This window comes from Spongiactinospora sp. 9N601 (genome assembly GCF_044326295.1).
Lineage (GTDB): Bacteria > Actinomycetota > Actinomycetes > Streptosporangiales > Streptosporangiaceae > Spongiactinospora > Spongiactinospora gelatinilytica.
Genome location: NZ_JBIRBB010000022.1, coordinates 113,131 through 167,143, shown reverse-complemented (window position 1 = coordinate 167,143; position 54,013 = coordinate 113,131). Strand labels below are relative to the sequence as shown.

The 54,013-nt window shown below is 71.7% G+C and carries 45 protein-coding genes and 1 tRNA gene (1 of these 46 cut by a window edge); 24 read left to right on the top strand and 22 right to left on the bottom strand.

The features are described 5' to 3' along the window. Positions 1-123: 123 nt before the first annotated feature. The 3 genes from ACH34R_RS38405 to ACH34R_RS38395 all read right to left on the bottom strand — a co-directional run bounded on the left by ACH34R_RS38405 (position 124) and on the right by ACH34R_RS38395 (position 2,895). Positions 124-1,101 (bottom strand): ribose-phosphate diphosphokinase, encoded by a 978-nt coding sequence (locus tag ACH34R_RS38405; protein WP_397566515.1) that lies wholly within the window; start codon positions 1,099-1,101, stop codon positions 124-126. A 49-nt stretch (positions 1,102-1,150) separates the two neighbouring features. Beyond that, positions 1,151-2,611, bottom strand: coding sequence for a bifunctional UDP-N-acetylglucosamine diphosphorylase/glucosamine-1-phosphate N-acetyltransferase GlmU (glmU, locus tag ACH34R_RS38400; RefSeq protein ID WP_397566514.1), 1,461 nt, complete (start codon positions 2,609-2,611; stop codon positions 1,151-1,153). Positions 2,612-2,823: 212 nt separating this feature from the next. Beyond that, positions 2,824-2,895, bottom strand: a tRNA-Gln gene (locus tag ACH34R_RS38395). A gap of 377 nt (positions 2,896-3,272) precedes the next feature. On the opposite strand from ACH34R_RS38395, the gene ACH34R_RS38390 reads away from it, so the two are divergent. The 4 genes from ACH34R_RS38390 (at position 3,273) to ACH34R_RS38375 (ending at position 8,523) form a co-directional block, all read left to right on the top strand. Beyond that, positions 3,273-4,211 (top strand): acyl-CoA desaturase, encoded by a 939-nt coding sequence (locus tag ACH34R_RS38390; RefSeq protein ID WP_397566513.1) that lies wholly within the window; start codon positions 3,273-3,275, stop codon positions 4,209-4,211. Positions 4,212-4,296: 85 nt separating this feature from the next. Then, positions 4,297-5,442 carry a TetR family transcriptional regulator gene (locus ACH34R_RS38385; protein ID WP_397566512.1) on the top strand — a complete coding sequence of 382 codons (1,146 nt, stop codon included), beginning with the start codon at positions 4,297-4,299 and terminating at the stop codon, positions 5,440-5,442. Positions 5,443-5,543: 101 nt separating this feature from the next. Further along, positions 5,544-7,637 carry an RNA degradosome polyphosphate kinase gene (locus tag ACH34R_RS38380; protein WP_397566511.1) on the top strand — a complete coding sequence of 698 codons (2,094 nt, stop codon included), beginning with the start codon at positions 5,544-5,546 and terminating at the stop codon, positions 7,635-7,637. Beyond that, on the top strand, positions 7,630-8,523 hold the full coding sequence (locus ACH34R_RS38375) for an NUDIX domain-containing protein (RefSeq protein ID WP_397566510.1): 894 nt from the start codon (positions 7,630-7,632) through the stop codon (positions 8,521-8,523). Before ACH34R_RS38380 ends, ACH34R_RS38375 begins: the two co-directional genes overlap by 8 nt. Positions 8,524-8,542: 19 nt before the next feature. Here the strand turns inward: ACH34R_RS38375 and ACH34R_RS38370 are convergent, their stop codons facing one another. Together ACH34R_RS38370 and ACH34R_RS38365 are read right to left on the bottom strand one after the other, a co-directional pair. Continuing rightward, positions 8,543-10,069, bottom strand: a complete 1,527-nt coding sequence (locus tag ACH34R_RS38370) for a CHAD domain-containing protein (protein WP_397566509.1) — start codon at positions 10,067-10,069, stop codon at positions 8,543-8,545. 103 nt (positions 10,070-10,172) lie between these two features. After that, the gene (locus ACH34R_RS38365) at positions 10,173-10,964 is read right to left on the bottom strand and encodes a trans-aconitate 2-methyltransferase (protein ID WP_397566508.1); all 792 of its coding nucleotides are present in this window, start codon (positions 10,962-10,964) and stop codon (positions 10,173-10,175) included. A 58-nt stretch (positions 10,965-11,022) separates the two neighbouring features. On the opposite strand from ACH34R_RS38365, the gene ACH34R_RS38360 reads away from it, so the two are divergent. The 5 genes from ACH34R_RS38360 to ACH34R_RS38340 all read left to right on the top strand — a co-directional run bounded on the left by ACH34R_RS38360 (position 11,023) and on the right by ACH34R_RS38340 (position 15,920). Continuing rightward, positions 11,023-11,550: a MarR family winged helix-turn-helix transcriptional regulator gene (locus ACH34R_RS38360; protein WP_397566507.1), complete on the top strand. Its 528-nt coding sequence runs from the start codon at positions 11,023-11,025 to the stop codon at positions 11,548-11,550. Between the two features lie 163 nt (positions 11,551-11,713). Beyond that, positions 11,714-12,922: a 5-aminolevulinate synthase gene (gene hemA / locus ACH34R_RS38355; RefSeq protein WP_397566506.1), complete on the top strand. Its 1,209-nt coding sequence runs from the start codon at positions 11,714-11,716 to the stop codon at positions 12,920-12,922. After that, positions 12,919-14,169, top strand: a complete 1,251-nt coding sequence (locus ACH34R_RS38350) for an MFS transporter (protein ID WP_397566505.1) — start codon at positions 12,919-12,921, stop codon at positions 14,167-14,169. Before hemA ends, ACH34R_RS38350 begins: the two co-directional genes overlap by 4 nt. Before the next feature lie 339 nt (positions 14,170-14,508). After that, on the top strand, positions 14,509-15,210 hold the full coding sequence (locus tag ACH34R_RS38345; protein ID WP_397566504.1) for a BTAD domain-containing putative transcriptional regulator: 702 nt from the start codon (positions 14,509-14,511) through the stop codon (positions 15,208-15,210). A gap of 290 nt (positions 15,211-15,500) precedes the next feature. Beyond that, complete coding sequence (locus ACH34R_RS38340; RefSeq protein WP_397566503.1) at positions 15,501-15,920, top strand: hypothetical protein; 420 nt, start codon at positions 15,501-15,503, stop codon at positions 15,918-15,920. A gap of 4 nt (positions 15,921-15,924) precedes the next feature. Here the strand turns inward: ACH34R_RS38340 and ACH34R_RS38335 are convergent, their stop codons facing one another. Then, complete coding sequence (locus ACH34R_RS38335) at positions 15,925-16,740, bottom strand: universal stress protein (RefSeq protein ID WP_397566502.1); 816 nt, start codon at positions 16,738-16,740, stop codon at positions 15,925-15,927. A 163-nt stretch (positions 16,741-16,903) separates the two neighbouring features. Between ACH34R_RS38335 and ACH34R_RS38330 the strand changes: the two genes are divergently transcribed. The 4 genes from ACH34R_RS38330 to ACH34R_RS38315 all read left to right on the top strand — a co-directional run bounded on the left by ACH34R_RS38330 (position 16,904) and on the right by ACH34R_RS38315 (position 20,346). Then, positions 16,904-18,148, top strand: a complete 1,245-nt coding sequence (locus tag ACH34R_RS38330; RefSeq protein WP_397566501.1) for an FAD-dependent oxidoreductase — start codon at positions 16,904-16,906, stop codon at positions 18,146-18,148. Positions 18,149-18,194: 46 nt separating this feature from the next. Further along, a complete protein-coding gene (locus ACH34R_RS38325) occupies positions 18,195-19,163 on the top strand; it encodes a zinc-dependent alcohol dehydrogenase family protein (RefSeq protein WP_397566500.1) in 969 nt (322 codons plus the stop codon). Positions 19,164-19,265: 102 nt separating this feature from the next. Further along, positions 19,266-20,057 carry a HisA/HisF-related TIM barrel protein gene (locus ACH34R_RS38320; protein ID WP_397566499.1) on the top strand — a complete coding sequence of 264 codons (792 nt, stop codon included), beginning with the start codon at positions 19,266-19,268 and terminating at the stop codon, positions 20,055-20,057. Between the two features lie 31 nt (positions 20,058-20,088). Continuing rightward, entirely contained in the window at positions 20,089-20,346 is a 258-nt protein-coding gene (locus tag ACH34R_RS38315; protein WP_397566498.1) for an SAV_915 family protein, read from the top strand. Here the strand turns inward: ACH34R_RS38315 and ACH34R_RS38310 are convergent. Next, on the bottom strand, positions 20,306-21,040 hold the full coding sequence (locus tag ACH34R_RS38310) for a hypothetical protein (RefSeq protein WP_397566497.1): 735 nt from the start codon (positions 21,038-21,040) through the stop codon (positions 20,306-20,308). The two genes, ACH34R_RS38315 and ACH34R_RS38310, sit on opposite strands and share 41 nt — an antisense overlap. Positions 21,041-21,208: 168 nt before the next feature. On the opposite strand from ACH34R_RS38310, the gene ACH34R_RS38305 reads away from it, so the two are divergent. Genes ACH34R_RS38305 through ACH34R_RS38290 form a run of 4 tightly spaced genes read left to right on the top strand, consistent with a single transcriptional unit; the run spans position 21,209 to position 29,541 of the window. After that, complete coding sequence (locus ACH34R_RS38305) at positions 21,209-24,346, top strand: amino acid adenylation domain-containing protein (protein WP_397566496.1); 3,138 nt, start codon at positions 21,209-21,211, stop codon at positions 24,344-24,346. Continuing rightward, positions 24,339-27,833 (top strand): type I polyketide synthase, encoded by a 3,495-nt coding sequence (locus ACH34R_RS38300; RefSeq protein WP_397566495.1) that lies wholly within the window; start codon positions 24,339-24,341, stop codon positions 27,831-27,833. The genes ACH34R_RS38305 and ACH34R_RS38300 overlap by 8 nt, the downstream gene beginning before the upstream one ends. Further along, positions 27,830-29,299 carry an amino acid adenylation domain-containing protein gene (locus tag ACH34R_RS38295; RefSeq protein WP_397566494.1) on the top strand — a complete coding sequence of 490 codons (1,470 nt, stop codon included), beginning with the start codon at positions 27,830-27,832 and terminating at the stop codon, positions 29,297-29,299. Before ACH34R_RS38300 ends, ACH34R_RS38295 begins: the two co-directional genes overlap by 4 nt. Further along, entirely contained in the window at positions 29,299-29,541 is a 243-nt protein-coding gene (locus tag ACH34R_RS38290; protein WP_397566493.1) for an acyl carrier protein, read from the top strand. Before ACH34R_RS38295 ends, ACH34R_RS38290 begins: the two co-directional genes overlap by 1 nt. Positions 29,542-29,616: 75 nt before the next feature. Here the strand turns inward: ACH34R_RS38290 and ACH34R_RS38285 are convergent, their stop codons facing one another. From ACH34R_RS38285 to ACH34R_RS38270, 4 genes are all read right to left on the bottom strand, one after another. Next, positions 29,617-30,840 carry a CU044_5270 family protein gene (locus tag ACH34R_RS38285; RefSeq protein WP_397566492.1) on the bottom strand — a complete coding sequence of 408 codons (1,224 nt, stop codon included), beginning with the start codon at positions 30,838-30,840 and terminating at the stop codon, positions 29,617-29,619. After that, on the bottom strand, positions 30,837-31,382 hold the full coding sequence (locus ACH34R_RS38280; RefSeq protein ID WP_397566491.1) for an RNA polymerase sigma factor: 546 nt from the start codon (positions 31,380-31,382) through the stop codon (positions 30,837-30,839). The genes ACH34R_RS38285 and ACH34R_RS38280 overlap by 4 nt, the downstream gene beginning before the upstream one ends. Before the next feature lie 37 nt (positions 31,383-31,419). Then, entirely contained in the window at positions 31,420-31,911 is a 492-nt protein-coding gene (locus ACH34R_RS38275) for a hypothetical protein (RefSeq protein WP_397566490.1), read from the bottom strand. Positions 31,912-32,025: 114 nt separating this feature from the next. After that, positions 32,026-32,463: a DNA-binding protein gene (locus ACH34R_RS38270; RefSeq protein ID WP_397566489.1), complete on the bottom strand. Its 438-nt coding sequence runs from the start codon at positions 32,461-32,463 to the stop codon at positions 32,026-32,028. A gap of 189 nt (positions 32,464-32,652) precedes the next feature. Here ACH34R_RS38270 and ACH34R_RS38265 point away from each other — a divergent pair, with 189 nt between their 5' ends. Then, positions 32,653-35,637, top strand: a complete 2,985-nt coding sequence (locus ACH34R_RS38265) for a tetratricopeptide repeat protein (protein ID WP_397566488.1) — start codon at positions 32,653-32,655, stop codon at positions 35,635-35,637. A 2-nt stretch (positions 35,638-35,639) separates the two neighbouring features. Here the strand turns inward: ACH34R_RS38265 and ACH34R_RS38260 are convergent, their stop codons facing one another. Beyond that, positions 35,640-36,209: a hypothetical protein gene (locus ACH34R_RS38260; RefSeq protein WP_397566487.1), complete on the bottom strand. Its 570-nt coding sequence runs from the start codon at positions 36,207-36,209 to the stop codon at positions 35,640-35,642. Positions 36,210-36,366: 157 nt separating this feature from the next. Further along, entirely contained in the window at positions 36,367-36,864 is a 498-nt protein-coding gene (locus tag ACH34R_RS38255) for a hypothetical protein (RefSeq protein WP_397566486.1), read from the bottom strand. Between the two features lie 92 nt (positions 36,865-36,956). On the opposite strand from ACH34R_RS38255, the gene ACH34R_RS38250 reads away from it, so the two are divergent. After that, a complete protein-coding gene (locus tag ACH34R_RS38250; RefSeq protein ID WP_397566485.1) occupies positions 36,957-37,640 on the top strand; it encodes a TetR/AcrR family transcriptional regulator in 684 nt (227 codons plus the stop codon). 18 nt (positions 37,641-37,658) lie between these two features. Here the strand turns inward: ACH34R_RS38250 and ACH34R_RS38245 are convergent, their stop codons facing one another. After that, positions 37,659-38,129, bottom strand: coding sequence for an LOG family protein (locus ACH34R_RS38245; protein WP_397566484.1), 471 nt, complete (start codon positions 38,127-38,129; stop codon positions 37,659-37,661). A gap of 117 nt (positions 38,130-38,246) precedes the next feature. Continuing rightward, complete coding sequence (locus ACH34R_RS38240; RefSeq protein WP_397566483.1) at positions 38,247-39,572, bottom strand: hypothetical protein; 1,326 nt, start codon at positions 39,570-39,572, stop codon at positions 38,247-38,249. Positions 39,573-39,798: 226 nt separating this feature from the next. Here ACH34R_RS38240 and ACH34R_RS38235 point away from each other — a divergent pair, with 226 nt between their 5' ends. From ACH34R_RS38235 to ACH34R_RS38225, 3 genes are all read left to right on the top strand, one after another. Then, the gene (locus ACH34R_RS38235; protein WP_397566482.1) at positions 39,799-40,761 is read left to right on the top strand and encodes an NAD-dependent epimerase/dehydratase family protein; all 963 of its coding nucleotides are present in this window, start codon (positions 39,799-39,801) and stop codon (positions 40,759-40,761) included. Positions 40,762-41,043: 282 nt separating this feature from the next. After that, on the top strand, positions 41,044-41,958 hold the full coding sequence (locus ACH34R_RS38230; RefSeq protein ID WP_397566481.1) for a formylglycine-generating enzyme family protein: 915 nt from the start codon (positions 41,044-41,046) through the stop codon (positions 41,956-41,958). A gap of 20 nt (positions 41,959-41,978) precedes the next feature. Beyond that, on the top strand, positions 41,979-42,917 hold the full coding sequence (locus ACH34R_RS38225) for an NAD-dependent epimerase/dehydratase family protein (protein ID WP_397566480.1): 939 nt from the start codon (positions 41,979-41,981) through the stop codon (positions 42,915-42,917). 456 nt (positions 42,918-43,373) lie between these two features. Here the strand turns inward: ACH34R_RS38225 and ACH34R_RS38220 are convergent, their stop codons facing one another. From ACH34R_RS38220 to rsmA, 4 genes are all read right to left on the bottom strand, one after another. After that, complete coding sequence (locus ACH34R_RS38220) at positions 43,374-45,149, bottom strand: ABC-F family ATP-binding cassette domain-containing protein (RefSeq protein WP_397566479.1); 1,776 nt, start codon at positions 45,147-45,149, stop codon at positions 43,374-43,376. 7 nt (positions 45,150-45,156) lie between these two features. Beyond that, positions 45,157-46,086 (bottom strand): 4-(cytidine 5'-diphospho)-2-C-methyl-D-erythritol kinase, encoded by a 930-nt coding sequence (locus ACH34R_RS38215; protein WP_397566478.1) that lies wholly within the window; start codon positions 46,084-46,086, stop codon positions 45,157-45,159. Further along, on the bottom strand, positions 46,016-46,906 hold the full coding sequence (locus tag ACH34R_RS38210) for an NlpC/P60 family protein (protein WP_397566477.1): 891 nt from the start codon (positions 46,904-46,906) through the stop codon (positions 46,016-46,018). The genes ACH34R_RS38215 and ACH34R_RS38210 overlap by 71 nt, the downstream gene beginning before the upstream one ends. Positions 46,907-46,990: 84 nt before the next feature. Then, entirely contained in the window at positions 46,991-47,860 is an 870-nt protein-coding gene (gene rsmA, locus ACH34R_RS38205) for a 16S rRNA (adenine(1518)-N(6)/adenine(1519)-N(6))-dimethyltransferase RsmA (protein ID WP_397566476.1), read from the bottom strand. Positions 47,861-47,996: 136 nt separating this feature from the next. On the opposite strand from rsmA, the gene ACH34R_RS38200 reads away from it, so the two are divergent. Further along, entirely contained in the window at positions 47,997-49,517 is a 1,521-nt protein-coding gene (locus ACH34R_RS38200; protein WP_397566475.1) for a serine/threonine-protein kinase, read from the top strand. A 76-nt stretch (positions 49,518-49,593) separates the two neighbouring features. After that, complete coding sequence (locus ACH34R_RS38195) at positions 49,594-50,952, top strand: hypothetical protein (protein ID WP_397566474.1); 1,359 nt, start codon at positions 49,594-49,596, stop codon at positions 50,950-50,952. 253 nt (positions 50,953-51,205) lie between these two features. Here the strand turns inward: ACH34R_RS38195 and ACH34R_RS38190 are convergent, their stop codons facing one another. The 3 genes in view from ACH34R_RS38190 to ACH34R_RS38180 are tightly spaced (at most 41 nt apart) and all read right to left on the bottom strand, a layout consistent with a single transcriptional unit that may run on beyond the window. Further along, positions 51,206-52,078 (bottom strand): TatD family hydrolase, encoded by an 873-nt coding sequence (locus ACH34R_RS38190; protein ID WP_397566473.1) that lies wholly within the window; start codon positions 52,076-52,078, stop codon positions 51,206-51,208. A 3-nt stretch (positions 52,079-52,081) separates the two neighbouring features. Beyond that, positions 52,082-53,872: a methionine--tRNA ligase gene (gene metG, locus ACH34R_RS38185; protein ID WP_397566472.1), complete on the bottom strand. Its 1,791-nt coding sequence runs from the start codon at positions 53,870-53,872 to the stop codon at positions 52,082-52,084. A gap of 41 nt (positions 53,873-53,913) precedes the next feature. Then, positions 53,914-54,013: the final stretch of a glycosyltransferase gene (locus ACH34R_RS38180; RefSeq protein WP_397566471.1), read on the bottom strand. The gene runs 1,196 nt beyond the window's last position; the window shows 100 of its 1,296 coding nt (coding positions 1,197-1,296); its start codon lies beyond the right edge, outside the window — the gene reads right to left on this strand; it ends in the stop codon at positions 53,914-53,916.

Sequence of the window (54,013 nt, the reverse complement as noted above, 5' to 3'; positions counted from 1 at the left end):
ACAACGGCCGGACGAACACCTCGGGCTTACGTGCCACGACCACCTCCCAGAACTACTCCGGGACAAGGCTGGCGTGCTCACTCGCCGAGATCAATAACCCCAGCAAGATTCGGTGATGCGCCACTAGCTGTCCCCCTCGAACAGGCTCGTCACCGAGCCGTCGTTGAAGACCTCGCCGATCGCCTGCGCGATCAGCGGCGCGATGGACAGCACCGTCAGCTTGTCGAACCGCTTGTCGCCCGCCAGCGGCAGCGTGTTCGTCACCACGACCTCGGAGATCTGGGAGTTCTTCATCCGGTCCACGGCCGGGCTGGAGAACACCGCATGGGTGGCCGCGACCAGCACGTTGGTCGCGCCCTGCTCATAGAGGGCGTCGGCGGCCTTGCAGATGGTGCCCGCCGTGTCGATCATGTCGTCGATCAGCACGCATGTACGGCCGCGTACCTTACCGACCACCTCGTGCACCTTCACCTGGTTGGCCACGTCGAGATCGCGGCGCTTGTGGATGAAGGCGACCGGGGTGCCGAGCTTGTCGGCCCACCGCTCGGCCAGGCGGACCCGGCCGGTGTCGGGGGAGACGATCGTGGTGTTCTCCGGCTCCAGCTTGTCGCGCAGGTAGGAGGCGAGGACCGGCATCGCGAACAGGTGGTCCACCGGCCCGTCGAAGAAGCCCTGGATCTGGGAGGTGTGCAGGTCGACCGACATGAGCCGGTCGGCTCCCGCGGTCTTGAACAGGTCGGCGACGAGCCGGGCGGTGATCGGCTCCCGGCCGCGGCCCTTCTTGTCCTGGCGGGCGTACCCGAAGAACGGCATGACCACGGTGATGCGCTTGGCCGAGGCCCGCTTGAGCGCGTCCACCATGATCAACTGTTCCATGATCCACTGGTTGATCGGAGCAGTGTGACTCTGGATCACGAAGGCGTCACATCCGCGTACGGACTCCAGGTAGCGGGCGTAGATCTCACCGTTGGCGAAGTCGTGCAGTCTGGTGGGGGTCATCTCGATCCCGAGGTGGGCCGCCACCTCTTCGGCCAGCTCGGGATAGGCCCTGCCGGAGAAGAACATGAGGTTCTTCTCCCCGGTCGTCTTCCTGCCGCTCACTGTGCCACCTCACCGGATGATTCGATGACGTGCCGACGTGATCGCTTGCTCACGTGCCTTTCTCCTGTTGATCGCCGGTCGGCGCGGCGGCCGACGCGCGGAGCGCCGCCTCGGCCGACCTGGTGCCCGCACGCTTACGCGCGACCCACCCTTCAATGTTGCGCTGCCGTCCGCGGGCGACCGCGATCGCCCCGGGCGGCACGTCGTTGGTGATCGTGGATCCCGCCGCCGTGTGGGCGCCGTCGCCGATCGTCACGGGCGCGATCAGCATGGTGTCGCAGCCGACGAACGCGTGCTCTCCCACCGTGGTGTGATTCTTGGCCACGCCGTCGTAGTTGACGAACACGGTCGCCGCGCCGATGTTGGCGCCCGCGCCGATCGTGGCGTCTCCCACGTAGCTGAGGTGCGGCACCTTGGCACCCTCGCCGACCTGGGAGTTCTTTATCTCGACATGCGCGCCCGCCTTGGCCTTGCGCATCAGCACGGCCCCCGGGCGCAGGTAGGTGTAGGGGCCGACCTGGGCCTGCGGGCCGATCCGCGCGCCCTCGCAGACCGAGTTGCGCACCACGGCGTCGGCCCCGACCTCGGTGTCGGTCAGCGTGGTGGCCGGGCCGATCTGCGCGCCGGCGGCGACCGTCGTACGGCCGTGCAACTGGCACCCGGGGTGGATCACGGCGTCGGCCGCGAGCTCGACGTCCACGTCGATCCAGGTACTGGCCGGATCGATCACGGTCACCCCGGCCAGCATGTGCTCGCGCAGCATCCGGTCGTTCAGCACCCGGCGGGCGGCGGCGAGCTGGACGCGGTTGTTGACGCCCTCCACCTCGACGTGGTCGGCGGCCACGAAGGCGCCGACCCGGTGGCCGTCGGCGCGCAGGATCGCCAGAACGTCGGTGAGGTATTCCTCGCCCTGGGCGTTGGCGGCCCCGACCCGCTTGATGCCGTCGGCCAGGAGCCGGCCGTCGAAGGCGTAGACCCCGGAGTTCATCTCCCGGATCGCGCGCTGCTCGGGGGTGGCGTCCTTGTGCTCGACGATCTCCAGCACCGCGCCGCCGGAGTCGCGGACGATCCGCCCGTATCCGGTCGGGTCGGGCACCTCGGCGGTCAGCACGGTGACCGCGTTGCCCTCGTGGGCGTGTACGGCGAGCAGCCGGGCCATCGTCTCGCGGCGCAGCATCGGCGTGTCGCCGTACGTCACCAGGACGGTGCCGCCGATCGTGCCGACATCTTCCAGGGCGGTGCGCACGGCGTGGCCGGTGCCGCGCTGCTCGGCCTGCACCACGGCCAGCGCGTCGGGGCTGGTGGCGGCCAGATGCTCGCGCATCCGCTCCCGCTCGTGCCCGATGACGACGATCAGGCGCTCGGGTTCGAGCCCGCGCGCGGCGGTGAGCACGTGGTCGAGCATGGCCCGGCCGCACAGCTCGTGCAGGACTTTCGGTCGTTCGGACTTCATCCGTGTGCCCTCGCCCGCGGCGAGGACGACGACGGCGGCCGGGCGCGGCACACTCACGGACTGAGCTCCCTCGGCGTCGCGGCTGTGGATGGTTCGGATGCTGTGAACAAACGGATGATCTACTCAAACCTGATGAGGATGGCGTACGGCTACCACCTGGGCCCCGCGCCGCAATCCACCCGACACCGTGAGGATACCTGCCCGCCTCACGGTGACTCTCACCCCACCCGAGCATCCCGGGCGACCCGATGAACCACACACGACTACCGCTCCGGCGCCAGGACTCGAACCTGGACAACTGACACCAAAAGACAGCGGGCTGCCAATTACCCAACGCCGGATTACGGACCGACCCAAGCGGTGCGAGATCCCTCGACGACCGCCCAACTCAGTCCACCGAGCACACCCTACCTGGCGCGCACACCCTCCGACGATCGAGTTGGGCAAGCACCGTGGATCTTTTGGCCGCCCGGCGGCCACCCGCTCACGTACCGCATCACTGCCCGCACTATGCGCATATAGTCGGACATGTCGGGGGGCATTACCACACCCACGGGCCACCCGAGCACCACCCGAGGCCCACCCGAGCCCCATCGGAGACCTTCCGGATCGTCACCCCGGACATATTCGGCACTGAGGTCTTCCTTACCTACGATGGCGTAAGTTACGGTTGCGTAGCTAGGACATCGCTCCCATTCACGTAGCGAGAGGCAGCCCTATGACCGTCGCCACCGAAAACACGGCGCATCGCCCTAAGCCAGACATCGATCCAGAGCTCAAGACGAGATCGGAGATCATCACCTTCGGTGTCGTGGTGGCCGCTCCACTGATCGCCATCGCCGCCGCCGTGCCCTTCGCCTGGGGCTGGGGGCTGAGCTGGGTCGACATCGTCATCGCGTTCGTCTTCTACGTCGTGACCGGCCTCGGCGTCACCGTCGGCCTGCACCGCTACTTCACGCACGGCTCCTTCAAGGCCAAGCGCCCGCTGAAGATCGCACTCGGCATCGCCGGCAGCCTCTCACTGGAGATGTCCGTGCTGGACTGGGTGGCCACCCACCGCAAGCACCACAAGTTCTCCGACAAGGAGGGCGACCCGCACTCGCCATGGCGGTTCGGCACCGGGTTCAAGGCGATGTCCAAGGGCCTGATGTACGCGCACATGGGCTGGCTGTTCGAGCCCACCCGGGCCAACCGGGAGAAGTACGCCCCCGACCTCTACAAGGACCCCGACGTACGCAAGATGCACTCCTGGTTCCCGGTCATGGCCATCTCCTCCCTCGTGCTGCCCGCGATCATCGGCGGCCTGGTGACCTGGTCGTGGTGGGGCGCGGCGACCGCGTTCTTCTGGGGCACGGTGGTACGGATCGGGCTGCTGCACCATGTGACCTGGTCGATCAACTCGATCTGCCACGTCTTCGGCGAAGAGGACTTCCAGGTGCGCGACAAGTCGCGGAACGTCTGGTGGCTGGCGCTCCCGTCGTTCGGCGAGTCCTGGCACAACCTGCACCACTCCGACCCGACCTGTGCCAGGCACGGTGCGCTGAAGGGCCAGATCGACCTGAGCGCCGGCGTCATCCGCCTGCTGGAGAAGGCCGGCTGGGCCTACGACGTACGGTGGCCGGACCCCGAGCGGCTGGCGGCGAGACGACTTGGCTGAGTCCCCCCGGACACCCCATCTGATCGGCCGGGCCGCCGATACCGAGGCGGCCCGTGTTCCCACCGCCGGGAGAACTGCGGGCATTATGAATCCTGTGAGCGAATCCCGGTCCCGCAGACGTATGTCAGGCAAGGAACGCAGGGAGCAGCTGATCGCGGTGAGCCGCGCGCTCTTCGCGGAGAAGGGGTTCGACGGCACCTCCGTCGAGGAGATCGCCGCCCACGCCCAGGTCTCCAAGCCCGTGGTCTATGAGCACTTCGGCGGCAAGGAGGGCATCTACGCGGTGGTCGTGGACCGCGAGATGCAGCGGCTGCTGACGATGATCACCGAGGCGCTCTCGGCCTCACACCCGCTGGCCAAGCTGGAGCGGGCCGCCCTCGCGCTGCTCCACTACATCGAGGAGAGCAGCGAGGGCTTTCGCATCCTGGTCCGCGACTCGCACGCGGCGTCGGGCACCGGCACGTTCGCCAGCCTGATCAGCGAGATCGCCAGCCAGGTGGAGGACATGCTGGCCGACGAGTTCGCCAACCGCGGCTATGACCCCAAGCTCGCGCCGATGTACGCCCAGATGCTGGTCGGCATGGTCGCGCTGACCGGCCAGTGGTGGCTCGACGTACGCGCGCCCGGCCGCGAGGAGGTCGCCGCCAACCTGGTGAACCTCGCCTGGAACGGCCTGACGGGCCTCAACCCCAGCCCGCGGCTCAGTCCCGCGAGCCGCCGGGCGGAGGCACAGAGCGCACAGGCCGCACAGACCGCGCAAAGGGCCCAGCCGCTCCCGCCCGTCGTACGGCCGGCCACCGACAAGGAGCTGCGCGAGCGGGAGAAGGCCCGCGAACGCGAGGTCAAGGAGCAGGAGAAGTACGCCCGCGAGCAGGAGAAGCAGCGGCTGCGCGAACAGCGGGAGCGGGAGAAGGCCCGCGAGAAGGAGCGCAAGGAGCAGGAGAAGCTGGTCCGCGAGCAGGAGAAGGCCAGGGAACGCGAGCTGCGCGAGCGGGAGAAGGCCCGCGAACGCGAGGCCAGGGAACTGGAGAAGGCCCGCGAGCGGGAGGTGCGGGAGCAGGAGAGGCTGCGCGCCCGGGAGGCGCGCGCGGCCGGCCGGACGCCGAGCCGCCCCCAACAGCCGCAGCTCCACCAGCCGCAGCCGCCCCAGGCACAGCCCGAGCAGCCCCGGTCGGCGGTGGCCGCGCATACCCCGGTCCGCATACAGGACGAAGGGTATGGATCGGGTTAGAGTGGACAGGAGCCGGGAGAACGTCGCTCGGCGAAGCACTGACCGCACTCGTTGAGCCGAAGTTAACGCTCTGTTCAACAAGCTGAGCAATATTCTTTGATATGTCCGCCGAACTCGTGCAACCACCGCCAGACGGGCAGGAAGAGCCACCACTCCCTGCGGAGCGCTTCCTCAACAGGGAAGAGTCGTGGCTCCAGTTCAACCAGCGCGTGCTCGAAATGGCGGAGGACGCGTCCCTGCCCCTCCTCGAACGCGTCCGGTTCCTGGCGATCTTCGCAAGCAACCTCGACGAGTTCTTCCGGGTCCGGGTGGCCGGGCTCAAGCGGCGGATGGCCACCGGCCTGCTGCTGCGCACGAAGAGCGGGCTGAAGCCGCGCGAGGAACTGGCCAGGATCGCCGCGATCGCCGACGAACTGGCGCTGCGCCACGCCGCCTGCTTCCACACGCAGATCCGCCCGACGCTGAGCGCCGAGGGCATCGAACTGGTCCGCTGGGACGACCTCGGCCGGGACGAGCGCACCGGCCTGCGCAAGCTCTTCCGGGAGCGGATCCGCCCGGTGCTCACGCCGCTGGCCGTCGATCCCGCCCACCCGTTTCCCTATATCTCCGGCCTGTCGCTCAACCTGGCCGTCATCGTCCGCAACCCGGCCACCGGCCAGACCGTCTTCGCCCGGGTCAAGGTCCCGAGTCAGCTCCCCCGCTTCGTGGCGGCCTCCAAGGACCGGTTCGTCCCGCTGGAAGACGTCATCGCCGCCCACCTGGGCCAGCTCTTCAAGGGCATGGAGATCGTCCAGCACCACGTCTTCCGGGTCACCCGCAACGAAGACCTCGAAGTGGACGAGGACGTCACCGAGAACCTGATGCAGGCCCTCGAACGCGAGCTGCGCAACCGGCGGTTCGGCCCCGCCGTGCGCCTGGAGGTCGAGGAGAACATCACCGACGAGGTCCTCGACCTGCTGGTCGAGGAGCTGGACGTGGCCGACCATGAGATCTACCGGCTGCCCGGCCCGCTCGACCTCACCGGCCTGCACGCCATCGCCGACCTCGACCGGGGCGAGCTGAGCTACCGGCCGTTCGTCCCCGCCGAGGCCGTCCACGCCGAAGACGACCTGTTCGCCGTACTGCGCGAACGCGATGTACTCGTCCACCACCCCTACGACTCCTTCTCCACCAGCGTGCAGCGCCTGGTCGAGGACGCCGCCAAGGACCCGAACGTCCTGGCGATCAAGCAGACCCTCTACCGCACCAGCGGCGACTCCCCGATCGTGGACGCGCTGATCGACGCCGCCGAAGCGGGCAAGCAGGTCGTGGTCGTGGTGGAGATCAAGGCCAGGTTCGACGAGCACGCGAACATCTCCTGGGCGCGCAAGCTGGAGCGGGCCGGCTGCCACGTGGTCTACGGGGTGGTCGGGCTCAAGACGCACTGCAAGCTCGCCCTCGTCGTACGGCAGGAGGCGTCCGGCGAACTGCGCCGTTACTGCCACATCGGCACCGGCAACTACAACCCCAAGACCGCCCGGCTGTACGAGGACTTCGGCCTGCTGACCTCCGACCCGCTGGTCGGCGAGGACGTCACCGACCTGTTCATCCACCTCACCGGCTACTCCAACCACTCCGCCTACCGCCGGCTGCTGGTGGCCCCGCACTCGATGCGCGGCGGCCTGATCGCCAGGATCGAGCGGGAGATCGGCCACCTTGAGGCCGGACGCCCGGCGCGCATCCGGATCAAGAGCAACAGCCTGGTGGACGAGGAGTTGATCGACGCCCTGTACCGGGCCTCCCGGGCGGGCGTGCCGATCGACGTGTGCGTGCGCGGGGTCTGCACGCTGCGGCCGGGCATCCCCGGCCTGTCGGAGAACATCCGGGTGCGCAGCGTGCTCGGCCGCTTCCTGGAGCACTCCCGCATCTACGAGTTCGGCGCGGGACGGCGTCCGGAGATCTGGATCGGCAGCGCCGACGTGATGCGCCGCAACCTGGACCGCAGGGTGGAGGCCCTGGTCAAGGTCACCAGCCAGCAGCACCGCGAATACCTCAGCGAACTGCTCGACCTGTGCACATCCGACCGGACGAGCACCTGGTGGCTGTGCTCCGACGGATCATGGACCCGTCGGCACCGCGACGACAACGGCGAACCCCTCCTGGACGTGCAGACCCATCTCATCGGTACCCGCCGGTGGAGGACGATTGATGACTGAGCTCGACGTCCACCCGACCGACATGATCCGGGCGGCGGGGGCGGTGGTGTGGCGCGGCGACGAGAACAGTCCCGAGGTCGTCCTGGTCCACCGGCCGCGCTATGACGACTGGTCCTTCCCCAAGGGCAAGCTCAAGGCCGGTGAGCACGTCATCGCCGGCGCGTTACGCGAGGTCTGCGAGGAGACCGGGATCGACGCGGTGCTCGGCCGGGCGCTGCCGCCGATCCACTACCTGAAGAACGGCAGGCTCAAGCGCGTCGACTACTGGGCCGCGCGGGCGCTCGGCGGCCCCGGCTTCGAGGTGAGCGAGGAGGTCGATGAGCTGGCCTGGCTGCCGGTGGAGGAGGCCAGGCGGCGGCTCACCTACGAGTGGGACGCGGGCCTGCTGCGCGGCCTGCGCGCCGCGCCGCTCACCACCATCCCGCTGATCTTCGTACGGCACGGCCTGGCCGGCTCGCGCCAGGACTGGCCGGGCGAGGACGACGAGCGCCCGCTCGACGAGGACGGCCGGGCGCAGGCCGCCGGGATCGCCGAGGCGCTGGCCGGGTTCCGGCCGCAGGTCCTGGTCAGCTCGCCCAGCCTGCGCTGCGTGCAGACGCTCCAGCCCTACGCGGCCGGGCATGGCCTGCCCGTCCGCGAGGACGCCGCGCTCACCGAGACCGCCCCCGACCCGGCGGTGGTGCTGCGCCTCGCCCTCGACCTGATGGACGCCGGCGTGCCCGCCGTACTGTGCGGGCACGGCAAGACGCTGCCGCCGCTGATCGACGCCGTGTGGCAGGAGCGGCACAGCGGCCCCGGCAGGGACACCCACCTGCGCAAGGGCGCGTTCGCCGTACTGCACCACGCGGCGGGCCGGATCGTCGCCCTGGAACGCTACAGCACGTGATGTCCGTCACCCGGCGTGACTACGACGCCGGATCCCGGCGGCCGTCGAAGAAGGCGCGGGCGGCGGTCGTCGTCCGCGTCCAGACGTCGGGGAAGGCGACGTGGGCGCGTTCGCCGGTGGCCCGTTCCAGGCCGGTCAGCACGCCGTAGGTGAAGGTGTCCTCACCGGCCAGGCGGGCGTTCTCGGCCTCGTGGGCCAGCAGTTCCTGCGTCACCACGCCGTCCTGGTACGTGCCCAGGGTCTCCTGCACCTCCTCGGCGATCTTGGCCAGCTCGCGCATGCCGAGCACCTCGGCCGTGTACCGGGCCCGCTTGGCGGCCTTGCGCACGTCGTGCATGGCGATCTCGCGCTCGTCCTCGTCCGGTTTGGCCTGGGCGACGTCGTAGGCGTCGGTCACCCGCCGCCACTCCCGTTCGGCGACGGCGGCCAGCGGGGCGTCCGCGGGCCTTTTCGCCTGCTTGGTGAACGCCGGCGCGGCCAGCAGCGCGTCCAGCGCGTCGAGCAGGTCGAAATAGCGCTGGTCGGACAGGGTCTGCCGGATCTGCTCGTAGGCGGCGCGCTCCTTGACCAGCAGGTCGTCGCCGAGCCGGTCGGTGATCGGGCCGACCACCAGCGCGTCGGGCAGCGCGGCGAAGTGCCGGGCGAACCTGGCCCGGATGACCTCCAGGTCGCGGGCGGTGCCCAGCTCGTTGCCGAGCCACTGCAACTCGCCCTGGATCGCGGCGACCTCGGAATTCGCCGCGACGATGCTCTTGAACGCCTTCAGCGCGCTGCGCAGCCTGCGGCAGGCCACCCGCATCTGGTGGACGGCGTCATCGCCGGCCTGCCGTACCCGGGGATCCTGGGCGAGCAGCGCGGTGACCTGGGCGGTGAGGTAGTCGAGCACGACCTCGCCCGCGCTGCCCGGGACGGCCACCGGCCGTGGAGCGGCTTTGGGAGCGGCCTTGGGAGCGGTCCCGTTGAGCAGCCGGGCCAGCTTGCTGGCCGACGTCGCCGGGGCGGCCCCCGCCTTGCGCAGCCGCTTGCCGACCCGGCGCAGTACGGCCAGGTCGGTCGCCCCGATCAGCTCGGCCTCCACCTCGCGCCAGCGCTCGATCCGCGGCTCCTCGCCGAAGACCGTGCCCTTGACCCGGTCGTCGGCGACCTCCACGGCGGCGTTGCCCGCGACGTCGTGCAGCACGGTCACGCTGCGCCGGGTGTCCAGCTCGGCCACCGGGATCAGTTCGGCCCCGCGTGTGTACGCTTGGACGAGCCCGGCCAGCGCCGCCGGAACGATCTTGGTGCTCCGGGTGAGCGGATGGGTGATCTCCTGCCGCACGCCCTTGGCCTTGGGCAGCTTCAGGTGCCAGCCGGGGTCCGCGCCGCCGCGGCGGCGGCGCAGGGTGATGCCCCGGGCGGCCAGGCGCAGGTCGGCGGTGTCGAAGTAGATCGCCACGAGCTGGTGGCTCTTCGGGCCGGCCGCTTCCCCGCAGCCGCGTACTCCGCTCAGTTCGGGGACTTGGAAGTCCACAGGAACATCGAACTTGTCTTCGATCTCAAGTGCCACAGTAACCCCGCATTATGTCCAGGTAGCGGATACGTGGCCATGATGCCACCGCAAGGTAAACAAACCTCGCGACCCATCAGTCGGTGCCCCTTTCGGCCACATTTCATGCTTCGTGCGGGCCGGTCTGGGCGACGACGAAGATCCGGCGGAACGGGAAGGGTGTGCCGTACGGCCCGCGCGGGTAGGCCGCGTCGAGCGCCGTACGGCAGGCCGCGAGAAACGCCTCCCGCTCCGGCCCCTCGCCGAGCCGGTCCAGGACGGGCCGCAGCGCCGTGCCGCTGATCCAGCCGAGCACCGCGTCCTCGCCCGGCAGCAGGTGGATGTAGGTGGTCTCCCAGGCGTCCACCCGGCAGCCGAGCCCGGCGAGCAGTTCCAGATACTCGGCGGGCTTGCCCACCGACCGATATTCGCCCAGGTCGCCGAGCCGGTCGCGCCACTCCGGCGTACGGCAGAGCGCGCGGACCGTGGTGTGGCTCGGTTCGTCGAAGTTGCCCGGCACCTGGAAGGCCAGCCAGCCGCCGGGCGCGAGCGCGGCCACCCAGGCGGGCAGCAGTTCGCGGTGGTCGGGCAGCCATTGCAGGACGGCGTTGCTGACCAGCACGTCCACCGGCCGTCGCGGACGCCATTCGCGCAGGTCGGCGACCTCGAAGGCGAGCCGGTCGTGGGCGTGCGACCGGGCCTTGCCGATCATCGCGGGTGAGGAGTCGAAGCCGTGTACTTCGGCGTCCGGCCAGCGCCGGGCGAGTTCGGCGGTGAGTTCGCCGGGTCCGCACCCGGCGTCCACGACATACTGTGGATCGTCGGCGCGCACCCGGGCCAGCAACTCGAAGAAGGGCCGGGCGCGTTCGCCGGCGAAGCGGTGGTATACGGCGGGGTCCCACATATCTCTTGACATCAAGATAAAGTACTAGCGAACCAGGTATCTCGACGTCAAGACAGCTAGACTCCATGTCATGACTGACGAGGTGGGCGTGGCCCGGCCGGACGACCGTGATGAGGTCGATCGGCTGGTGGCGGCCTGGCGGCAGGAGCGTCCTGACCTGGACGTGGAGCCGTTGCAGGTGCTCAGCCGGGTCTCCCGGCTGGCCCGCCACCTCGATCGGGCCCGCCGCGCGGCCTTCGCCGAGCACGGCCTTGAGCCGTGGGAGTTCGACGTGCTCACCACCCTGCGCCGGGCCGGCGAGCCGTACGAGCTGAGCCCCGGCGCGCTGCTGCGCGCCACCCTGGTCACCTCCGGCACGATGACCAACCGCATCGACCGCCTCGCGGCGGCCGGGCTGGTCCGCCGCCGCCCCGACCCTGAGGACCGGCGCGGGGTCCTGGTCTCCCTCACCCCGGCGGGCCGCGACCGTGTGGACGCCGCCTTCGCCGACCTGCTCCGCCGCGAGCACCAGCTGCTCGCCTGCCTGCACGCCGACGAGCGCGACACCCTGGCCGGGCTGCTGCGCAGCCTCCTCGTGCCGTTCGACGCCGCCCCCTGAGCGGACCTGGTCCGCTCCATAGCATTGATCCATACCGTGTTGCCTCTACCGGAAATACCGGGATATACACCGTATGAGGGATGCCCTGGGCATCGCCGGTCCGCTCATGCTCCGTGCCGTTGGCCATGCCGTTGGCCATGCCGCCCGACAAGGAAGGACCCTGATGGACGCCCTGGCACACCTGGACGGCGAGATCGCCACCGCCAAGCGGCTCGGCCGCTATCGCACCTACCTCAACCTGGAACGCCGCGCCGGCACGGCCTCCCGCGCCATCTGGCACAGCGGCGAAGGCGAACGGGAGATCGTCGTCTGGTGCTCCAACGACTACCTGGCGATGAGCGGGCACCCGGCCGTGGTCGGCGCGGTGACCGAGGCGGTCCGCACCGTCGGGCTCGGTACCGGCGGCCCGCGCAGCATCTCCGGCACCAGCGTCTACCACCATGCGCTGGAGGCCGAGCTGGCCTCCTTCCACGGCAAGCCGCGCGCCCTGCTGTTCAGCACGGGATTCGGCGCGAACGAGGCCGCGCTGTCGGTCCTCGGCAAGAAGCTGCCCGGACTGGTGGTCTTCTCCGACGAGCTGAACCACGCCTCGATCATCCACGGGATCAAGAGCGGCGGCGCGCGCAAACGGATCTTCCGCCACAACGACGTCGGCCACTTACGCCGATTACTCGCCGAGGACGGACCTGAGGTGCCGAAACTGGTGGTGTTCGAGTCGTTGTACTCGATGGAGGGCGACTTCTCCCCCGCCGCCGAGATCGTCGCGGCGGCCGAGGAGGCGGGCGCGCTGACCTACCTCGACGAGGTCCACGCGGTCGGCGTCTACGGCGCGACCGGCTCCGGGTACGCGGAGGAGCTGGGGCTGAGCGACCGGATCACGGTGATCATGGCCGGGTTCGGCAAGGGACTCGGCGGCTCCGGCGGTTACATCGCCGGGCCGGAGGCGGTCGTGGACGCGGTGCGGTCGTTCGCCACGTCGTTCGTCTTCAGTACGTCGCTTGCGGCGCCGGTGGTCGCGGGCGCGCTGGCGAGCGTACGGCACGTACGCCGGGACCCCACCCAGCGCGAGGCGGTCAGGGCGCGCAGCGCCCAGTTGAAGGCGGCGCTGCGCGAGCGCGGCATCCCGCTCGTCTCCGCGGACAGCCACGTCGTGCCGGTCCTGGTCGGCGACCCGCACCTGTGCAAGCGGGTCAGCGAACACCTGCTCACCGACCACGGCTACTACGTCCAGCCGGTGAACGCCCCCACCGTCCCCGAGGGCACCGAACGCCTGCGCGTCACCCCCACCTCCCGGCACACCGCCGACGACGTGACCGCCTTCGCGCACGCCCTCGACCAGGTCTGGTCCGACCTCGCCCTCCCCCGCGCATGACCGCCCACCACCAAGGCGACCAGGACACCGACCCCGCCGACCGTCCCGGCAACCCCGCGACCGGTCCGGAGACCGGACATCCCGGCAGGGCGCGGCTGCCGCCGGTGCTGTGGTTGCTGGCGACCGGCGCTTTCGCGATCGGGACCGACGCGTTCGTGATCGCGGGCGTGCTGACCGAACTCTCCGCCGAACTCGCCGTCTCCCCCGGTACGGCCGGGCAGCTCATCACCGTGTTCTCCCTCGCCTACGCCGTACTCGCCCCCGTCAACGCCTCCCTCACCGGCCGCCTGTCCCGGCGGACCGTGCTGGCCGTGGCCCTGGCCGTCTTCGTCGCGGGCAACCTGATCTCGGCCTTCGCCGGTTCGTTCGCCGTCGTCCTGGCCGGGCGGGTGGTGGCCGCGGCCGGTGCGGCCGGGTACACGCCGCAGGCGTCGGCCGCCGCGGCGGCCCTGGCCGGGGAGGAACGCCGGGGCGCCGCGCTCAGCGTGGTGATCGGCGGCCTGACCGTGGCCACCGCGCTTGGTGTGCCGCTCGGCACGTTCGTCGGCGAGGCGTTCGGCTGGCGGGCGACGCTGCTCGGCGTGGCCGGGCTCGGCGCGCTCGCCCTCGCGGGCGCGCTGGCGCTGCTGCCCAGGCTGGAACCGGCGGGCCGCCACACCATCGCCGAACGGCTGGCGGGCCTGCGGAATCCCGCCGTACTGATCACCCTGTCGGTGACGCTCCTCGCCGTCACCGCCGAACACGTCGTCTACACCTACATCGCCCCCCTGCTCACCGATGTCACCGTGGGCAGCGGCGAGGCGCTGGCCGTACTGCTGCTGATCTTCGGCGTCGGCGCGGTGGCGGGCAACGCCGTCGCCGGTCCGCTCACCGACCGCTTCGGCCCACGGGCCATCGCGGTCGCGGCGGTCGGCGGCATGGTCGTGGACCTCGCCCTGCTCCCCCTGTGGTCACGGTCCTTCGCGGCGGCGGCCGTCGCGCTGTTCGTGTGGGGGGCGACCGGCTGGATGTACCTGGTGCCGCAGCAGTACCGGCTGCTGGCGCTGAGCGAGAGCGGCGGCCCGTTCACGGTCGCGCTCAACAGCTCGGCGCTCTACCTGGGCATCGCGCTCGGCGGCGGCCTGGGCGGCGTACTGATCACCGTGGCCGGAGCCCACGCCCTCGCCGTACCCGCGTTCGTCCTCGGCCTTGCCGCCGTCCTCATCGCGGCCCGTACCTACACCCCGCCCGAACAGCCCCGATCCTGACCCTCCTCGCGTGGGTGCCGCGTAAGGAGGACGTCAGGCGCGCGTAAGAACCCATGGGTATCCGCCTGCTTCCGGCATCGCGAACACCGGGCGGCGAGGACCACCAGTGGGGCGGAAAATCGGAAAGGGGCACGAGATCAAGATGGCGAATAAAGGTGCCGGTGACGTCACCCCTCCTGCGCGCCGTAGCCCGAGCAGGCACGATGTGGCCACTTGACTTTTTCCTGCGATATGGTGGCGGCAGGCTCGTGCGGGCAGTGTGTAATGAGCATTTCCGAAGCACTCTTGGTTGACATTCTCGGGCCGCTCGACATTCGCCTGGGCACAGATCATGCCTGGATGACCGGAGCGAAGCGGCGCAGCCTGTTCGCCGCGCTGCTGGTGTCCCCCGGCACCGTCGTCCCGATCGAGGAGCTGGCCAGGGAGTTATGGGGCGACGAGCCGCCGCGCAACGCGGAGAACGCGCTGTACGCGCACGTTTCCCGGCTACGGACGGTCGTCACGCTACTGCGCAGGCGGTCCGGGGTCCCAATCGACCTCCAGACCCGCTATCCGGGCTATGTCCTGGACATCCAGCCCGACGTCATCGACATCACCCGTTTCCGTAAGCTGTACAAACAGGCCAGTTCGCTGCGGTCCAGCGACCCCGAGCGGGCCGCGGCGGCGCTTCGGGACGCGCTCGCCCTGTGGCGGGGTCCCGCCCTCCAGGACGTGCCGCACGGGCCGATCAGGGACATGGAGGCCAACCGGCTGGAGCGGGAACGGATGCTCGCCACCACCCGGCTGATCGAGATCAATCTTGAGCTGGGCAGGCACGAGGAGCTGATTCCCGACCTTGAGGCGCTGGTGATCCGCAATCCGCTGGAGGAGCGCCTCTACGCACAGCTCATGCGCGCCCTCGACAGCGCGGGCCGCGCGGGTGACGCGCTGCAGATATACCAGCTCGCCCGGGTGCGGTTCGCCGAGGAAATGGGGCTCTCGCCGTCGCCCGCGCTCAGCAGGCAGATGGACGAGATTTTGAACCGTTCGGAAAACGGCTGAAATTCGCCGCACGAATCACCGATTTCATACGGAGGAATTATGGGACTCCAGGAAACCGGGCCCACCACCGCACGGCGGCTCGCCGACGAGGTCCGGCGCATGCGCGACGAACATCCGGTGCCGAACACGTTGCTCGACCTGATTCACACGGGCCGCCTCGCCCGGGAGCACGTCCGCGCGCTCCTGGAGCTCGAATTCCGGGCGATCAACGCCGAGCTGGCGGCGTACGCGACACTGGCCGCCGCTTCTCGGGCAGGCCCGCGGACATCTTCTACCTGCACCTTCAGCAGATGGTCAGCGACTCCCGGCCAAAACTGCTGCGCGCGGGCCGCGCGCTGGGCGTCGAGTCGCCCCGGCCGGGCGCCTGCCACGGACCGCCGGAGCTGCCCGCCTACTCCTACATGACGCTGCTGAGCTGGGTGGCCCTGAACGCCGACCGGGCCGCGGCGGGCCTCGCGTCCTTCATCGACATCGAGGGCTACTACGCGACCTCGCTCGAACTGGCCGCGCACCTGCGGGAGGCGCATCCCGGCATGCCGGAGGAGGTGATCGGGTACTTCGGCGAAAGCGACGGGCGGCGACTGGGCGAGGAGGCGCTGGCCCTCGCCGACACGGGGCTCGCCGAGGGGGCCGACCCGCGCGTGGCCGTCCATGTGGCCCGGCTGACCGACGAAGCGCTCGGCCAGTTCTGGTCGGCCACGGCCCGCTGACCCCTCAGGCGGCCGGTGCCGCCGGCACGACGGCGATCGGGCAGGCCAGCCGCCCGATCAGGCGGGAGGCGAGCGACCGCCGCCACACCGATCCGCGACGCGCCAGGTCGGCCCCCAGCACCATCAGCCGGGCGGTGACCGACGCGGCGCGCAGCGCGGGCGCGAGGTCCCCGGCGATCCGCTGGACGCGGACCTCCACCTGCCACGGGCCCGACCGGACGCGTTCCGCGACCGCCTCCGCGCGGCTCGCGGCGTGCGCGGGCGCGACGATCCGCAGTCGGGCGCCGCGCAGCGCCGCGGCCTCGCAGCCGTACCGCAGCGCCGCCTCCATGGCGTCCCCTGCGGACAGGACGACCACGACGTCGTCGCCGGGCCGTTCCGCGTGACCGCCCACGATCACGACCGGGCCGCGCTGCCCGATCAGCAGCCGGCGGCCCACCGAGCCCGGCCACAGCCGCGCGAGGCGGCCCTGTTCCCGGCCCTGGCCCACCACCACCTCGAAGGCGGCGTCCGTCTGCCCCGCCAGCACCCGGCAGGCGGCGTCCACGCAGACCTGGGTGGACGTCGTCACGCTCCCGTGCGTGCGCGCCCATCCGGCGGCGCGCCCGACGATCTCGCGGCCGTGCGCGCTGAGCCGGTCGAAGACCTGCCCGAGCGTGAACCCCGCCGCCACCGGCGGCGCCCCGATGTAGCGGTGGAGGTCCAGCGCGTACACGATACGAAGGGGCCGCTCGCGGCGCGCGGCGTCGCGGACCGCCCAGGCGAGCGCGGCCCACGATCCTCCGGACCCGTCGACGCCCACGGTGATGTGCTCTCTCATGTCCTCCTCCAGACCGTTCCGCCTCCGGGCTTCCGCTCGTTCCTGACGCCGCGCCCACACCGGCCCGACACCGGCCCGACGGCCCGTTGACGCGGGCCCCGCGTCCCCGATCGAAGGCGTCGCGCGGGGTAGTGCGCCCCGGACCGAGAACGGAGGAGGGCACATGCGGGTCGGAATCGTGGGCGCGGGACTGTCCGGTCTCACGCTCGCCTGGTTGCTGGAGGGCGTCTGCGAGACGACGGTGCTGGAGGCGGGCGAGCGCGCCGGAGGGGCCATGCGGTCGGTCCATGTGTCCGTGGCGGACCGCGACGCGACCGTGGACCTGGGGGCGCAGGACATATCGGGCGACCTGTTCCCGCTGCACCGCGCCCTGCTGCGCGCGACCGGGCTGGACCGGCACGTCGTCGGGTCGCCCGCGTCCTTGACCGTACGGCGGGCGGGCGAGGCCGTTCCCCTGCTCGTCTCGCCGCACACGCCCGAGTCACGCCTGCCCCGCCGTACCGTCCTCGGCCCCGCCTGGGACGGGATCGGGCTGTTCCTGGACCGCGCGAGGGCGATGGACGCGGCGGACGAGAGCTGGGAGACCCCGCTCGCGGACCTGGTGGAGCCGCTGCCGGTGAGCGAGGCGATCAAGCGGGACGTGCTCTACGCCCGATCCGCCTTCCTGTTCTGCTGCGGCGTCGAACAGGCCCGGGAGCTGTCCGCCAGGGCGGCCATCGCCTTCTACGCGAACAAGGACGGCGAGCCCGGCTGGCAGCACCTGGCGACCGGGCTGGAGAGCCTCGCCTGGGCGCTGGCGGCGCAGTCCCCGTCCGCGACGATCAGGACGGGTGCGGGCGTGCGCGAGGTTCGGCGTTCGGGTGCCGGGTTCGAGGTGCTCGACACGGCGGGAGAGCGCCGCTGGTTCGACGAACTCGTCCTGGCGGTCCCGCCCTGGGCGGCCCTGCCGATCCTCGGGCCACTGGCCGGAACGGGCGAGCTGCGCGACACGCTGCGGGCCTTCGAGTACGTGAACGCGACGTACGCGCTCCACCTCGACCCCGCCTACCTGCCGCCGGACCGCCGCCACTGGTCCACCAGCACCTTCGAGGTCCACGACGGCTGGAGCGAGAGCACCGACTGGTTCGGCCCGTCCCACGGAGTGGACGTGTTCAAAAGCCAGATCACGCACCGCCGCCCGCCGCCCGGACAGGTCATCGCGCAGGCCCGATACCGGCACCTGCTGATCACCCCCGCCGCGGTCCGGGCGCGGCGGCACCTGGCCCGCCTTTCCGGACACGGCGGACTGCACTTCGCCGGGCACCACACGAACTGGGTGTCCAGCCAGGAGTCGGCGGTCCGCTCGGCCGTCGAGGCGGCCCGGCGGATCGCCCCGCGCAGCGCCCGGCTGTCCGGCCTGACCGCATGAACCGAAGGCCGCGCCGTTCGCGGCCGTCACATGAAGGAGGCAAGCGTTGCAGGCCGTCAGATTCCATCGGTACGGGGAGCCCGGACAGGTGCTCAGCCTGGAGGACGTGCCCGTTCCCGCCCCCCGGCCGGACCAGATGCTGATCCGGCTGACCGCCCGGCCCGTCAATCCGTCCGACCTGCTCTACGTGCGCGGCCGGTACGGCAGGGCGGCCCGGTTCCCGGCCGTCGCCGGGTTCGAGGGCGTGGGCGTGGTGACGGCCGCGAGCGCGCTGGGCGGCCCTCCGGAGGGGACACGGGTCGCGGTGAGCGTGACCGGCACGTGGCAGGAGTACATCGCCGCCACCGAGGAGGAGGTGATCGCCGTGCCGGACGATCTGCCGGACGAGACCGCCTGTCAGCTCACGGTCAACCCGCCGTCCGCCCGGCTGCTGCTGGACGAACTGGCGCTGCGCCCCGGCGAGTGGCTGCTGCTGACCGCGGGCGCGTCGTCCGTCAGCCGGATGATCATCGATATGGCGCGCCAGCGCCGGGTCAGGTGCCTGCCGCTGGTCCGGCGGCAGGCCGACGTACGGCGGCTGCGGGAGTTCGGGGCGCGCGAGGCGCTGGACACCTCCCACGCGTCCTGGCCCCGGTTCGTCCAGGAGATCACCGGCGGCGGCGCCCAGGCCGCGATCGACTCCGTCGGCGGCCCGGTCGGCCGCGCGGTGCTCGACTGCCTGCGGCCGGGCGGGCAGATGATCGTCTTCGGGCTGCTCGCCGACGAGCCGCTGCCCTGCCCGCCGGACCGGCTGATCTTCCATTCGCTCAGCGTGCGCGGCTTCTGGCTGCCCGAGCGGCTGCGCGCCCTCGGTCCGGAGGGCCGCGGCCGGCTCACCGACGCGGTGGTCCGCGACCTGGTCGAAGGCCGGGTGCGCGCCCCTGTGGCGGCCCGGCACGACCTCGCCGAGGTCCACGAGGCGGTACGCCCGGACGGCCCGCGCGACCGCTGGGGCAAGACGCTGCTCACCGCGTGAGAACGGCACGCCGACGTCAGGCGCGGGTCATCTCCTCGTCAGAGCCACCGGCAAGAGGGACACGGCACAACCAGGCGACAACCGACGACAACGGAGGACGAAATGCGCGCCAGAGAGACGCCGTACGCGAGTGCCATCATCCCCTGCATCGACGTCGCGGGAGGCCGTGCCGTCCCTCCCGCCGGGATCGGGGGGCTGTCGGACCCGGCGGACCCTGCGGAGATCGCGTCGGTCTACGCCGAGGCGGGCGCCGATCGGATATTCGTCGACGCCCAGGAGCCGTGGGCCGAGCACGAGACCTTCCTCCCGCTGCTCAAGCGGATGACCGACGCTGGGGCCGACCTGTGGGTGACGGTGGACAACGGGTTCATGCCCTCCCTCGGCGCGGCGGAAGCGCTGCTCGGCGCGGGGGCGGCGGCCGTCGGCATGAGCACCACGTCGGTGGAACGGCCGGCGCTGCTGCACACCTTCGCCCAGCGGCACGGCGCCGAGCGGGTCATCGGGGTGATGAACGCGAGCCGGGTCGGCGGCGACCACTGGAACATCGCGGTCAGAGGCGGCGGCCAGGCCACCGACCTGGACGCCGTCACCTGGGCGCGGATGCTCGCCGACCTGGGCGCGGGGTGCCTGCTCGTCAACAGCCTCGACATGGAGGGCACCGGCCGCGGCTACGACATCCCCCTCACCCGCGCCGTCGCCGACGCCGTGCCGGTGCCCGTGATCGCCTCGGGCGGCTGCGGCACTCTGGAACACCTCCACGACGGGCTGACGGAAGGGCACGCCCAGTGCGTCCTGGTGAACAAGATGGCGCACAGCGGTGACCACACGATCGGCGAGATGACGGACTACCTGCGGCGGGAGGGACCGGCCGGGCGAGCCGAAGTCCCCACCTGACCGCCACGCCGAGGAGATGGAGGGGGTCGCCATGGCCCATCCGCTCGCCGTTCCCGTCCGGGAGAAGGCCGGGAGCATCTCCCTCCAGGTATTCTCCACACCCGCGGGGGAAAGGGCGGTCGCGGCCTTCTCCACGGAGGAACGCCTGCGGCGCGTCCTCGGCCCCCGGCAGGGCTATGTGCTGCTCGCCGAGCCGGTGCTGCGGCGGCTCACCGAGGACGCGGACGTCGCCCGGCTGGTCGTGGACCCTACAGGGTGCGCCCCGCTGCCGAGGCGACCGTGGCGGTGAGCGGAAGGCCGGCCGCCGCCGCCCAGTACTGCCCGATGGCCTCCTCCATCAGCCGCGCCGCGAACACCGCGTCGTCCATGCTCTCTCCGCGGGTGAGGCCGTGCTCGACGACCTGGAGCGCCTGCCGTTCCAGGTCGTCCGACTGCCCACCGCCGTAGTACACGGTGAACTCCTCCGGCACGTCGAGACCCGTGCCGGGCAGCCGGGCCAGCATCTCATCGCTCTCCGGGAAGTACCGGACCATGTCCCAGTAGAGGGCCAGGGCCGCGTCCGACTGCGTGCCGAGCAGCGCGATCCGCCCCCACACGCAGGCCACCTGGTGGGCGGCGGGCTCCGGGGGCCAGTGACGCAGTTCCTCCTCGGCGAGGCCGAGCGCGGACATCACCCGCCGTAGCTTGGGCCGGGCGCGGTGGATGAGGCCGAGCATGTCGCCGAAGAACCGCACGGCCGGCGGGTGCGGGTCACGGGTGATCATCGCCGCGAACGCGGCGAGCTCGGCCGGGTGGCACTTGTGCGTCACGCCGACCAGGCGGCGCAGATGGTCCGTCGTGGGTTCGCCGCCGGAGAGCCGGTCGAGGAACCGGTTGGGCACGGGCGCGTCGCGCCGCAGGCGCTCCAGCCGTGCCACCGCCTCGCCCGCCAGCGGGGTGGACTCGAAGTTCGTGTACATCGTCGCCTCCGATCGTCCGGGCATCTGTGCCCCCTTCCTCCCACGCCGCCTGACCTGGGCGTTGCACGCTCCTGACGGCCGCCTCACGCCGCCGGGAATCACGCCGCGATCCGGTGCGGCCGCTGGTCCCCCGGGTACTGAGGGGCGCACGCCGCCCCCGGCGCGGCGCGAACCGATCTTCAGGGAGAGGCGATGGATCACGAGCAGCACGAAGGCCGCGAGAGTGCGCCCCGCCCGCCGATCCAGGAGCTGATCGCGGCACAGGCGCGCCTCCGGAGCGACGCGGTGGCGCTCACCGAGGAAAGGCGGAACGTCACCTACGGGGAACTGTGGGAGTCGGCCGTCAGGGTGGCGGGCGGTCTGGCCGCACTCGGAGTACGGCCCGGCGAACCGGTGGCCCTCGCGTTACCGCCGGGGGCTCCCGCGGTCGAGGCGATCCTCGGCACGCTCCTCGCGGGCGCCTGGTACGTCCCGCTCGACCCGCGCTTCCCCGGCGAACGGCGCTCCTTCATCATCGAGGACAGCGGCTGCCGCCTGGTCGTGGGCACCGAGCCGGGTGCGGTGAGCCTGGCGGAGGTACGGGCCGCGGCGGCGGGCGGGCCGCCGCCCGAGGTGCCGGCGCGGTCCACCGCCTACTGCCTCTACACCTCGGGGACGACGGGACGGCCGAAGGGCGTCCTGGTCACCCACGCCAACGTGGTCGGCCTGCTCGCCGCCGGGCGGGCCGTGCTGGACATCGGCGCGCGGGACGTGTGGACGCAGTTCCATTCGTGCGCCTTCGACTTCTCGGTCTGGGAGATGTTCGGCTGCCTTTCGACCGGGGGGCGCCTGGTCGTGCCCACCCGGGCGCAGACGCAGAACCCTCGGGCGTTCCTGGACCTTCTGGGCCGCGAGCGCGTCTCGGTGCTGAACCAGACGCCGTCGGCCTTCGCCCGCCTGGTAGCGCTCGACGACGGTCCAGGGTCGCTGCCCGAACTCAGGTACGTGATCTTCGGAGGGGAACGGCTGGCGCCCAGGCGGCTGCGCGACTGGCATCGGGCGCATCCGAAGACCCGGCTGATCAACATGTACGGCATCACCGAGGCGACGGTGCACTCGACGATCCACGAGCTGACGCCGGGCGACCTGGAGGACGACGCGAGCCCCATCGGCGTGCCGCTGCCCGGCACGACCATCCGCCTGGTCGATCCCCATACCGCCGATCGGCCCGTCCCCACGGGGACGCCCGGCGAAATCTGGATCGAAGGCGCGGGCGTGGCCGCCGGGTACCTCCGACGTCCCGAACTCGACGCGGAACGCTTCGTCCGCGGGGCGTCCGGCGCGGGGGTGGCGCTGCGCACCGGGGATCTCGCCCGCAGGACCCCGGACGGCGACCTGCTGTACGTGGGGCGGACGGACGACCAGTTCCAGTGGCACGGTTATCGGATCGAGCCGGACGAGGTCGCCGACCGCTTGCGCGAACACCCCGCGGTCGGCGACGCGGCCGTCGTCCTGCACGGTGGGGCGGAGGGCCGGATCGCGGCCTTCCTGACACCGGACGGACCGGCGCCCTCGGCCGAGGAACTGCACGGCCACCTCGCCCGGCGGCTGCCGCCGTACATGATCCCGCATGTCTTCGCCACGGTCCCCGATCTGCCGCTCACCGAGAACGGCAAACTCGACCGCCCCGCCCTCACCGCAGAAGCCGCCACCCTGCGCCAGAATCCCACCACCCACCCCCAGCGACCCGGCGCTCCGCGCGGGCGGCCGGCCGGTGGGACGGAGGATGTGGCGGAGAGCGTTCCCGCGTCCGCCGGGCAGCGGCAGATCCATATGGCCGACCGTCTGTCCCCCGGCGCCTATGACGAGGCGGTCGCCTGGCAGACGGACGGGCGGCTGGACATCACGGCCCTGCGATCCGCGGTGGCGGACCTGACCGCCCGGCATGAGATCCTGCGCACCCGCTTCGCCCCCGCGCCGGACGGCCTGCGCCAGATCCCCGGGCCGCCCTGGGCGCCCGAGGTCCGGCTGGTCCGCCTGGCGGCGGATTCGGTCCGCGGCGACGACATCGCCGCGTCGCTCATCGACAGCCCGCCGCTGGACCCCCGCCACGGCCGCACGTCGCAGATGATCGTGCTGCGCCCCGCCGACGGGGACGACGTGCTGGTGCTGCGCCAGCATCATCTGGTCACGGACGAGGCGTCGGTACGAATCCTCATGGCGGATCTGGACCGGTGCTACCGCGCGGCCCGGGCGGGCGAACCGGCCCCGCCCTGGACGGGCCCGCAGTTCAAGGACGTGGTGGCCGCCGAACAGGCAGGCGACGACGGACCCGCCCTCGACCGCCTGCACGCGCGGCTCACCGGCGCCCTCCCGGCGCTGCTACCGGACCCACCGCCTGATCCAGGCCCGCCCGGCCGGGTGGCCATCCCGTTCGCCACGACCGGCGGCGACGTCCTGCGGGACGCGGTACGGCGGCTCCGCGTCACCCGGTTCACCGTGATCGCCGCCGCGGTCGCCGCCGCGCTGCACCGATGGACCGGCCGCCCGGACGTGACCTTCGGGGTCCCGCTGGCCAACCGCGACCGCCCCGAACTCGCCGGCGCGCTGGGCCCCTACGTCAGCATGGGCGTACTTCGTTCCACGGCGGCCCCGGCGAGCACGCTCACCGACATCCTGGCCGCCATGCGCGGTCAGCTCGCAGACGCCGTCCGGGACCAGCACGTCCCCTACGAGGCGCTGGTACGGCGGATGCGCCCCGCCCGCTCGTCGAGCGCCGCGCCGTACTGCGACGTCATCGTCACCCCGGACGAGGACGAGGACGGCGACCTGTGCCTGGGCGGCCTGCGCCTCACCCGGCGGGAGATCGGCCGCACCCGGCAGCGCGCCGCCTACCCGGTCACGGTCCGCGTGGGCACGCCCGGCGGGCGGCTCGCCGGAGTCGTCGGCTACGACGGCGTACGGCTGAGCGCTCGGGACGCCGAACGGCTCGCCGCGGAGATCGCCCGCTGCCTCCCCGGCCTCGCGGCCGGCCCCGCCCTGCCGGTGTGGCCGGACGGCCCGCCCGAGGCGGCGGCACCGGCGGCACCGGCCACTCTGCCACCCGCCACACCACGCGCGATGGAACTGGAGACCGTCGTCCTCACCGTGTGGCGCGAGGTGCTGGACTCCCCGGAGCTGGGCATCGAGGACAACTTTTTCGAAGCGGGCGGTGACTCGGTGCTGCTCGCCCAGGTACAGGAGCGGCTGGCCGGCGAGCTGGGCCGGGAACTTCCGGCCACGGTGTTCTTCGCCTGCCCGACGGTCGCCGCGCTGGCCGCCAAGCTGGCCGAGGAGGCGGCCCATGAGTGAGGAGATCGCGATCGTCGGACTGGCCTGCCGGTTCCCCGGCGCGGCCGACACCGGCCGGTTCTGGCGGAAACTGCGCACCGGATACGACGGCATCCGACGCGACCCGGCGGCGAAGGCGGACGCCGGCGGCGGCGATCACGTGGCCGCGTACGGGGTCCTGCCCGAGTCCGGGGTGTTCGACTGGCGGTTCTTCGGCTACAGCAGGGCGGACGCCGCCGCCATCGACCCGCAGCAACGCGTGTTCCTCCAGACCGCGTCCCTCGCCCTCGACGACGCCGGGATCGACCCGTGCCGGTTCGGCGCTCCCATCGGCGTGTTCGCGGGGTGCGACCCGCCGCAGGTCACACCGGGAGCGCCGGAGACCGCCTGGGACAAGGACATGCTCACCGCCAGGGCGGCCTACAAGCTCGGCCTGACCGGGCCCGCGGTGACCGTGCAGAGCGCCTGCTCGACTTCGCTGCTGGCCGTCCACCTGGCCTGCGCGAGCCTGCGTGACGGCGAGTGCGACCTCGCCCTCGCCGGGGGCGTGCGCCTCGGCGGGCCGGGCGAGGACGGCTACCACTACGTCGAGGGCGGCATCCTGTCCCCTGACGGCTACTGCCGTCCCTTCGACGCCCGCGCGGCCGGGACCGTCCCGGGCGAGGGCGTCGGGGTGGTCGTGCTGCGGCGGCTGGCCGAGGCGCTGCGCGACCGGCACCGGATCGTCGCCGTGGTGCGGGGCTCGGCGGCGAACAACGACGGCTCGGACAAGGTCGGGTTCACCGCGCCTTCCGTCAGCGGGCAGCGCGAGGTCATCCTGCGCGCACTCGACCGCGCGGCGGCCGACGCCGCCGACATCGGATACGTGGAGGCGCACGGCACCGGGACGCCGCTGGGCGATCCCATCGAGGTGGCCGCGCTCACCGAGGCGTTCCGGCGGCACACCGGACGCACGGGCTTTTGCGGGCTGGGGTCGGTGAAGGGCAACATCGGGCACACCGGGTCGGCGGCGGGCGTCGCCGGGCTCATCAAGGCCGCGCTGGTGCTGAAGCACGGCGAGCTGGTGCCGAACGCGCACTTCGAGCGGCCCAACCCCCGGCTCGGCCTGGACGACGGGCCGTTCCGCGTGGTGACGGACCTGCGCGGCCTGCCGCCGTCCGCGCTGGCCGGAGTGAGCGCGCTCGGCATGGGCGGGACCAACGTCCACGTCGTACTCGGCCCGCCCCCTGCCGTTCCGTCCACCGTGGCGGAGGCTGGCCCCCGGGTGCTGTGCCTGTCGGCCAGGAGCGGGGACTCGCTGGCCCGGTACGCGCAGGCGCTCGCCGAACGGCTCGGCGAGCCGGACCCGCCCTCACTCGCCGAGACGGCATGGACCCTCGACCACGGCAGACGGGCGCATCCCCTCCGCCGCGCGGTCGTGGCGGAGACCGCCGAGGCCGCCCGCTCGGAACTCGCGCGCGAGACCACCCCCGTCAGGGCGGCGGAGCACGCGCGGGCCGTCCTGCTGTTCCCCGGGCAGGGTGGGCGGCACGGCGGCGGGGACCACGCTCGGGAACGGCTGCCCGTCGCCCGGCGGGCCTTTCAGCGGGCGCGCGAGGTCCTGCCCGGCCGCCTCGGACTCGACCCCGGCCTGCTCACCGGCGGCGACCCCGGCGACACCCTCGTCCAGCAGGTGAGCCTGTTCGTCCTGGGATACGGCCTGGCCGGGCAGCTTCTGGACTGGGGCCTGCGCCCGGTCGCCGCCCTCGGCTCAAGCCTCGGCGAGTACACCGCCGCCGCCGTCGCGGGCCTGTGGAGCTTCGACGACGCCCTGGAACTCGTGGCCCGGCGGGCCATCGCGATGCGCGCCTGCCCGCCCGGGCGGATGCTGGCCGCCGACCTGGACGCCGGGAGCGCCCGCGAACGCGCGGGCGGCATGGTCACGGTGGCGATCGAGGACACCGGCAGAACGGTCCTTTCCGGTCCGGCGGACGAGATCGAAGGGCTGGCCGCCCGATGGACCTCAGAAGGGGTCCGGTGCCGGATGCTCAACACCCGCCTGGCCTTCCACTCCCCGGCCATGCGCGGCGCGGCCGACGCGCTGGCCCGTGCCGTCGCGGAGATCCCCGCCGGCCGCCTCGCCTTTCCGGTGATGTCCAATGTCACCGGCGCGCCGCTGAGCGAAGAGGACGCGGCCGATCCGGCGTACTGGGCGGAGCAGTTGTGCGGGCCGGTGCATCTGGGGCGCTGCGCCGAGGCCGTTCTCGGCGGCCCCGGCGACCTCTTCGCCGAACTCGGCCCCGGCACAGCCCTGCTCGGCACGCTGCGACGGCATCCGTCCTGGACGGCGGAACGGGCCGGTGCCGCGCTGCCCGGACGCGAGGAGGACGACGAACTCGGCCTGCTGCGCGGCCTCGCGGCCCTGTGGGAGCGCGGCGCGCCGGTCGGCTGGGACGACCTGGACCCCGGGCCGCCCGCCGCGCGCTGCGCACTGCCCGGCCCGCCGTTCGACCCGCTGCCCCTGGACGCGCCCCCACCTTCGGTAGATGAGCCGGACGGCGATCTGGAACGGCTTTGGAAGGAGGCGCTGGGTGTCGATGCCGTCTCCGCCGACGACGACTTCTACCGGCTCGGCGGCGACTCGCTGGCGTTGCTGCGGCTCACGACGTCCGTCCGGGACCGGCTCGGCGCGGTCGTACCGGTCGCGGCGCTCGCCGAACGGCCCACGTTCGGGCATCTGCGCGACCTGGCCCGTCCCGCCGCCGCTCAGGGAGGCGGGCGCGGCGCTCCTGCACTCCTCAGCCAGGGTTCGCGGCCGGTCCCGTTGTACTTCGTCCCGCCCGCGTCCGGCAGCTCGCTCGCGTACCGGGCGCTGGCCGAAGCCCTGCCCGACCGGACCGCCTACGGCTTCGACACCCCCGGCACCGACCATCCGGGCACGGTCGCCGGACTGGCCGCCGGGCATGCGGGGGCGCTGCGCGCGGCCCGGCCCGTCCTGCTCGGCTGGTCCATGGGCGCGACCGTCGCCCACGAGATGGCCGTCCGGCTCGGCGAAGACGGGGTGGACGTGCCGCTCGCCGTCCTCATCGACGGCCATCCCCCGCCCGTCCCCGGCCTCCCGGCGGCGGCCCACCCTCGCTACCTGGCCGACATCGTGCTTCAGCTTCGCGCTCTGCGGGCGGCGGAGTCCGGGGCGGCGCCGGACGGCCCGGTGGCCGAACTGCTCGGCTCGGTGGCGGACCGCGCCGGCATCGCCGGCGTCTACCGCCGCAACCTGCACGCGCTGCTGCGGTACGCGTCGCGTCCGGCCCCGTGCCGGGCGGTCGTCCTGCGGGCCGGGGCCACCCCGGCGCGCTGCCGCCGCCTCGCCCGGCGGCTGGCCCCGCTGTATCCGCGCGGAGTCGACGTACTGCCCGTGCCGGGCGACCACTGGAGCCTGCTGAGCCCGCGAGGGGCCGCCGAGATCGCCCGTCGCATCGAGGACATCCTGACCGCCCTGGAAGAGGAATCGGAGGTGGAGACCTCATGATCGTCACAAGAGGCGTCCTGCGGCAGGCCGCCGCCCATCCGGACCTGACCGCGATCGAGGACGACCAGGGCGGGCTCACGTACGGCGAGCTGGCCTGGCGGGCCCTGCGCGCGGCGGCGGCGCTGGAGCGGGCCGGTCGGCCGGGCACGCCGGTCCCCGTCTGCTTGCCCCGAGGCAGGGACTTCGTGGTCGCGGCGCTGGGCGCGATGCTGGCGGGCCGGCCGTACGTCCCCATCGATCCCGAAGGGCCGCCCGGCCACACGCGGACGCTGATCGAGCAGACGGGCGCGGAGACGGTCGTGACGACGAGCGACCACATCGCGGGTGGCCGTGCCGTGCGCACGCCCCACGCACTCGACCAGAGCGCGCCCGCCGTTCCGGCCGAGCGCCGGGGCGGGGCCGCCTACATCGTGCACACCTCGGGTTCCACCGGCGAGCCGAAGGGCGTACTCGTCGGCCACGCGAGCCTGGCGAACCTGGTCTCCTGGCACAACCGTGCCTACCGCCTGCGGCCGGGCGTCCGCCACCTGCACACGGCCGGGCTGGGCTTCGACGCCGCGGTCTGGGAGATCTGGCCGTGCCTGTGCGCGGGCGCGACGCTCGTGGTGGCGCCCGACGAGGTCCGGGTCACACCGGGGGCGATCGTGGAGTACGCCCGGGCCAGGCGGATCTCCATCCTGTTCGCCCCCACCGCGCTGGCCGAACTGATCGTCGAGCTGGACGCGGACGACGACATCCCCTGGCGGACCCTGCTCACCGGAGGCGACGCGCTGCGCATGCACCGGGTCCCGCGCGGCTGGACGCTGATCAACCACTACGGCCCCGCCGAAGCGACGGTCTGCGCCACCTGGCATCCCGTGACCCGCCTGCCCGATTCCGGGCTGCCCCCGATCGGCCGTCCCATCGACGGGGCGCGCGTCGTCCTGCTCGACGACCGGCGGCGGCTCGTGCCCGCCGGGCGGACCGGCGAGATCCACATCGGGGGGCGCGGGCTGGCGCTCGGCTACCATCGGCGGCCCGAGGAGACCGAACGCCGCTTCGGCCCGCTGCCCGGACTGCCCGGCCGCTGGTACCGGACCGGCGACCTGGCCGCCGAGGACCCGCACGGCGACCTGGTCTTCCACGGGCGGGTGGACGACGGGCAACTCCAGGTCAGGGGCGTACGCGTGGAGGCCGCCCAGGTCGAGGCGGCCCTGCTGCGCCACCCGCGCATCCGCGCCGCCGCCGTCGCTCCGCTGGGCGAGCCGGGCACCGCACGCCTCCTCGGGGCCCTCGTCGTCCCCGACGGCGACTGCCCCACGACGGCGGAACTGCACCGCTTCGTGGCGGCCGAGCTGCCCGCCGCCGCCATCCCCACCCATGTCGTGGCGGGCAGCGCGGTCCCGCTGACCGGGAACGGCAAGATCGACCGCCGCCGGGTACGGCACCTGGTGGCCGCGGCGGCGGCGGGCGAAGGGAGCGGCTGATGGGCGAGCCGATCAGCGTCCAGGAGATGACCGAAATCTGGCGGGCGGTCCTGCGCGACCAGAGCGTCCGCCCGGACACGGACTTCTTCGACCTCGGCGGGCACTCCCTGGCGGCCATCCGCATCGCCCAGCAGATCGAGACGGCCTGCGGAATCCGGCTGCCGCCGTCCGCGATCCACGACAACCCGACCCCCGAACGGCTCGCCGTACTCGTCGGGCGGCACCTCGCCGAAGCGGACTGACCTGTCCATCGTGGTGCGGAACGCCGGCGCCCGCCCGGCCTGGGGTGGCCGGGCGGGCGGGGTTCACGGGCGGGACTACGGGCGCTCGGTGTTCTTGTCGGTCCAGCCCGCCTGCTCGATGGCCACGCGGAGCAGCGGCTTGTCACCGTCGAGCATCTCGTACTGGAGGAGTTCGGCCGTCTTCTCGTCGAAGGTCAGCCGGACGACGTCCCCCTCCTTGTCCTTGACCGAGAGCGCGACCCCGACCCGCCCAAGGGCGTCGGTGGCCTGGCTCTTCGCGGTGACCCCCGGCTGCTCGGCGAGGATCTTGAACAGGGCCGAGCGGGTGCCGGGCGTGATCGGGCCGGTCAGCAGGTCCTGGCTGGTCTGCCACAGATAGCCCGACTTGTCGGAGTCCGCTGCGGAGGGGCTCACCTTCCACAGCTCGTCCAGCTTGCGCGTCAGCGCCTTCTTGTCGGTGGGCAGCTTCGAGACGTTCTGGAGGGTCAGGCTCGGGTTGCCGATCGAGAAGATCAGATTGAGATCGTTCGTACCGCTGCGCTTCTTGGCCGACCTCTCCGTCAGCTTCGGCGAGCCCGCCTTCCGCCAGGCCGCCTCGTCCTCGGGGGAACCGAAGGTGACGTCCCCGTACTCCCGCACGTTACGGTTGTCGAGCCCCCGCTTCCCGGCGAACCACTTCTCCGCCGTCTCGGTCTCATACACCGCGTACGGCAGCGTTCCCTTCTTGAGCTCGTCCATCTTGCGGTAGAACTCCTTCTCCGCGGCCTTGACCGCGGCCTGATCGCCCTTGGCGTCGGCGATCTTCTTCTTGCGCTCCTTGTCGTACTCCCGCACCTTCGCGAAGTAGTCCCCCATCGCGTGGGTCAGCTTGTGCAGGGTGACCTCGCGGCGGTACCAGTAGTTTCCGGACCCGGCCGGTTCCTGCTTGGCGGTCGTGGCAGCCGCGGCCAGCAGGAAGGAGCGGGCGTTGATCGGCTCGGCCTTGACCTCGGTGCCCTTCACGGTGTCCGGGGTGTCCGCGGTGTCCGAGGTCTTCGGGGTGTTCGAGGCGACGTGCGACGAACCTGCGGGGACCGGCGTACTACCGGAGAAGACGATGACGGCCGCCGCGGCGGCGAGGCCGGTGGCCATCACACCCCCGGTCAGCAGGAACGACCGGCGCAGCCGGCGCGGGGCGGTCTCGGTACGCGAGGTCTCGGCGGCGCGGGCCAGGTCGGCGGAACGGCGGCGCATATAGGTCTCCTCGGTGATTTCGGTGAGTTTCGCAGGCTTCAGGTCGCGGAAAATACGGTCGGTCATGCGATCCTCCGGGCGGGGCGCCCCTGGGGAACTGCTCTGGTCAGGGTGGTCTCCACGCGAAGCGCCTGTTCGAGGCGTTTACGCGCACGGTGCAGCCGGACGTTGTAGGTCCGTACCGAACAGCCCATGGCCATCGCCGCCTGATCGGGCGGCAGGCCGTACCAGGTCGCGAACACCATGGCCTCCACGTCCTTCTCGCGTAAGGCCGACAGCGCCGCGAGGGCCTGCTCTCTGTCGATGACGTGCTCGGCCACGTCCCAGGTCTCCATGTCCCGAGAACTGGAAAGGGCCACTATGCGATCGACCAGCGCCTGCCGCCGGTGGCGGGAGTCGCGCTGCTTGGCCAACAGGTTGCGGGCCACCCCCAAAAGCCACGGCAGCGCCGGCTCAGGTACGTCGTCCAGCCGTCGCCACGCCACGATGAACGTCTCGCTGGCAATGTCCTCGGCCACGTCACGGTCGGCGCGCAGCAGCGTGTACCCGAGCACATTGCGGTAGTGCCGGTCGTAGAGATCTGTGAATCGCTCTTCGGGATCGTCCACACCCAGTAGTCCCTCCAGACGTTCCCGGATTACCGCGTCACTCCCGATTCGTGGAGTTCTCGGCGGCCCAGGTACCGGTCCGGCCCGCGTGGCGCAGGATGCGCTCGACGTCCCAGACGTGGTGATGGCCGTCGTGGGCGTTGTTCCGCGCGACGTCCTCGGCCCGCTGCGCGCCCCGCGTCGCGTGCCGCAGCACGACCCCCGCCGCCAACGCGGCGGTCACCTCCGCCACCCATACCTCCACCGCATGCCCCAGCGACCACAACGCCGCCGCGGGCGCGATCTCGTTGTACCTACGACCCTGCGCGACGAGATCCGGGTCATACCCGGGCACCTCCACCACCCCGGCCAGCCGGGCCCCGGCCAGCCGTTCGGCCCAGTTCCGCAGGTTGTCGGTGACATGACAGACATAACCCGCCGAAGTCCAGCCCAACTCCGGATGCCGCTCGAACCCACTCCACCCCGCCAGCACCCCCCCGAACCGCCCCGGCAACCCCCGCACCAGCTCCACCGCCGCCAACGGCGTCAACGACCACCCGAACCCACACCCACCACACGGCTCCCCATAAAGCCCCGCACCCCACTTCTCCATGCCCGGCGATCCTACGCACCCCCGCGTCCCCACCCGGACGGGCGGCCAAGCTCAGGCGTCGGTGGGGTCTGCGGGGTCGGTGGTGCGGTCGGTCAGGCGTTCGTAGCGTTGGCGGGCGGCCTGGGGGGTGCCGAGGCCGAGGCCGAAGGCGATTTCCTGCCAGGTCATGCCGCGGCCCCTGGCCATGCCGAGCAGGCCGGCTTCGAGCCGGTCCATCTCCTCGCGGGCGACGGGCAGGAGGGTCAGTGCGGCGGTGATGTCGGCGTGGTCGACCTCGGGCTCGCCGTCGTCGGCCGTCGCCACCCCACTGAGCAGGAATGACACGATCCGGACGGCCTCGTGTGGGGCGACGACCGAGGGATGGGTCTGGCGGGCGCGCTGGTCGTCGGTGGCCGCGTGGCGCTCGGCGATGCGGGCGAGCGAGGCGTGTACGCGGTGCGCCCGCACCTGGGCGGGCTGCGGCGGGGTGAAGGGATCGGTTGTGGACATAGCGACAAGGATGGGTGATGCATCGGGTTGTTGTCAACGTGACGAGTTAAACAGAGTGTTCACCTCGCCGGGCGATCTGGACAGCGCGCCCCGCAAGGGATTCAGTGATCCGTAGGTCTCGTAATGCAGGCATGTCCCACCGGCAGGGCGGCCCCGCGGGTACGCCCGGCCCGGCGCAGGGAGGTCAGGGTGGCGAGGCGTACGGCCATGCCGTTGACGGCGCGCTGCACAGCGGTGGTCGCGGCGGCGGGGTACGGCAAGACCGAGGCGGTGCGCCGCTGGCTGCGCGGAGCCTCGGTGAGCTGGCACTCACGAGTACCGCCGGCGGCGGGGGATGACAGTGGGGACTGGCTGGTCGTCGACGATCTGGTCGCGTTCCCGGCAGGGGAGGTCAGGCGGCTGCTGGGCGGTACGTCGCCGGCGGCCAAGGTGGTGATCGTCTCGCGACGGCCACCGCCGGGCGGCGCGCGACTGCCCGGCCTGCGGGTGCTCGGTCCGGCCGACCTCGCGTTGTCGCCGGAGGAGGTGGCCGCGGTACTGGGCCAGGAGTACGGCATCCGCGACGCGAACGCCGCCCGCCAGGTCCACGCCCTGACGGCGGGCTGGCCCGCGTTGGTCCATCAGGTGGGCAGGCAGTTGAGCGGGAGCGCGCCGGTGCCCGCCGAACTGGTCGCCGCGAGGCTCGCCGCTCCCGGCACGGCGCTGAACGGGTTCGTGCGAACGGAGGTACTGGCCGCGTTCCCCCCGGCGATCTGCCGACTGCTGACCGATCTGGCCTATCTGGGCCCGGTCGATGCGGAGTTATGCGGGGAGGTCGGCATCGGGAGGGCGGAGAAGGATCTGGACGTGCTGGTGCGTACCGGGCTGCTGGTGCCGGGCGGGACGGCGTATCGGCTGGTTCCACTGGTCGGGGCGGTACTGCTGGCCTGCCGCCCGCTGCCCGCCCCGGCGCGGCGGCGGCTGCTGCGCCAGGCCGCGTCCTGGTACGAACGCGCCGGACTGCCCGCGGCGGCCATCACCGCCTACCGGGGGCTCGGCGATCACGCCGCCTGCGTGCGAGTGCTGCTCACCGACGGCGAACAGGGCATCGCGAACGGCTCCGCGCCGCTGATCGCCGAGGCCGTCCGGGAGTTGCCGCGGGCGTTGCACTGCCGGCGGCTGCGGCTCCTGCTCGGCCAGGCGCTCACGGTGACCGGGCGCTTTGAGGAGGCCCTGGCCGTGCTGCTCCCCCTGGCTGAGTCGGGGATCGACGCGGCGCTGGGCTGGCGGCTGGGCAGCGTACATTGCCTGCGGGCGCGTCCGCATGAGGCGATCGAGGTCTTCGGGAGGGTCCGCCTCTCCGGCGTACCGGACCCGGCCGACGAAGCCATGCTGCACTCCTGGCACGCGACCGCCCACTGGCTGACCGGCGACCTGGCCACATGCGGCGAACTCGCCGCCCGCGCATTGGCCGCCGCCCGGCGAGTAACCGCGTGTACCGACGCCGCCTTAGACACGCCGTTCGGCACCACCGCCTGGTTCACCGCTGAGGCCGCCGCACATGCCGCGCTGGCGCTGCATGCCATGCTGTCCGGCGACCCCGCCGCCACCGCCGAGCACCATGAGCGCGCCCTGCGGCTGGCCGGGCAGGCCGGTGACCTCGTACAAGCCGTGCGCATCCACACCGACCGCTCCAGCCTGCTGCTGGACGAAGGCAAGTACGCCGATGCCCTGGCAGAGGCGCTGTCGGCGGCGGCCCTGGCCGAGGTCTGTGCCGCGGCGGCGTACCTGCCCGGCGCGCTGGGCAACGCCGCCGAGGCCCTGACCGCGATGGGACGGCTGGACGAGGCCGCCGGCCATCTGGAGCACGCGCTGTCGCTGCACCAGCACAGCGGTTCGGCCCAGGCCGCCCATCCGCTGACCGGGTTAGGCGACATCCACCGGCTGCGCGGGCAGCGCCAGCTCGCCCAGGCCGCCTACGAGGATGCCGTGCGCGTCGCGGAGTCCGCGGGAGACCTGCACGCGCTCGTGCCCGCGCTGTGCGGGCTCGCGCTGGCCGTCCACCAGGACGACCCCGAGGCCGCCGAACGGCTCGCCGCCCAGGCCGCCGCCATCGCCAGGGGTCGGCGCGCGGCGCGGGCGCTGGTGGTCTGCGGGCGGGTCGCCGCACTGAGCGGCGACCCGGTACGCGCGGTACAGACCGCCCACCAGGCCGCGGAGCTGGCCCGCCGCCACCGTGACAAGGCCGCCCTCGCCGAGGCCCTGGAGATGCGCGCGGCGGCCGAGGGCGACCCCGCGCAGGCCCGGCTCGCGCTGGCCGAGGCGCTGGCGACCTGGCAGGTCACCGGCGCGCTGCTGCACGTCGATCGGCTGCGCCTGGTACGCGGACGCCTCCCCGGCGCGACCTCCACCGAACGCCTCGCCGCCCGCCAGGCCGCCGAACGCCTCCAGGCCGCCGGCGTACCCCTCGCGCCTGTGTCGCCGGTCGTCGCGGTTCGGACGCTGGGACGGTTCGAGGTCGTGGTGGACGGCGTACCGCTGCCCCCATCGGCCTGGCAGTCCCGCAAGGCCCGCGGCCTGCTGCGCATCCTGGTGTCGCGACGGGGCAGGGCGGTCGCGCGCGAGGAGATCGCCGAGTTCCTGTGGCCGGGCGAGGAACCGGCCCGCGTCGCGCACCGGATGTCGGTCGCGCTGTCGGTCCTGCGCTCGGTACTCGATCCCGGCCGCCGGGTGGCCGTCGATCACTTCGTACGCACCGGCTCGGGATCCGTCGCCCTGGACACCTCCCAGGTCGGCATCGACGTGGAGACCTTTCTGGAGGAGGCCGAGTACGGCCTGAACCGCCCCGAACACGGCCGCGCCCTCCTGATCGCCGCCGAACGCCGCTACACCGGCGACTTCCTGGAGGACGAGCCGTATGAGGAGTGGTCCGGCGCGGTACGCGAACTGGCCCGCGCCACCTACCTGCGGGTGGTACGTACCCTGGCCGACCTCGCGCTCGACGCCGCCGACGTTGACGAGGCGGTCCGCTGGCTGCTGCGCATCCTGGGCCGCGACCGCTACGACGAGCAGTCCCACCTGGACCTGGTACGCGTCCTGCGGTCAGCGGGCCGCCACGGCGAGGCCCGGCGCGCGTATGCGCACTACCTGGCCGCCATGCGCGCGATCGACGTGGCCCCCGCCCGCGAGCCCTAGCGTCAGGGCCGCTGCAGCAGGTACGCCCCCAACTTGCTCGCGTCGAACGACCAACTGCCCGCCGACACCTGCCGCTCCTTGTGCCAGAAGCGGTACGTGAGATACAGCCCGAGCCTGTTGGCACTGGCGCGTTCGCCGACGAACCGGTAAACCTTGATCACGCCGCCCTCGTCCTTGTAGTAGTCGTTCCGCGCATCGGATGGGGGCAACTCGCTGCTTACCGCCGGCGTCAGCTCCTCAACCGACGAGAGCCCGAGCCTGAACTCGCACGCCGCGACCGTAGTGTTCAGGAAGCGCTGCTTGGTGACCCCGCCGGACAGGTAGTTCTCCTCGGTCAGCCAGTACCGCCTGGTCCAGTTGATCGCGTGCGGGCCACTGCCGCCACCGTTGGTCCGCTCTCCGATGAGCCAGTTGGTCACGGACGTACCGATCGGCGGATTGGTGCTGTGACTGCCCATGGTGCAGCGCCAGTCCAACACCGCGGCCGACGCCGGCCCCACGGCGACGAGCGTCGTAACGCCCAGCGCCAGTGCCAGCGCGACCGAGGCCGCCCGCATGATCGCCTTGTTCACTGCCAGCCTCCGAACAGGTTGGGGGGTGCATGGAGGAGTGCCGCCCCCAAGTGTCCGCCGCCACCTCACAGCCACCTCAACGCCCGATCAGTGCCGACCATCGCCGCACCTGCCGGCGTACCGGCGTACCGGCGTACCGGCGTCGATGTTCGCTTGGTCAACGAACGGCCAGGAAGAGGAGAACGGCCGCCGAGCCCGCGGTGGTGAGCAGAAAGCGTGTCACGACCAAGAAGCGGAACCAGCGGGGAAAGGCCGCGTCGGCGGCTCTGATCAACGCCTTGGCGTCGATGTCCGTGGTGCCGGACTTGCGCAGTGCGGCCTCCACGAACCGGACGACGAAAACCTGGGCGGTGGTGATGAAGCCGCCGGCGATCAGCAGGATGGGCTGGAAGATCCAGGTGAGCAGTGGCCGGTCACCCAGGTTGAGCACGGCAAGCGTCGCCAGTCCCATGGCGATCGCCATGGACACCGCCACGCTCGCGGTGCTGGCGGAGAAGTCGAGGCCGTGCTTCGTCAACACGGCGGAGTCGTGGCCCTGGCGCCGGATCTCGGTGTCGGCGGCCTGCTGAGCGGCCGGACCGAACCGGTGCCCGACGAGCGGAACGATCAGGTACGCGACGGCCAGCAGGAACTGGAGAACGACAACGATGTGCATGGAGGACACCTCACGCCGACACGGTTTTGAACTTAGTTCAACACGGTAGTGCATCACCTGAACTAAGTTCAACGCCGGTTAGGCTGAGCGCCATGCTGACCAGGGAACAGATCGTCCGGGCCGCCGTTGAGGTACTCGACGCCGAGGGCGTGAACGGGCTGAACATGCGGCGTCTGGGCGCACATCTGGGGTCGGCCGCCTCCGCGATGTATCACCATGTGGAGAGCAAGGACAAGCTGGTGGTCCTCGCCGCCGACCACGTCTTCGGCGAGATCCCGCTGCCCGAGCCGGGCAGGGACGGATGGCGGCGGGCCGCCGCGTCGCTGGCCCGTGGCACGCATGCGATGGTCGTACGGCATTTCTGGCTGATTCCGGCGATGAGCACACACCTCATCTACGGCCCCAACAAGGCGCGCTTCGATGATCGGTCCCTGGCGGTCTACGAGTCCGCCGGGTTCACCGAAGGCGAGGCCGATCAGGTGGCCGCGACCGTGCTCATGTTCGTGATCGGCGCCGCACAGGGCCAGGCGGCAGAGGCGGCCTGGCGGGCGCGACTACGCCGCAACGGTATCGATGCCGACAAGGAACTGCGCGAGGCCACCGCCGAGATCTTCGCCATCGCCCAGACCTTCCCTCGGCTTCGGGCTCGCATCGACTCTGCCGCCGCATCCGCCGAGGACCCTTTCGAGTTCGGCCTGCACACACTCCTCGCCGGGCTCGAATCGCGCCTGACCCCTGAAGATCATCACCCGCACGGCCACGACAAGACGCCCTGACCGGGCCGTTGGGGGTGGCTACCAGAGACCGGTCGCGGCCAGGGCCTCTTGGGGGGAGGAGGCGTACCGGAGGCCCGGGACGGGGCGGCCGTCCTGGTCGAGGAGGCGCCAGCCGCCGAGCTGTACGACGGGGACGTTGCCGCGACGCTTGGCCAGGGCCAGTTCGGACAGGGTGCCCCAGGAGCCGCCGACGATGATCACCGCATCGCCCGAGTTCACGATGATGTTGTTGCGGGCCTCTCCGACACCGGTCGGGATCACGATCGACAGATCGTGATTGGCCTGCTCACGGTCGGCACGGGACAAGATGCCCACCACCGTCCCGCCCGCCGTACGGGCACCGGCCGCCACGGCGGCCATGACCCCGCCGTAGCCACCACAGATCACCACCGCGCCCCGCCCGGCCAGCAACCGCCCGACCTCCCGGGCGTTGGACTCATCGTCCGGAGTACAGTCGCGAGGCCCGCACACCGACACCTGGATCGCCACACCCCGATCATCCCAGCCCCGCACTCCTCATGACAGAGAGCATTCACAACTCTCCAAGAGCCACCCGGAAATCCACAACCACGGGCAGGCCCAAGCAGGCCAGCGGGTGGGGCGCGGTCAGGCGGTGCCGCCGAGGAAGTCGGCGACTACCGGTACATTGCGATACGCATTCAGTTGACCACGAAGCCCCTTCAAGGTGGCGGTGCTCCGCGCCGAATCGATCCCACCCATCAACTTCACGACCTCTGCGGCAGTGGCCACCGCCGCGTCGAGATCGCCCAACGCCAAGTACGCCTCGGCGCGCCGGGCGAGGTAGATCACCGCGCCCCGGGTCTCCTTCGCTGGGTCATATGGGTCTTCAGCCGCGATCGCAGCGTCGAAATGGTCGAGCGCACGACGCGGTTCGCCCAGAGCCAGCGCGGCACTGCCCGCAGCCTGATGCAGCTCGCCGGCGGTCACCCAATACATCTGCGGAAGGTCATCATCGACCAGACCAGCTCTGTCGTAGGCGTTGAGCGCATCGTCGATCGCGCCGTAGGCGGCGACGGATTCGCCGAGGACGGAGTACGCGCGGGCCCGGCGAACGTGGAGGAGGGTCACCGCGCGGGGGGAGGTCATCCGTACCCTGGCGGAGAACGCACCGTTCAGAAGATCAAGCGCTCCCCGGCCATCAGCGACGGCGGCATACCTGAGGTTCGCCCAGAACGCCAGAGTGATCGCGCCCAAGTCATCATCGCCCGCCCCGGCCGCCGATCGCAGCGCGGCGATGAAGTGGCGCTCGGCCGCCGCGTGGTGTCCGGCATCGTATGCGCACCAGCCGGCCAGGCGGGATGCCTCCGCAGCACAGCCGTACAGGGCACGCCCGACTGTGTCGCTGTAAGACGCGCGCCGGAGTAGGCCGGTGATCAAACGGAGCTCGGCAGTCGCGGTGCTGTACACCTCACCCGCGCCGACTTGATCATCGAGATGGCGTAACGCGGCCAGCCGTTGATCGAGCAGGGCGACGACATCGTGGCCGACCCTGCGCCCGATCAGGGATGCGCCTGCCTGAGAGGCGGTGACCCATTGTGCGGCGAACGCGGCGAGCGCCCCGTTTCCCACGATGAGGAACTCGCGACGGTCCACGCGCCCTCCCACATCCTCCAGTACCTCCACGCTACCCGCAGGAGTCCACGGTGATTCCATGACAATTCGGTCATCATCGGTAGCGCAGAGCAGCCACGCCGGCCAGCCGCGAGAGTCCACCTGACACTGCTCGACACCGAGCACATCCGCCATGGCGCGCTGTGTGGTGGCGTCTGGAGCACAGGTGCCGTTGATCCAGCGCGACACCTTTTCCCGGCGGACGGCCATGGTGCCGTACCCCAGTTGCCGGTGACGCTGCGCGATCCGGCACAGCAGCATCTCAGCGGTCCATTTGTTCCTGGCCAGGACCACGTTCAATGGATGACGTTCAACCGGAGGCACGGGTCCTTCCCTCACGAACCCTTACAGACGTGATCCCCATTGTGGCGATTACGTCACTCATTGTGATCTCCCTACACGCGGTAGGCAACAGAAGGCAACACGGAGGCAGCGGCCCGCAACCGTGAACGTCTTTTTCCTCGACGCATCGCAAGCGAACGTGATTGCAGCGAACCATCCATCGCATCGAACCCCAGGAGGATCCATGGAGGCACGCCACGTGGTCGTCACCGGAGGAGCCGGGTTCATCGGCACGAACCTGTGCACTCGGCTCCTTCAGCACGGTGATCGGGTCACCGTCATCGACAACCTGGCCGCCGGGCGCGCACCCGGCCTGCAGGACATGCTCCACGCCTACGGAACCACCAGCCTGACCTTCCTCGAAGCCGATGTCACGGACCGTATCCACCTGGGTGAGCAGCCGGTCGACGCTGTTGTACACCTGGCCACCCTGGTCGGACCGGAGATCGTCATCCGCGAGCCCATCACCACGCTGCGTGTGGCGATCAACGGAACGCTCAACGCCTTGGAGATCGCGCACCGGCACAACGCGCGTTTCGTACTCGTGTCCTCCTCAGAGGTCTACGGCGATCCGCTGGTCCACCCACAGGCCGAGAGCTACTACGGCAACGTGGACCCCACCGGGCCCCTGTCTGGTTACGACGAGGGAAAACGCGCCGCAGAAGCATGTACTGCGGCCTACCGGCGCGAGCACGACCTGAATGCGGCGATCGTGCGACCGTTCAACATCTACGGTCCCGGAATGCATATGAGCGACCGACGAGTCGTGCCCGCGTTCATCTCGACCGCGTTGGAAGGCGGCACCCTTGCCCTGCATGGTGACGGCTCCCAGACCCGGGCACTGTGCTACGTCGACGACTTCGTCGACGGGCTGCTCGCAGTCATGAACAGTGTGGAGTTCGGCCCGTTCAACATCGGTAACCCTGGCGAGATCACCATGCGCGAACTAGCCGAGATGGTCGTCGCCGAGGTAGGCAGAGGCAGCGTGGTGACGACACCCGGCCGGGTACAGGACGCGGCGCGGCGCTGTCCGGACATCACACGAGCCAGCGAGGTCTTGGGGTGGAGCCCGAGGACCAGGCTTCCGGACGGCATCGCCCGCACCGTCGCCTGGTATCGCCGATCCACCCCCACACCGGCCAGGTGATCGCCATGCCGAGACTAGTCATCCCGGCGGCGTGGCGCACGGCGGCAGGCATCCCGACCGGGCCTCTGTGGTTCCCGGCCGGCACCGTTGGCGAGGTCCTGGAGGAGTTCCTGTCCGCCTATCCATCCCTACGGCCACGGGTGTTCACTGCCGAGGGCGCACTCGTGGCCTGGGTGAACGTGTTCGCAGGTGACTGCGACATCCGCGATCGTGGGGGATTGGCGGTAAGGCTGAGCACGGACGAGGACCTCGTGATACTGCCGTCAATGGCCGGAGGTTGACATGGAGGGCATGGTCTGGGTGCCAGGTGGGACCACCCTGATCGGCGCGCCTCAGGACCACCTGGACTCGGTGGGCGCGGCTCAGCCGTATGAGCGGGCCTGGTTCGCCGATGAGGCACCGCAGCACGCTGTGACCCTCGCGGGGTTCTGGCTGGATCGGCACCCAGTGACCAACGCGGCGTTCGCGGCGTTCACTGATGCGACCGGATACCGGACCGAGGCAGAGAGGTGCGGTCACGGTTTGACATACGTCACCTACTGGGAGGAAACCGGCGGCGCATGCTGGCGGCACCCGGGTGGCCCGGGCACTCATGTCCACGACCAGCGAGATCACCCAGCAGTGCACATCTCTCTCACTGACGCGGTCGCCTACGCCACATGGGCGGGTAAGCGCCTGCCCACGGAAGCGGAGTGGGAGTACGCCGCCCATGGCCCGGCCTGGCGAGTCTGGCCATGGGGCGACGACTGGGAGCTCGGTCGGGGGTGTACGGCTGACCAGTGGGCCGGCAGGTTGATCGACTCGCCGGAAGTGTGGCGTACATGGTGGCTGCGGTACCGGTCCCACTACGCGGATCACGTACCACCGGCCACCATGCCGGTGGGCGCGTTCAGCCCTCGCGGTGACTCTCCGTTCGGTATCAGCGACATGGCGGGCAACGTGCTGGAGTGGACCTCTTCCCGCTACCGGCTGTACGTAGGGGCAAGCGGCTATGACACGCTGTACGACCACCTGGAAGGCCGCTACTGCGTGGCACGCGGTGGTTGCTGGATGATGTGGGCGTCTCAAACCCGCACCACAGAACGAATCGCATTGGCCGACCACTACAGCAATTGGGCGACCGGGGTCCGATGTGCTGCCGACCCTTCCGGCGCACTGGCGGCGACCTGCGGCGATTCTCCATCTTCCAGTGACTGAAGACCATAAGCTCATCGCCCATGCGCACACTCGTCACCGGCGGAGCCGGGTTCATCGGCTCCCACCTCACCGACGTCCTGCACGCCCGGGGCGACACCGTCACCGTCGTGGACTCGCTGGTCATCGGCCGCGCCACCCGGCTCTCGGACGCTACGGACCTGCGGCGGATCGACATCACCGACGCCCCGGCACTCACCGCCGCGGTACGAGAGACCCGCCCCGAGGTCATCTACCACCTGGCGGCGCAGATCGACGTACGCGCCTCGGTCGCCGACCCGGCGCACGACGCCGCGGTCAACATCGGCGGAACGATCAACCTGCTTAACGCCGCCCGGGAGGTCGGAGCACGGCTGGTGTTCACCTCCACGGGTGGCGCGCTGTACGGCGCCGCCGCGGCGATCCCCTCCCCCGAGGACGCGCCGACCGAGCCCGAGGCCCCGTACGGCACCGCCAAGCTGTGCGCCGAGCAGTATCTCGCCCTGTTCAACCGCCTGCACGGCGCCAGGCACGCCGCCCTGCGACTCGGCAACGTGTACGGGCCGCGCCAAGACCCCGGCGGCGAAGCGGGAGTGGTGTCGATCTTCAGCGGAGCCGTGTACGACGGACGGCGACCCACGATCTACGGCGACGGCAAAGCGACCCGCGACTACGTCTACGTGGCCGACATCGTCGCGGCCTTGATCGCGGCAGGCGAGGCCGACCGAGCCGGGGTGTGGAACATCGGCACCGGGCGCGAGACCAGTGTCCTCGACCTGGTCGATCTCATCGGCACGGCGGCGGGCCACGAGGTCGTCCCCCACCACGCCCCGCCCCGGCCGGGCGAACTCCAGCGCAGCGCCCTCGACTCCACGGCCGCCCGGACGGATCTGGGCTGGGAACCGAAGGTCACCATCAGCGACGGCATCGCCCAGGTGTACTCCTGGGTACGCGCCGGTCACCCCGACCGTGCACCCGCGTGATCCTTCTGGAAGAAGCCAGCATCGTGATCGACCGGGCGTCACAGCAGACGAGAACTCGCGGAAACGCTGTGCTCTATAGATCTGTGATGCGGTTTTCGATCTCGCGATATCGATCGGCGGGGGCGTTTATCGGCGCGAAACAGCGGAGGCGGAGCGGGCCAGGATAGCCGGTGGGAGGTACGGGGAGGGACCACGACGCAGGCGTAATGCCGGATCAAGAACGGTACTGGGCACGGAGCGGCGGCGAGCAGGGGGCTTGCCGTACGCGCGGAGCGCGTATCCCGCCGAAGGCGGGGTACGTCGGGCGAAGCCCGACAGAGAAAGCACGGCTGAGCGAAGCGAAGACCATTAGGGGCGCGCGGAGCGCGTTTGTCGCCGAAGGCGGCCGTTGGGCGAAGCCCGATGTGGAATGAGCGGAGCAAAGGCGATTGAGACACGCCCCGCACCGGCCCCGGTTCACTCCAGGCGGTCGGCCAAGGACAGCCAGTCGGCTTCGACGGTGTCCTTTTCGGAGGCGATCTCCTTCAGTTCGGCGTCCAGCCGGCCCAGGCGTTCGTAGTCGTCCGCCGCCTCGGCCATCGCCGCGTGCAGCCCCGCCTCCCGCTCCCCCAACCGGTCCAGCCGCCGTTCCAGCCGGGAAAGCTCCTTGCGCAGCTCCCGCTCCTCCTTCGCCGAAAGCCCCTCAGCAGGGACAGCGGCAGCCACCGGCGCGGCCTCAGCCGAAGCGTCCGCGACCGCCGCCGCCCGCCGCGCCAAGTACTCGTCCACGCCCCCGGGCAGCAGCGACAGCCGCCCGTCCCCCAGCAGCGCCAGCGACCGGTCCGTGACCCGCTCCAGGAAGTACCGGTCGTGGCTGACCACCACCAGTGTCCCGGCCCACCCGTCGAGCAGGTCCTCCAGCTCGTTCAGCGTCTCGATGTCCAGGTCGTTGGTGGGCTCGTCGAGCAGCAGCACGTTCGGGTCGTCCATCAGCAGCCGCAGGACCTGCAACCGCCGCCGCTCCCCGCCCGAGAGGTCGCCCACGGCCTTCCACTGCGCCTCGCCCCGGAACCCCAGCCGCTCCAGCAACTGCGACGCCGTCCACTCGCGCTTGCCGACCTTGATGTACTTGCGGATCTCCTCGACGACCTCCAGCACCCGCCGCCCAGGGTCCAGCTCGACCAGTTCCTGGGAGAGGTACGCGAGCCGCACGGTCTTCCCCCGCACCACCCGCCCCGCGTCGGGTCGTACCGCGTCGGCCAGCAGCCGCAGCAAGCTGGACTTGCCCGACCCGTTGACCCCGATGAGGCCGATCCGGTCGCCGGGCCCGAGCTGCCAGGTGCACCGGTCGAGGACGAGCGGCCCCACGCCCGGCCCGCCCGCGTGCAGGGTGACGTCGAAGAGGTCGTAGACGGTCTTGCCGAGCCGGGCCGCGGCGAACCGTACCAGCTCCACCTCGTCCCGCACGGGCGGCTCGTCGGCGATCAGCGCCTGTGCCGCCTCCACCCGGAACTTCGGCTTGGTGGTACGCGCCTGCGGCCCCCGGCGCAGCCAGGCGATCTCCTTGCGCATCAGGTTCTGGCGGCGTTCCTCGGTGGCGGCGGCCAGCCGGGCGCGCTCCGCCTTGGCCAGCACATAGGCGGCATATCCGCCTTCGTACCGTTCGACCGCGCCGTCCACGACCTCCCACGTCCGCGTGGACACCGCGTCCAGGAACCACCGGTCGTGCGTCACGACCAGCAGCGCCGACTTGCGCCCCGCCAGGTGCCCGGCCAGCCAGTCGATGGCCTCGATGTCCAGGTGGTTGGTGGGCTCGTCCAGAATGATCAGGTCGTGTTCGCCGATGAGCAGCCGGGCCAGCGCGGTACGGCGGCGTTCCCCGCCCGACAGCTCGCCCACCAGGCCGGACAGGTCGATGTCGCCGATCAGGCCCTTGAGGATCTCCCTGATCCCCTGGTCCCCTGCCCACTCGTGTTCGGCCAGGTCGCCCAGCACGGCGGACTCCACCGTGCGGGCCGGGTCGAGGTCGTCGCCCTGGGACAGTACGCCGACGCGCAGGCCCCGGTTGTGCGTGACCCGCCCGGAATCGGGCTGTACCGTGCCGGCGATCACCGACACCAGCGTGGTCTTGCCGCCGCCGTTGCGGCCGACGACGCCGATCCGCTCACCGGCGGCGATGCCCAACGAGACCTCGCGCAGCAGCGGCACCGGACCGTAGGCGTGGGTTACCGACTCAAGATTGACCAGATTCATCGCGCATTCAGGTTATCCCCACCGGATGACCACCGGACCCGGCCAGAGCGCCCTGCACGGGCCCGTAGGCGGTGACGGCGGCGCGGCAGACCGCGGAACCGGTGAGGGCGCGGGCCAGGTCGTCGGCCTTGGACTCCCCCGCGACGAGGAACGCGCAGCTCGGGCCGGAGCCCGAGACGATCGCACCGAGCGCGCCGCGTTCGCGTCCGGCGTCGAGGGTGGCGGCGAGCGAGGGGCGCAGCGCCACGGCGGCCTCTTGCAGGTCGTTGACCAGCTCCGCGCCGAGCGCGTCGGCGTCGCCGTCGCGCAGGGCCGCCATCAAGGCCTTGCTCTCCTGGGGCGGCGCGGGCCGCTCGCCGCGCGCTTCGCGCAGGCGGTCGCAGCGGGCGTAGACGGCGGGGGTGGACAGCCCGCCTTCGGCGAGCGCGAACACCCAGTGGAAGCGTCCGCCGGTCGGTACGGCGGTCAGCAGTTCGCCTCGGCCGGTGCCCACGGCGGTGCCGCCGAACAGCGCGAACGGCACGTCGCTGCCGATATCGGCGGCGATGTCGAGAAGGTCTTCCCGGGGCAGGCCGAGTTTCCACAGGTCGTTGCAGGCGACCAGCGCTCCGGCGGCGTCGGCGCTGCCGCCCGCCATGCCGCCCGCGACCGGGATCGATTTTCTGATGGTGAGCCGGGCGGCGACCGGCCGATCGGCGCGGGCCGCGAGTGCCCTGGCCGCCCTGATGGCGAGATTGTCCGGTCCGTCCGGTACCTGATCCGCTTCCTCACCCACGACCCGCACGGAGAAGGAATCCGCCGCGACGGCGGTGACGTGGTCGTGGATGGAGACGGCGTGGAAGACGTTCACCAGGTCGTGGTAGCCGTCATCGCGCAGCGGGCCCACCGCGAGTTGCAGGTTGACCTTGGCCGGCACTCGGACCGTCACGGAGTCCATCGGGGCGCTCGTCACTCCTCGACACGTTCCCGGCCGCGAAACCGTCATCCGGGCCGGGTCGTATGCTAGCGGCCCCCGCGTCCTCCGTGGGACTGATCGGCTCCGGGCTGGTCTGCTCTGGCATGGGCGCAGGCGCGGGCGCGGGCGCGGGACCGGTTTCGGCCTTGTGCCACAGTGGCGGGCCCAGCGGCGGCACGACGGGACGCAGTCCGGGCCGTACCGCGCCCCGGTAGCGGCGGCTGTAGTACGGCGAGGCGAGGTAGTCGGTCTTTCTGACCACGTCCCCGGTCTGCGGGGCGTGGACCATGACGCCGTCGTCGAGGTAGAGGCCGACGTGGTCGGGGTCGCCCCGGCGTTCGCCGAAGAAGACGAGGTCGCCGGGGCGCAGCCGTTTCTCGCGCACCCGGCGGCCCTGCCGGTATTGGGTGCCGGTGTAGTGGGCGATCCGGACACCGGCCTGCGCCCAGGCGTAGAGCGCGAGGCCGGAGCAGTCGAAGCCGACCGTGCCGCTGCCCCGGCCGATGCCCCGGGTGGCCCCTTCGGCCGAGCCGCCGCCCCAGGAGAACGGCATGCCCATCATGCTCAGCGCGGCGGTCGCGGCGAGCCGTCCCCGGGCACGCCGGGCCTCCCGCCGCGCGGTCCGCTCGGCCTGCGCGGCCTCTCCGGCGGCGTGCGCCTCGGTCCAGGCATGAGACTCGTACGGCATGACGGTGGCGTACGGGTCGGCGGCGGTGGGCGCCGGATCGACGGGCACGTGCAGCCACATCGCCGAGCCGACCGCCGCCACCTGCGTCCACACGAAACCAGGTGAGATCATCATGCGTCAGGTATTACCCCGCGAACGCGCCGTTTACAGGGAAACCGACAGACCGCAAATGCCTGCTCTTGTCAGGGAATACGCTGATCAATCAGGCAATGGACGGTGCTCGGCGACCCGTGCGAAATCGGTCACCGCCAGCCGTTCGCCCCGGCTCGACGGGTCCACTCCGGCCCGGCGCAACGCCTCCTCGGCCGCCGCCGCCGTACCGGCCCAGCCCGCGAGCGCGGCCCGCAGCGTCTTACGGCGCTGCGCGAACGCGGCGTCGATCACCGCGAAGACCTCCTCCCGGGAGGCCGTGGTCGCGGGCGGCTCGCGGCGGGTCAGCGCGACCAGGCCCGAGTCCACGTTGGGCACCGGCCAGAACACCGTACGCCCCACCGGCCCGGCCCTGCGCACGTCCGCGTACCAGGCCGCCTTGACCGACGGCACCCCGTACACCCGCGACCCGGGCGGCGCGGCCAGCCGGTCGGCCACCTCCGACTGGACCATCACCAGGCCCTTGCGCAACGACGGCAGCTCGGCCAGCAGGTGCAGCACGACCGGCACGGCGACGTTGTAGGGGAGGTTCGCGACCAGGGCGGTGGGCGGCGAACCGGGCAGCTCGGCCGCCGTCACCCGCAGCGCGTCGGCGGGCACCACGTCCAGCCGGCCGGCCAGCTCGGGCGCGCGGTCGGCGGCGGTACGCGGGAGCTGCGCGGCCAGCACGGGATCGATCTCCACGGCGATCACCCGGGCGGCCTCCGGCAGCAGCGCGAGCGTGAGCGAACCGAGCCCGGGACCGACCTCGATCACCACGTCGTCGCCGTCGAGCCCGGCGGTGCGCACGATGCGGCGCACGGTGCCGCCGTCGATCACGAAGTTCTGGCCGAGTCTCTTGGTGGGGCGCAGGTCCAGCCGCTCCGCCAATTCCCGGATTTCCACCGGCCCGAGAAGGGTCACGATTCCTCTCCCCATGTCATCCACCCAAGTGTCTCGCACCGAACAGACCAGGGTGGCCGCCGGAACCTGCACGAAAGGATCGAACGTGGATAACGTTGCCTCACGGGGACGCAGTGGTAACGACGACTCCACACCGGGAGCGAAGGCGAACATGACCATGGACCCTGGTGCGGAGGGGCCCGACCGGCCCGATCCCGCACGGCTCACCTCAACCGATCCGGAGACCATCGGTCCCTACAAGCTGGTCGGCCGTCTCGGCGAGGGCGGCATGGGCACGGTCTACCTGGCCACCGCGCCGACCGGACGGCTGGTCGCGGTGAAGGTGGTGAAGGCGGAGTACGCGGCCGAGCCGGGGTTCGCGGTCAGGTTCCACTCGGAGGTGGACAACGCGCGCAGGGTCGCCTCGTTCTGCACGGCCCAGGTGCTGGACAACGGCGACGACCGCGACGGCCGGCCGTACATGGTGACCGAGTACATCGAGGGCCTGCCGCTGTCCCGGCAGATCAGCCGGTACGGCGCGCTGGAGGCCGGCACGCTGCACGGCGTGGCGCTCGGGGTCGCCGCCGCGCTGGCGGCGATCCACGTCGCTGGCCTGGTACACCGCGACCTCAAACCGGCCAACGTGATCCTTTCCATCTCCGGTCCGCGCGTGATCGACTTCGGGATCTCCCGGGCGCTGGACCGCACCCACGGCATGACCCTGTCCGGCGAACTGATCGGCAGTCCGGGCTGGTGGGCCCCCGAGCAGGTACGCGGGGTGCCGATCACCCCGGCCGCCGACATCTTCGCCTGGGGCTGCCTGGTCGCGTACGCGGGCAACGGACGCCACCCGTTCGGCCACGGCGACGCCATCACGCTGGCCGGCCGGGTGCTGAACGGCCGGCCGGACCTCGGCGTACTGCCCGCCCCGCTGAACGACCTGGTACGGCGGGCCACCGACCCCGAACCGGAGCGGCGGCCGACCGCCCAGGAACTGGTGCTGGCCCTCCTGGGCGGCGGCATCACCGCGCCGCCGGCCGCCGTACCGCCCGCCCGGCAGGAGACGCTGGTCGCCGAGTCCTGGGAGCCGCCCGCCAACATCGGCGAGGACGCCACACAGACGCTCGCCGGTTTCGGCCTGGCCCCGGCCGCAGCCCCGGCCCCGGCCCCGGTAAAGGTGAAAGGCCGCAGCCGGGTGCTCATCGCCGCCGCTGCCGCCGTCGTCGCGCTCGCCGTGGCGGGGGCCGTCCTGGTGATCGCCGCGGCCCGTGACGATCCCCCGCCCGGCCGGGCCGCCCCGGCCGCCCAGGAGCGGGGGCCCGGCATCGGACGGCGGCTGCCGCTCGGCGCCCCGCTGACGGAACCGCAGCTCGTCATCCCGCGCCCGGCCCAGTGCGGCCTGACGGAGTACGCGGGCACGAGCCCGAAGCGCGGCCGGTTCTGCACGGTCCGGTGGATCCTGCTCAACACCGGCGGCGAACTCGTGCCGCTCGCCGCCGCCACGATGACGCTCTTCGACGACCGTGGCGCGGCCCACGACCCCGAGCCGGTCTCCGGCTCACTGCCCGCCGCCCTTCCCCCTGGCGCCCAGGTCACCGGAGTGCTCGTGTACGACCTTCCTCCAGCCCGCACGGCGGCCCGCCTGCGGGCCGCACTGATCGACGGCGACCCCCTCACGGTGGACCTCACATGACGAAGACCCTGCCCGCCACCCTCCCCCCGGGCGCACAGGCCGGCAACCTGCCCCCGGCCCGCACGGTGGACCTCCCATGACGAGAATGCTGCTCGCGGCCCTGCTGCTGGCCGCCCTCCCGATCCTGCCCGCGGGAGCACAGGCCGCGGACTGCGCCGCCGCTCAGCGCGACCATGACGGTGACGGCATCGACGACATCGCCATCGGCGATCCGTTCGCCGACGTGAAGGGCCTGGCGGGGGCGGGCGTGGTCCAGGTCGCGGCCGGGAGCCCCCGGGGCGGCGGGCCGGTGCCGGTGAGCGCGCCCGGCGCGGCGGCGGGCGACGCGTTCGGGTGGTCGGTGGCGATCGGCCGTTTCGACGCCGACCGATGCGCCGACCTGCTGGTGGGCGCGCCGTACGCGGACGTCGGCGGCATCCGCGACGCGGGCGCGGCCTACATCGTGTACGGCGGGTCGGGCCGCACCGACCGGATCACGGCCCGCGAACCTCAACTGGACGCGCACTTCGGCTGGTCCGTCGCCTACGGCCCGGACGGCGGCGGCGTGGCGGCCATCGGCGCGCCGCACGAGGACGACGACGGCGTCCACGACGCCGGAGCCACCTACCTCCTCCCCGCCGGCCGCCGTACCGCCCTGACCCGGATCACCCAGAACGGCCAGGGCGTGCCCGGCAACAGCGAGGCGGGCGACATGTTCGGCTGGTCGGTGGCCCTGGACCGGCTCACCGGCGACCCGGCCGGGGTGGACCTCGCGGTCGGCACGCCGCACGAGAACGAGGACGGCACGGGAAATCAGAACGGCCAGGGCCTCCTGGACACCGGCGCGCTGACGGTCGTCTTCGACCCGCTGAGCGGCGGGGGGAGCTACACGGGGGTGCGGTGGGGGCTCAACGAACTGCGCGGAGCGGGGGAACCGGTGCGTCCGGCGGCGGGTGACCGGTTCGGGTACGCGGTGGCCGCCTCAGGGGGCAGGCTCGCGGTGGGAGCGCCGCTGGCCGACGCGGGCGGGGTTCGTGACGCGGGTCTGGTACACGTCTTCGCGGCGGGGCTGAAGAAGGGCGTCACGGTCTTCAGGGGAGGCCATGGGGGTGAGGGGTTCGGTTTCTCGGTCGCGCTGAGCCCGGCGACGGCCTCGCCGGGCGAGGGCGTACGGCTGGCGGCCGGCATCCCGTACGCGGGCCCGGCCGGGCGCGGCGCGGTGTGGTTGGTCCCGCTGGCCGACCGGACGGCGGGCCGCCTGGTCACCTCCCCCGCCGCCGGCGGACGCCTCGGCTGGGCGGTGGCCTTCAGCGGCAACCGGCTCGCGACCGGCATACCGGATGCGGCCCCCGGCGGTTCGGTGGGCCTGCTGGGCCGCAACCAGGGGTCGCTCACCCCGATCACCCCGGCCCCCGGCACGTCCCCCGTCGACTTCGGCACAACCATCGCCGGCTGACCCACCACCAGAACCCGGCACCGGAGGCCCGCCGCCGACCCCAGCACAGCCATCGCCGACTCACCAGGCACCCGCACCGGACGCCATCGTCGACCTCGGCACAACCGGCGCGGGCTGACCCACCACCAGAACCCGGCAGCGGAAGCCCGCCGCCGGTCCCGGCACGGCCGTCGCCGACCCACCTGGCGCCCGCACTGGAAGCCGACCTCCTGGCAGCGGGAGATGGCCTTCGGCCATGGGCCGGTGTGCCGGATTACCAGGGGCCGAAGGCGGCCTCGCCGTTGGACTGGATCTGGGTGGCCAGGCGGTCGGCCGGGATCGACCGGATCTCGGCCAGGCAGCGCACGGTGAGCGGCAGCAGGTAAGGGGCGTTGGGCTTGCCCCGGTGCGGGACCGGCGGCAGGTAGGGGGCGTCGGTCTCGACCAGCAGCAGTTCGGCCGGGGCGATGGCGGCGGCCTCGCGCAGCGCCGCCGCGTTCTTGTAGGTGAGCGGCCCGGAGAAGGACATGTAGTAGCCCGCCCGCGCGCAGCGCTCGGCGAGGTCGGCGTCGCCGGAGAAGGAGTGGAACACCACCACGTCGGGCGCGCCCTGCTCGGCCAGCACCCGCAGCACGTCGTCGTGCGCGTCGCGGTCGTGGATCACCAGCGCCTTGCCCACCCGCTTGGCGATCTCGATGTGCGCGCGGAACGACGCGTGCTGGTCGGACTTGGCCGCCCAGTCGCGGTAGTAGTCGAGCCCGGTCTCGCCGACCGCCACCACCTGCGGCTCCCTGGCCAGCTCCTCGATGTCGGCCAGCACCTCGGGGGTGGCCTCGTGGGCGTCGTTGGGGTGAATGGCCACCGCCGCGCGGACGTCGCGGTGGACGGCCGCGGCGTCGGCGCACCAGCGGGAGGACGGCAGGTCGTAGCCGACCGTGATCAACCGGGTGACCCCGACCGCGGCGGCCTCGTCCAGGATGCGCTCGACGGTGGCCTTGGCCGCCTGCGCGGCCTGGGCCACCGGGTCGTGCGGCGAGGCCATCCGGTTGCCGACCATCACGTCAAGGTGGCAGTGGCTGTCGAACACGTGCGCCCCGAGCGGTGCGGGCGGTGGCGGAGGGGCTAGGTGAGCCCGGCCGCGGCCCATGGCTCAGCCGCCGCCCATCCGGGCCAGCTCATCGTCCACGACCTTGGGGTCCAGTTTTGGGAACAGCGGGGACGGCGGCGCGAGCGGGGTGCCCGGCGCGATCGGCCGGTGCTCCCAGCGGGCGGCCCCCGCATAGTCGCCGGTGATGATCGGGTAGTCGCGCCCGCCCTCCTCGCCGACCTCGCGGATCTCCGGCATCCCGGTCCAGACGCCCTCGCCGCCGAGCATGCCGTAGATCTTGTTGGAGGACGTCGGCAGGAACGGCGTCAGCATCGTCTTGACGTCGTCGACCACCTGGAGCGCGACGTGCAGGATGGACTGCTGCCGCGTGGGGTCGCCCTTGAGCTTCCACGGCTCCTGCTCGGCCAGGTAGCGGTTGGCGTCGCGGACCACGTCGAGCGCCTGGCTCGCCGCGTTCTTGAACCGGGACCTGGCCAGCTCCGCCCCGACCGGCGCGAAGGCGGCCTTGGAGGAGGCCAGCAGCGCCCGGTCGGCGTCGGTCAGGTCGCCCGCCCGGGGGACGGCCCCGAAGTTCTTAGCGGCCATCGAGATCGACCGGTTGACCAGGTTGCCCCAGGCCGCGACCAGCTCGCCGTTGTTGCGGTTGACGAAGTCGTTCCAGGTGAAGTCGGTGTCCTGGGACTCGGGCCCGGCCACCGCGATGTAGTAGCGCAGCGCGTCGGCGTCGTAGCGGGACAGGAAGTCGCGGACGTAGATGACGACCTGACGGGAGGAGGAGAACTTGCGGCCCTCCATGGTCAGGAACTCGCTGGAGACCACTTCGGAGGGCAGGCCGAGGCGGCCGAGCGAGCCGGGCTTGCCGTCCCTGGCGCCCTCGCCGTTGTAGCCGAGCAGGATGGCGGGCCAGATCTCGGCGTGGAAGACGATGTTGTCCTTGCCCATGAAGTAGTAGCCCTGGGCGTCGGGATTCTGCCACCACTGCCGCCAGGCGTCGGGGTCGCCGGAACGGCGGGCCCACTCCACCGACGCCGAAAGGTAGCCGATCACCGCGTCGAACCAGACGTAGAGCCGCTTGTCGTGGCGGTCGCGCCAGCCGTCGAGCGGGATGGGCACCCCCCAGTCGAGGTCGCGGCTGATCGCCCGGGGCTGGAGGTCGCCGAGCAGGTTGAGGGCGAACTTCAGCACGTTGGGCCGCCACTCGCCCTGCTTGGCCTGGAGGTAGGTGCCGAGCGCGTCGGCGAAGGCGGGCAGGTCGAGCATGAAGTGCTCGGTCTCCACGAACTTCGGCGTCTCGCCGTTGATCCGCGACTTGGGGTTGATCAGATCGACCGGGTCGAGCTGGTTGCCGCAGTTGTCGCACTGGTCGCCGCGTGCCCCGTCGTAACCGCAGATGGGGCAGGTGCCCTCGATGTAGCGGTCGGGCAGGGTGCGCCCGGTGGACGGGGAGATCGCCCCCATGGTGGTGCGGGGGAAGACGTATCCGTTGTCGTAGAGGCCCTTGAAGATCTCCTGCACGACCGCGTAGTGGTTGAGCGTCGTCGTGCGGGTGAACAGGTCGTAGGACAGGCCGAGCGCGGTGAGGTCTTCGGCGATCACCCGGTTGTACCGGTCGGCCAGCTCCCGGGCGCTCACGCCCTCCTTGTCGGCCTGCACCTGGATGGGCGTGCCGTGCTCGTCGGTCCCGCTGACCATCAGCACCTTGTTGCCCGCCATCCGCTGGTAGCGGCTGAAGACGTCGGAGGGCACGCCGAACCCGGAGACGTGCCCAATGTGCCTGGGCCCGTTGGCGTAGGGCCAGGCGACGGCGGTCAGGATGTGCTGGGACTGGGACATGTACTAAGCCTAGAGCCCCCGGGCCGTCCGCCCGAACCGGATTACGCCTTCGCCGGCGCGGATTCCCCCGCGACGCCCTCCGCGACGCCCTCCCCGACCTCGGCGACGTCTTCAGCGACCTCGGCGACGCCTTCTTTGGAC

Excerpts from the sequence above, each read along its gene's own strand:
- ACH34R_RS38390 (WP_397566513.1), top strand. The coding sequence starts at position 3,273 with ATGACCGTCGCCACCGAAAACACGGCGCATCGCCCTAAGCCAGACATC.
- ACH34R_RS38385 (WP_397566512.1), top strand. The coding sequence starts at position 4,297 with ATGAATCCTGTGAGCGAATCCCGGTCCCGCAGACGTATGTCAGGCAAG.
- ACH34R_RS38380 (WP_397566511.1), top strand. The coding sequence starts at position 5,544 with ATGTCCGCCGAACTCGTGCAACCACCGCCAGACGGGCAGGAAGAGCCA.
- ACH34R_RS38375 (WP_397566510.1), top strand. The coding sequence starts at position 7,630 with ATGACTGAGCTCGACGTCCACCCGACCGACATGATCCGGGCGGCGGGG.
- ACH34R_RS38365 (WP_397566508.1), bottom strand. The coding sequence starts at position 10,964 with ATGTCAAGAGATATGTGGGACCCCGCCGTATACCACCGCTTCGCCGGC.
- ACH34R_RS38360 (WP_397566507.1), top strand. The coding sequence starts at position 11,023 with ATGACTGACGAGGTGGGCGTGGCCCGGCCGGACGACCGTGATGAGGTC.
- hemA (WP_397566506.1), top strand. The coding sequence starts at position 11,714 with ATGGACGCCCTGGCACACCTGGACGGCGAGATCGCCACCGCCAAGCGG.
- ACH34R_RS38350 (WP_397566505.1), top strand. The coding sequence starts at position 12,919 with ATGACCGCCCACCACCAAGGCGACCAGGACACCGACCCCGCCGACCGT.
- ACH34R_RS38345 (WP_397566504.1), top strand. The coding sequence starts at position 14,509 with ATGACCGGAGCGAAGCGGCGCAGCCTGTTCGCCGCGCTGCTGGTGTCC.
- ACH34R_RS38340 (WP_397566503.1), top strand. The coding sequence starts at position 15,501 with ATGGTCAGCGACTCCCGGCCAAAACTGCTGCGCGCGGGCCGCGCGCTG.
- ACH34R_RS38335 (WP_397566502.1), bottom strand. The coding sequence starts at position 16,740 with ATGAGAGAGCACATCACCGTGGGCGTCGACGGGTCCGGAGGATCGTGG.
- ACH34R_RS38330 (WP_397566501.1), top strand. The coding sequence starts at position 16,904 with ATGCGGGTCGGAATCGTGGGCGCGGGACTGTCCGGTCTCACGCTCGCC.
- ACH34R_RS38320 (WP_397566499.1), top strand. The coding sequence starts at position 19,266 with ATGCGCGCCAGAGAGACGCCGTACGCGAGTGCCATCATCCCCTGCATC.
- ACH34R_RS38315 (WP_397566498.1), top strand. The coding sequence starts at position 20,089 with ATGGCCCATCCGCTCGCCGTTCCCGTCCGGGAGAAGGCCGGGAGCATC.
- ACH34R_RS38310 (WP_397566497.1), bottom strand. The coding sequence starts at position 21,040 with ATGCCCGGACGATCGGAGGCGACGATGTACACGAACTTCGAGTCCACC.
- ACH34R_RS38305 (WP_397566496.1), top strand. The coding sequence starts at position 21,209 with ATGGATCACGAGCAGCACGAAGGCCGCGAGAGTGCGCCCCGCCCGCCG.
- ACH34R_RS38300 (WP_397566495.1), top strand. The coding sequence starts at position 24,339 with ATGAGTGAGGAGATCGCGATCGTCGGACTGGCCTGCCGGTTCCCCGGC.
- ACH34R_RS38295 (WP_397566494.1), top strand. The coding sequence starts at position 27,830 with ATGATCGTCACAAGAGGCGTCCTGCGGCAGGCCGCCGCCCATCCGGAC.
- ACH34R_RS38290 (WP_397566493.1), top strand. The coding sequence starts at position 29,299 with ATGGGCGAGCCGATCAGCGTCCAGGAGATGACCGAAATCTGGCGGGCG.
- ACH34R_RS38285 (WP_397566492.1), bottom strand. The coding sequence starts at position 30,840 with ATGACCGACCGTATTTTCCGCGACCTGAAGCCTGCGAAACTCACCGAA.
- ACH34R_RS38270 (WP_397566489.1), bottom strand. The coding sequence starts at position 32,463 with ATGTCCACAACCGATCCCTTCACCCCGCCGCAGCCCGCCCAGGTGCGG.
- ACH34R_RS38255 (WP_397566486.1), bottom strand. The coding sequence starts at position 36,864 with ATGCACATCGTTGTCGTTCTCCAGTTCCTGCTGGCCGTCGCGTACCTG.
- ACH34R_RS38250 (WP_397566485.1), top strand. The coding sequence starts at position 36,957 with ATGCTGACCAGGGAACAGATCGTCCGGGCCGCCGTTGAGGTACTCGAC.
- ACH34R_RS38235 (WP_397566482.1), top strand. The coding sequence starts at position 39,799 with ATGGAGGCACGCCACGTGGTCGTCACCGGAGGAGCCGGGTTCATCGGC.
- ACH34R_RS38230 (WP_397566481.1), top strand. The coding sequence starts at position 41,044 with ATGGAGGGCATGGTCTGGGTGCCAGGTGGGACCACCCTGATCGGCGCG.
- ACH34R_RS38225 (WP_397566480.1), top strand. The coding sequence starts at position 41,979 with ATGCGCACACTCGTCACCGGCGGAGCCGGGTTCATCGGCTCCCACCTC.
- ACH34R_RS38220 (WP_397566479.1), bottom strand. The coding sequence starts at position 45,149 with ATGAATCTGGTCAATCTTGAGTCGGTAACCCACGCCTACGGTCCGGTG.
- ACH34R_RS38215 (WP_397566478.1), bottom strand. The coding sequence starts at position 46,086 with ATGGACTCCGTGACGGTCCGAGTGCCGGCCAAGGTCAACCTGCAACTC.
- ACH34R_RS38210 (WP_397566477.1), bottom strand. The coding sequence starts at position 46,906 with ATGATGATCTCACCTGGTTTCGTGTGGACGCAGGTGGCGGCGGTCGGC.
- rsmA (WP_397566476.1), bottom strand. The coding sequence starts at position 47,860 with ATGGGGAGAGGAATCGTGACCCTTCTCGGGCCGGTGGAAATCCGGGAA.
- ACH34R_RS38200 (WP_397566475.1), top strand. The coding sequence starts at position 47,997 with ATGACCATGGACCCTGGTGCGGAGGGGCCCGACCGGCCCGATCCCGCA.
- ACH34R_RS38195 (WP_397566474.1), top strand. The coding sequence starts at position 49,594 with ATGACGAGAATGCTGCTCGCGGCCCTGCTGCTGGCCGCCCTCCCGATC.
- ACH34R_RS38190 (WP_397566473.1), bottom strand. The coding sequence starts at position 52,078 with ATGGGCCGCGGCCGGGCTCACCTAGCCCCTCCGCCACCGCCCGCACCG.
- metG (WP_397566472.1), bottom strand. The coding sequence starts at position 53,872 with ATGTCCCAGTCCCAGCACATCCTGACCGCCGTCGCCTGGCCCTACGCC.